This window comes from Nocardioides sp. zg-1228 (genome assembly GCF_017086465.1).
In the GTDB taxonomy this organism is placed as follows: Bacteria; Actinomycetota; Actinomycetes; order Propionibacteriales; family Nocardioidaceae; genus Nocardioides.
The window spans coordinates 3,002,763-3,058,139 of sequence record NZ_CP070961.1 but is presented as its reverse complement, the minus strand read 5'-3'; the positions used below and the strand labels follow the sequence as shown (position 1 = coordinate 3,058,139).

General features: G+C 73.2%; 59 protein-coding genes and 1 pseudogene (2 of these 60 running past the window's edge). 35 read left to right on the top strand and 25 right to left on the bottom strand.

From position 1 onward, the window contains the following. The 3 genes from JX575_RS14745 to JX575_RS14735 form a co-directional block, all read left to right on the top strand. Nucleotides 1-1,443: the 3' portion of a sugar phosphorylase gene (locus JX575_RS14745; protein WP_186340567.1), read on the top strand. The gene continues 249 nt to the left of window position 1, outside the view; 1,443 of the gene's 1,692 nt are visible here — the last part of the coding sequence; its start codon lies beyond the left edge, outside the window; its stop codon occupies nt 1,441-1,443. A gap of 93 nt (nt 1,444-1,536) precedes the next feature. Then, the gene (locus tag JX575_RS14740) at nt 1,537-2,406 is read left to right on the top strand and encodes an alpha/beta fold hydrolase (protein WP_186340568.1); all 870 of its coding nucleotides are present in this window, start codon (nt 1,537-1,539) and stop codon (nt 2,404-2,406) included. A gap of 53 nt (nt 2,407-2,459) precedes the next feature. Then, nucleotides 2,460-2,906, top strand: a complete 447-nt coding sequence (locus tag JX575_RS14735) for an Rrf2 family transcriptional regulator (RefSeq protein ID WP_186340569.1) — start codon at nt 2,460-2,462, stop codon at nt 2,904-2,906. Nucleotides 2,907-2,967: 61 nt separating this feature from the next. Here JX575_RS14735 and JX575_RS14730 read toward each other — a convergent pair whose 3' ends face one another. From JX575_RS14730 to JX575_RS14720, 3 genes are all read right to left on the bottom strand, one after another. Next, entirely contained in the window at nt 2,968-3,735 is a 768-nt protein-coding gene (locus tag JX575_RS14730) for an NIPSNAP family protein (RefSeq protein WP_186340570.1), read from the bottom strand. Nucleotides 3,736-3,822: 87 nt separating this feature from the next. After that, nucleotides 3,823-4,401 carry a GNAT family protein gene (locus tag JX575_RS14725; protein ID WP_241005182.1) on the bottom strand — a complete coding sequence of 193 codons (579 nt, stop codon included), beginning with the start codon at nt 4,399-4,401 and terminating at the stop codon, nt 3,823-3,825. Beyond that, nucleotides 4,398-4,814, bottom strand: coding sequence for a VOC family protein (locus tag JX575_RS14720; RefSeq protein ID WP_186340571.1), 417 nt, complete (start codon nt 4,812-4,814; stop codon nt 4,398-4,400). Before JX575_RS14720 ends, JX575_RS14725 begins: the two co-directional genes overlap by 4 nt. Nucleotides 4,815-4,859: 45 nt before the next feature. Between JX575_RS14720 and JX575_RS14715 the strand changes: the two genes are divergently transcribed. Beyond that, on the top strand, nt 4,860-5,258 hold the full coding sequence (locus tag JX575_RS14715; RefSeq protein ID WP_186340572.1) for a YccF domain-containing protein: 399 nt from the start codon (nt 4,860-4,862) through the stop codon (nt 5,256-5,258). Here the strand turns inward: JX575_RS14715 and JX575_RS14710 are convergent. The 4 genes from JX575_RS14710 to JX575_RS14695 are packed head-to-tail and all read right to left on the bottom strand — an operon-like array spanning nt 5,249 to nt 8,626. Further along, nucleotides 5,249-6,157, bottom strand: a complete 909-nt coding sequence (locus JX575_RS14710) for a pseudouridine-5'-phosphate glycosidase (protein ID WP_186340573.1) — start codon at nt 6,155-6,157, stop codon at nt 5,249-5,251. The genes JX575_RS14715 and JX575_RS14710 overlap by 10 nt on opposite strands. Next, nucleotides 6,151-7,047, bottom strand: coding sequence for a carbohydrate kinase family protein (locus JX575_RS14705; protein ID WP_241005181.1), 897 nt, complete (start codon nt 7,045-7,047; stop codon nt 6,151-6,153). The genes JX575_RS14710 and JX575_RS14705 overlap by 7 nt, the downstream gene beginning before the upstream one ends. A gap of 30 nt (nt 7,048-7,077) precedes the next feature. Next, the gene (locus JX575_RS14700; RefSeq protein WP_186340574.1) at nt 7,078-8,307 is read right to left on the bottom strand and encodes an MFS transporter; all 1,230 of its coding nucleotides are present in this window, start codon (nt 8,305-8,307) and stop codon (nt 7,078-7,080) included. Beyond that, nucleotides 8,294-8,626 (bottom strand): DUF3054 domain-containing protein, encoded by a 333-nt coding sequence (locus tag JX575_RS14695; protein ID WP_186340575.1) that lies wholly within the window; start codon nt 8,624-8,626, stop codon nt 8,294-8,296. Before JX575_RS14695 ends, JX575_RS14700 begins: the two co-directional genes overlap by 14 nt. A gap of 32 nt (nt 8,627-8,658) precedes the next feature. Between JX575_RS14695 and JX575_RS14690 the strand changes: the two genes are divergently transcribed. Genes JX575_RS14690 through JX575_RS14680 form a run of 3 tightly spaced genes read left to right on the top strand, consistent with a single transcriptional unit; the run spans nt 8,659 to nt 11,942 of the window. Next, the gene (locus JX575_RS14690; protein ID WP_186340576.1) at nt 8,659-10,008 is read left to right on the top strand and encodes a cytochrome P450; all 1,350 of its coding nucleotides are present in this window, start codon (nt 8,659-8,661) and stop codon (nt 10,006-10,008) included. 28 nt (nt 10,009-10,036) lie between these two features. Then, nucleotides 10,037-11,110, top strand: a complete 1,074-nt coding sequence (locus JX575_RS14685; RefSeq protein ID WP_186340577.1) for a family 43 glycosylhydrolase — start codon at nt 10,037-10,039, stop codon at nt 11,108-11,110. 25 nt (nt 11,111-11,135) lie between these two features. After that, entirely contained in the window at nt 11,136-11,942 is an 807-nt protein-coding gene (locus JX575_RS14680) for a thioesterase family protein (RefSeq protein WP_186340578.1), read from the top strand. A gap of 193 nt (nt 11,943-12,135) precedes the next feature. Here JX575_RS14680 and JX575_RS14675 read toward each other — a convergent pair whose 3' ends face one another. Beyond that, the gene (locus JX575_RS14675; protein ID WP_186340579.1) at nt 12,136-13,242 is read right to left on the bottom strand and encodes a hypothetical protein; all 1,107 of its coding nucleotides are present in this window, start codon (nt 13,240-13,242) and stop codon (nt 12,136-12,138) included. 41 nt (nt 13,243-13,283) lie between these two features. Between JX575_RS14675 and JX575_RS14670 the strand changes: the two genes are divergently transcribed. From JX575_RS14670 to JX575_RS14655, 4 genes are read left to right on the top strand one after another with little or no spacing between them, the layout of a single operon-like run. Further along, a complete protein-coding gene (locus tag JX575_RS14670; protein WP_241005180.1) occupies nt 13,284-13,583 on the top strand; it encodes a hypothetical protein in 300 nt (99 codons plus the stop codon). After that, the gene (gene mshB / locus JX575_RS14665; protein WP_186340581.1) at nt 13,580-14,482 is read left to right on the top strand and encodes an N-acetyl-1-D-myo-inositol-2-amino-2-deoxy-alpha-D-glucopyranoside deacetylase; all 903 of its coding nucleotides are present in this window, start codon (nt 13,580-13,582) and stop codon (nt 14,480-14,482) included. The genes JX575_RS14670 and mshB overlap by 4 nt, the downstream gene beginning before the upstream one ends. Beyond that, nucleotides 14,479-14,841, top strand: coding sequence for a hypothetical protein (locus tag JX575_RS14660; protein WP_186340582.1), 363 nt, complete (start codon nt 14,479-14,481; stop codon nt 14,839-14,841). Before mshB ends, JX575_RS14660 begins: the two co-directional genes overlap by 4 nt. Nucleotides 14,842-14,850: 9 nt before the next feature. Beyond that, on the top strand, nt 14,851-16,602 hold the full coding sequence (locus JX575_RS14655) for a VanW family protein (protein WP_186340583.1): 1,752 nt from the start codon (nt 14,851-14,853) through the stop codon (nt 16,600-16,602). A gap of 11 nt (nt 16,603-16,613) precedes the next feature. On the opposite strand, the pseudogene aspS reads toward JX575_RS14655, so the two are convergent. The 3 genes and pseudogenes from aspS to JX575_RS14640 all read right to left on the bottom strand — a co-directional run bounded on the left by aspS (nt 16,614) and on the right by JX575_RS14640 (nt 19,903). After that, nucleotides 16,614-17,883: pseudogene (aspS, locus tag JX575_RS19900) on the bottom strand (aspartate--tRNA(Asn) ligase). A gap of 267 nt (nt 17,884-18,150) precedes the next feature. Next, nucleotides 18,151-18,954 (bottom strand): TspO/MBR family protein, encoded by an 804-nt coding sequence (locus tag JX575_RS14645; RefSeq protein WP_186340584.1) that lies wholly within the window; start codon nt 18,952-18,954, stop codon nt 18,151-18,153. 34 nt (nt 18,955-18,988) lie between these two features. Beyond that, nucleotides 18,989-19,903 carry a GNAT family N-acetyltransferase gene (locus JX575_RS14640; RefSeq protein ID WP_186340585.1) on the bottom strand — a complete coding sequence of 305 codons (915 nt, stop codon included), beginning with the start codon at nt 19,901-19,903 and terminating at the stop codon, nt 18,989-18,991. 67 nt (nt 19,904-19,970) lie between these two features. Here JX575_RS14640 and fdxA point away from each other — a divergent pair, with 67 nt between their 5' ends. After that, complete coding sequence (fdxA, locus tag JX575_RS14635; protein WP_056604759.1) at nt 19,971-20,297, top strand: ferredoxin; 327 nt, start codon at nt 19,971-19,973, stop codon at nt 20,295-20,297. Nucleotides 20,298-20,339: 42 nt separating this feature from the next. Then, nucleotides 20,340-21,431, top strand: a complete 1,092-nt coding sequence (dapC, locus tag JX575_RS14630; protein ID WP_241005179.1) for a succinyldiaminopimelate transaminase — start codon at nt 20,340-20,342, stop codon at nt 21,429-21,431. Nucleotides 21,432-21,557: 126 nt separating this feature from the next. Here dapC and JX575_RS19895 read toward each other — a convergent pair whose 3' ends face one another. Then, nucleotides 21,558-22,454, bottom strand: a complete 897-nt coding sequence (locus tag JX575_RS19895) for a hypothetical protein (protein ID WP_313960519.1) — start codon at nt 22,452-22,454, stop codon at nt 21,558-21,560. A 79-nt stretch (nt 22,455-22,533) separates the two neighbouring features. Continuing rightward, on the bottom strand, nt 22,534-23,463 hold the full coding sequence (gene dapD / locus JX575_RS14620) for a 2,3,4,5-tetrahydropyridine-2,6-dicarboxylate N-succinyltransferase (protein ID WP_186340588.1): 930 nt from the start codon (nt 23,461-23,463) through the stop codon (nt 22,534-22,536). 135 nt (nt 23,464-23,598) lie between these two features. Here dapD and JX575_RS14615 point away from each other — a divergent pair, with 135 nt between their 5' ends. Next, nucleotides 23,599-24,852: a hypothetical protein gene (locus JX575_RS14615; protein WP_186340589.1), complete on the top strand. Its 1,254-nt coding sequence runs from the start codon at nt 23,599-23,601 to the stop codon at nt 24,850-24,852. Between the two features lie 18 nt (nt 24,853-24,870). Here JX575_RS14615 and JX575_RS14610 read toward each other — a convergent pair whose 3' ends face one another. From JX575_RS14610 to JX575_RS14595, 4 genes are all read right to left on the bottom strand, one after another. Beyond that, on the bottom strand, nt 24,871-25,416 hold the full coding sequence (locus JX575_RS14610; protein ID WP_186340590.1) for a DinB family protein: 546 nt from the start codon (nt 25,414-25,416) through the stop codon (nt 24,871-24,873). A 54-nt stretch (nt 25,417-25,470) separates the two neighbouring features. Next, nucleotides 25,471-26,073, bottom strand: coding sequence for a PepSY domain-containing protein (locus tag JX575_RS14605; RefSeq protein WP_186340591.1), 603 nt, complete (start codon nt 26,071-26,073; stop codon nt 25,471-25,473). A gap of 106 nt (nt 26,074-26,179) precedes the next feature. Next, a complete protein-coding gene (locus JX575_RS14600; RefSeq protein ID WP_186340592.1) occupies nt 26,180-26,377 on the bottom strand; it encodes a helix-turn-helix transcriptional regulator in 198 nt (65 codons plus the stop codon). After that, entirely contained in the window at nt 26,377-26,784 is a 408-nt protein-coding gene (locus JX575_RS14595; RefSeq protein WP_186340593.1) for a hypothetical protein, read from the bottom strand. Before JX575_RS14595 ends, JX575_RS14600 begins: the two co-directional genes overlap by 1 nt. 351 nt (nt 26,785-27,135) lie before the next feature. On the opposite strand from JX575_RS14595, the gene ileS reads away from it, so the two are divergent. The 4 genes from ileS to JX575_RS14575 all read left to right on the top strand — a co-directional run bounded on the left by ileS (nt 27,136) and on the right by JX575_RS14575 (nt 33,551). After that, complete coding sequence (gene ileS, locus JX575_RS14590; RefSeq protein ID WP_186340594.1) at nt 27,136-30,351, top strand: isoleucine--tRNA ligase; 3,216 nt, start codon at nt 27,136-27,138, stop codon at nt 30,349-30,351. A gap of 68 nt (nt 30,352-30,419) precedes the next feature. Next, nucleotides 30,420-31,706, top strand: a complete 1,287-nt coding sequence (locus tag JX575_RS14585; RefSeq protein ID WP_186340595.1) for a hypothetical protein — start codon at nt 30,420-30,422, stop codon at nt 31,704-31,706. Next, a complete protein-coding gene (locus tag JX575_RS14580; protein ID WP_186340596.1) occupies nt 31,703-32,389 on the top strand; it encodes a hypothetical protein in 687 nt (228 codons plus the stop codon). The genes JX575_RS14585 and JX575_RS14580 overlap by 4 nt, the downstream gene beginning before the upstream one ends. A 4-nt stretch (nt 32,390-32,393) precedes the next feature. Next, nucleotides 32,394-33,551 carry a hypothetical protein gene (locus JX575_RS14575; protein WP_186340597.1) on the top strand — a complete coding sequence of 386 codons (1,158 nt, stop codon included), beginning with the start codon at nt 32,394-32,396 and terminating at the stop codon, nt 33,549-33,551. A gap of 6 nt (nt 33,552-33,557) precedes the next feature. Here the strand turns inward: JX575_RS14575 and JX575_RS14570 are convergent, their stop codons facing one another. Together JX575_RS14570 and JX575_RS14565 are read right to left on the bottom strand one after the other, a co-directional pair. Continuing rightward, nucleotides 33,558-34,346: an ABC transporter permease gene (locus tag JX575_RS14570; RefSeq protein ID WP_186340598.1), complete on the bottom strand. Its 789-nt coding sequence runs from the start codon at nt 34,344-34,346 to the stop codon at nt 33,558-33,560. Further along, a complete protein-coding gene (locus JX575_RS14565) occupies nt 34,343-35,374 on the bottom strand; it encodes an ATP-binding cassette domain-containing protein (protein WP_186340599.1) in 1,032 nt (343 codons plus the stop codon). Before JX575_RS14565 ends, JX575_RS14570 begins: the two co-directional genes overlap by 4 nt. A 90-nt stretch (nt 35,375-35,464) precedes the next feature. Here JX575_RS14565 and JX575_RS14560 point away from each other — a divergent pair, with 90 nt between their 5' ends. From JX575_RS14560 to JX575_RS14540, 5 genes are read left to right on the top strand one after another with little or no spacing between them, the layout of a single operon-like run. Then, nucleotides 35,465-36,217, top strand: a complete 753-nt coding sequence (locus tag JX575_RS14560) for a TetR/AcrR family transcriptional regulator C-terminal domain-containing protein (RefSeq protein WP_186340600.1) — start codon at nt 35,465-35,467, stop codon at nt 36,215-36,217. A gap of 37 nt (nt 36,218-36,254) precedes the next feature. Further along, nucleotides 36,255-37,313 (top strand): succinyl-diaminopimelate desuccinylase, encoded by a 1,059-nt coding sequence (dapE, locus tag JX575_RS14555; RefSeq protein WP_186340601.1) that lies wholly within the window; start codon nt 36,255-36,257, stop codon nt 37,311-37,313. After that, the gene (locus JX575_RS14550; protein ID WP_186340602.1) at nt 37,310-38,101 is read left to right on the top strand and encodes a TIGR00730 family Rossman fold protein; all 792 of its coding nucleotides are present in this window, start codon (nt 37,310-37,312) and stop codon (nt 38,099-38,101) included. Before dapE ends, JX575_RS14550 begins: the two co-directional genes overlap by 4 nt. After that, entirely contained in the window at nt 38,098-38,397 is a 300-nt protein-coding gene (locus tag JX575_RS14545; protein WP_241005178.1) for a DivIVA domain-containing protein, read from the top strand. The genes JX575_RS14550 and JX575_RS14545 overlap by 4 nt, the downstream gene beginning before the upstream one ends. Before the next feature lie 16 nt (nt 38,398-38,413). Then, nucleotides 38,414-38,836, top strand: coding sequence for a hypothetical protein (locus JX575_RS14540; protein WP_186340603.1), 423 nt, complete (start codon nt 38,414-38,416; stop codon nt 38,834-38,836). 3 nt (nt 38,837-38,839) lie between these two features. Here the strand turns inward: JX575_RS14540 and JX575_RS14535 are convergent, their stop codons facing one another. Further along, on the bottom strand, nt 38,840-39,673 hold the full coding sequence (locus JX575_RS14535; RefSeq protein ID WP_186340604.1) for an enoyl-CoA hydratase-related protein: 834 nt from the start codon (nt 39,671-39,673) through the stop codon (nt 38,840-38,842). A gap of 177 nt (nt 39,674-39,850) precedes the next feature. Here JX575_RS14535 and JX575_RS14530 point away from each other — a divergent pair, with 177 nt between their 5' ends. Genes JX575_RS14530 through JX575_RS14520 form a run of 3 tightly spaced genes read left to right on the top strand, consistent with a single transcriptional unit; the run spans nt 39,851 to nt 41,906 of the window. Next, nucleotides 39,851-40,018 (top strand): DUF3117 domain-containing protein, encoded by a 168-nt coding sequence (locus JX575_RS14530; RefSeq protein WP_121138412.1) that lies wholly within the window; start codon nt 39,851-39,853, stop codon nt 40,016-40,018. Nucleotides 40,019-40,020: 2 nt separating this feature from the next. Further along, on the top strand, nt 40,021-41,568 hold the full coding sequence (locus tag JX575_RS14525; protein WP_186340605.1) for a leucyl aminopeptidase family protein: 1,548 nt from the start codon (nt 40,021-40,023) through the stop codon (nt 41,566-41,568). After that, nucleotides 41,568-41,906: a hypothetical protein gene (locus JX575_RS14520; RefSeq protein WP_186340606.1), complete on the top strand. Its 339-nt coding sequence runs from the start codon at nt 41,568-41,570 to the stop codon at nt 41,904-41,906. Before JX575_RS14525 ends, JX575_RS14520 begins: the two co-directional genes overlap by 1 nt. Nucleotides 41,907-42,018: 112 nt before the next feature. Here JX575_RS14520 and JX575_RS14515 read toward each other — a convergent pair whose 3' ends face one another. After that, nucleotides 42,019-42,678: an O-methyltransferase gene (locus tag JX575_RS14515; RefSeq protein ID WP_241005177.1), complete on the bottom strand. Its 660-nt coding sequence runs from the start codon at nt 42,676-42,678 to the stop codon at nt 42,019-42,021. A gap of 210 nt (nt 42,679-42,888) precedes the next feature. On the opposite strand from JX575_RS14515, the gene sigE reads away from it, so the two are divergent. The 3 genes from sigE to JX575_RS14500 are packed head-to-tail and all read left to right on the top strand — an operon-like array spanning nt 42,889 to nt 45,649. After that, complete coding sequence (gene sigE / locus JX575_RS14510) at nt 42,889-43,488, top strand: RNA polymerase sigma factor SigE (protein ID WP_241005176.1); 600 nt, start codon at nt 42,889-42,891, stop codon at nt 43,486-43,488. Then, a complete protein-coding gene (locus tag JX575_RS14505; protein WP_186340608.1) occupies nt 43,488-44,012 on the top strand; it encodes a hypothetical protein in 525 nt (174 codons plus the stop codon). Before sigE ends, JX575_RS14505 begins: the two co-directional genes overlap by 1 nt. After that, nucleotides 44,009-45,649: a trypsin-like peptidase domain-containing protein gene (locus tag JX575_RS14500; protein ID WP_186340609.1), complete on the top strand. Its 1,641-nt coding sequence runs from the start codon at nt 44,009-44,011 to the stop codon at nt 45,647-45,649. Before JX575_RS14505 ends, JX575_RS14500 begins: the two co-directional genes overlap by 4 nt. Nucleotides 45,650-45,975: 326 nt before the next feature. On the opposite strand, the gene JX575_RS14495 is transcribed toward JX575_RS14500, so the two are convergent. Next, the gene (locus JX575_RS14495) at nt 45,976-46,641 is read right to left on the bottom strand and encodes a hypothetical protein (protein ID WP_186340610.1); all 666 of its coding nucleotides are present in this window, start codon (nt 46,639-46,641) and stop codon (nt 45,976-45,978) included. 136 nt (nt 46,642-46,777) lie between these two features. Further along, on the bottom strand, nt 46,778-47,017 hold the full coding sequence (locus tag JX575_RS14490) for a helix-turn-helix domain-containing protein (protein WP_186340611.1): 240 nt from the start codon (nt 47,015-47,017) through the stop codon (nt 46,778-46,780). A gap of 100 nt (nt 47,018-47,117) precedes the next feature. Here JX575_RS14490 and JX575_RS14485 point away from each other — a divergent pair, with 100 nt between their 5' ends. Genes JX575_RS14485 through JX575_RS14475 form a run of 3 tightly spaced genes read left to right on the top strand, consistent with a single transcriptional unit; the run spans nt 47,118 to nt 50,123 of the window. Further along, entirely contained in the window at nt 47,118-47,846 is a 729-nt protein-coding gene (locus tag JX575_RS14485) for a hypothetical protein (protein WP_186340612.1), read from the top strand. 5 nt (nt 47,847-47,851) lie between these two features. Next, nucleotides 47,852-49,165 (top strand): hypothetical protein, encoded by a 1,314-nt coding sequence (locus tag JX575_RS14480; RefSeq protein WP_186340613.1) that lies wholly within the window; start codon nt 47,852-47,854, stop codon nt 49,163-49,165. A 58-nt stretch (nt 49,166-49,223) separates the two neighbouring features. Further along, nucleotides 49,224-50,123 (top strand): calcium-binding protein, encoded by a 900-nt coding sequence (locus JX575_RS14475; protein WP_186340614.1) that lies wholly within the window; start codon nt 49,224-49,226, stop codon nt 50,121-50,123. Here JX575_RS14475 and JX575_RS14470 read toward each other — a convergent pair. Together JX575_RS14470 and JX575_RS14465 are read right to left on the bottom strand one after the other, a co-directional pair. Next, the gene (locus JX575_RS14470) at nt 50,086-51,429 is read right to left on the bottom strand and encodes a hypothetical protein (RefSeq protein ID WP_241005175.1); all 1,344 of its coding nucleotides are present in this window, start codon (nt 51,427-51,429) and stop codon (nt 50,086-50,088) included. The two genes, JX575_RS14475 and JX575_RS14470, sit on opposite strands and share 38 nt — an antisense overlap. Continuing rightward, nucleotides 51,426-51,848, bottom strand: coding sequence for a hypothetical protein (locus JX575_RS14465; protein WP_241005174.1), 423 nt, complete (start codon nt 51,846-51,848; stop codon nt 51,426-51,428). The genes JX575_RS14470 and JX575_RS14465 overlap by 4 nt, the downstream gene beginning before the upstream one ends. A 110-nt stretch (nt 51,849-51,958) precedes the next feature. Here JX575_RS14465 and JX575_RS14460 point away from each other — a divergent pair, with 110 nt between their 5' ends. The 3 genes in view from JX575_RS14460 to pruA are tightly spaced (at most 42 nt apart) and all read left to right on the top strand, a layout consistent with a single transcriptional unit that may run on beyond the window. Then, nucleotides 51,959-53,419 carry a wax ester/triacylglycerol synthase family O-acyltransferase gene (locus JX575_RS14460; RefSeq protein ID WP_186340616.1) on the top strand — a complete coding sequence of 487 codons (1,461 nt, stop codon included), beginning with the start codon at nt 51,959-51,961 and terminating at the stop codon, nt 53,417-53,419. Next, complete coding sequence (locus JX575_RS14455; protein ID WP_186340617.1) at nt 53,416-53,760, top strand: hypothetical protein; 345 nt, start codon at nt 53,416-53,418, stop codon at nt 53,758-53,760. The genes JX575_RS14460 and JX575_RS14455 overlap by 4 nt, the downstream gene beginning before the upstream one ends. 42 nt (nt 53,761-53,802) lie before the next feature. Then, on the top strand, nt 53,803-55,377 hold the 5' portion of the coding sequence (pruA, locus tag JX575_RS14450) for an L-glutamate gamma-semialdehyde dehydrogenase (protein ID WP_186340618.1). The gene runs 54 nt beyond the window's last position; only the first 1,575 of its 1,629 coding nucleotides appear in the window; its start codon is at nt 53,803-53,805; the stop codon falls past the right edge of the window.

Below are 55,377 nucleotides of genomic sequence, written 5' to 3'. Positions count from 1 at the left end.
GTGGTCAGCGACGTCCACCTGCTGCCGATCTTCCCGTGGACGTCCGACGACGGCTTCGCGGTCGTCGACCACCGAGCGGTCAACCCGGCGCTGGGCGACTGGCAGGACGTCACCGACCTGTCCGCCGAGCACGGGCTGATGCTCGACTTCGTCGCCAACCACACCTCCAGCCGCAGTCCGTGGTTCCTCGGCTGGCTGGCGGGCGACCCGGCCCGCCGCGGGTTCTACCTCGAGGAGGATCCCGACTTCGACACCTCCCGCGTGACGCGACCGCGGACGACGCCCCTGTTCCACGCCTTCGCGCGGCCCGACGGCACCGAGGCGCGGGCCTGGACCACGTTCGGTGAGGACCAGGTCGACGTGGACGTCCGGGAGCCGCGAGCCCTGGAGGAGCTGGCCGACGTGCTGCTCGGCTACCTCGCGCGCGGCGCGTGCGCCATCCGGCTCGACGCGATCGGCTTCCTCTGGAAGGAGTCCGGCACCAGCTGCCTCCACCTCCCGCAGACACACGCGGTGATCAAGCTGTGGCGGGCGCTGGTCGACCACGTCGCGCCCGGCGCGCGGCTGCTGACCGAGACCAACGTGCCGCACGCCGAGAACGTCTCCTACTTCGGCGACGGTCACGACGAGGCCCACCTCGTCTACCAGTTCGCCCTCCCGCCGCTGGTGCTGCACTCCTTCGTGGCCGGGTCGACGTCGCGGCTCAGCGACTGGGCCGCCGGGATCGGACCGGTCAGCGACACGGCCACCTGGTTCAACTTCCTGGCCAGCCACGACGGGATCGGGATGCGTGCCACGGAGGGGATCCTCGACCAGGCCGAGCGCAGGGCGCTGGTCGACCGGACCCACGCCCACGGCGGCCGGGTCTCGTGGGTGGAGCGGCCCGACGGCTCACGGAGCGTCTACGAGCTCAACCTCAGCTATCTCGACGCGCTCTGCACCGTCGAGGAGGCGCGCGACCCGTCCGTGCTCGCCGGGAAGTCGCTGGCCGCGCACAGCATCCTGCTCGCGTTCCTCGGTGTCCCGGCGATCTACCTCCACTCGCTCGTCGGCTCCCCGCCCGACCTCGAGGGGATGGTCACCAGCCGGATCAACCGGCGGATCAACCGGGCGGTGCTCGACGCGGACCGGCTGCTGGCGGAGCTCGCCGACGACCCCCGGCGGCGCGCGGTGTTCACCGGCCTCCGCCGGCTGCTCGACGTACGCCGCAGCGAGCCCGCCTTCTCGCCGTTCGGCACCCAGCACGTCGAACGGCCCGACGACCGCGTCTTCGCGGTCCGTCGTGGCCGGGGCACCCCCGACGAGCTCCTCTGCGTCACCAACGTCAGCGCCGACGTCGTCCGCCTCACCGACGTCGTCGGCACCGACGTGCTCACCGGCCGTCGCCTCGAGCCGCTGGAGCTGGGCCCGTGGGGCCACGCGTGGGTGCGGCCGGACCGCTGACCCCGACGGACGATCTTCGCCCGATCCCGCCGCTGCCCGCGCGCGAGGGGTTACCGTGGGGTAACCCACCCCCTCTCGACCCCGGGAGCGACGATGACCCCCCTGGCTCCGCGGACGGTCGTGCTCCACGGACACGAGCTGTCGTACGTCGACAGTGGCTCGGGGCCCGCGGTCCTCTTCATCCACGGCATCCTGGGCTCGCAGCGCCAGTGGTCCCACCTCGTCGACGCGGTCGACGAGGATCACCGTGTGGTGGTGCCCGACCTCTTCGGGCACGGCGACTCCGCCAAGCCGACGGGCGACTACTCGCTCAGCTCGCACGCCGCGACGCTGCGCGACCTGCTCGACCATCTCGGCATCGAACGGGTCACGCTCGTGGGCCACTCGCTCGGCGGCGGGATCGCGATGCAGTTCTACTACCTGTTCCCCGAGCGCGTGGACAGGCTCGTGCTCGTGGCGAGCGGCGGCCTCGGTCGCGAGGTCCACCTCGTGCTGCGCTCGGCCACGCTCCCCGGCGCCGCGCAGGTGCTCGGGGTGATCGCCTCCGCACCCGTCCTGGAGCGGGTCGAGGCGCTGGGCCGCGGAGCTCGGAAGGTCGGCTGGAGGCCCGGGGCCGACATCGGTGCGATCTGGCGCGGCTTCACCTCGCTCGGCGACCGCGAGAGCCGCCGGTCCTTCCTCGCGACCACCCGGGCCGTCATCGACATCGGCGGCCAGAGCATCAGTGCCCACGACCACCTGGGTGCCGTGACACCGCCGCCCACCCTGATCGTGTGGGGCTCGCGCGACCGGATGATCCCCGCCTGGCACGCGCTGAGCGCCCAGCGCGCACTGCCGGGCTGCCGGGTGGAGCTCTTCGAGGGCGCCGGCCACTTCCCGCACCTCGACGACCCCGACCGCTTCGCACGGGCGCTCCGCGAGTTCATGGCAGACGGCGACGCCGACACCAGCCCTGGTCCGTAACCGACGTTGTTACATAACGTGGTGCCAGCGAGGACGCGATCCCGGGAGGGCACGTGAGCAGCAACAGCCGACTCACCACGGCGATCCATGCGCTGTGCTGGCTCGAGCTGTCGGCGCGACGCGGCACCGCGACGCTGACGTCCGCGCAGGTGGCCGACAGCCTGCAGTCGCACCCGGTCCTCATCAGGCGCACGCTCGCGCCGTTGCGGGACGCGGGCCTCCTGAGGGTGGTGGGGCGCGGACCCGGGGCCGGCTGGCAGCTGGCCCGACCGGCCGGCGAGATCACGCTGCGCGAGGTGCACCGGGTGCTGGGCGAGGACCCGGTCTTCGCCCTGCACCCCCACCCGCCCAAGCCGGACTGCCCCGTCGGGCACGGCATCCCTGACGTGCTCGACCGCGTCTACCGAGACGCCGAGGAGGCGGTCGCGCAGGTGCTGCAGGGGCACACGGTCGCCGAGGTGCTCGACCGGATCCTGCGGGAGCGGCCGCTCCCGGCGTGATCCTCCTCCGGACGGGCGAGCCGACGCTCGGGCCTCGGTGTGCGCTCCGCCGCAGGCACGGTCAGGACGGCCTCGCCTCGTGGGGCGACGCGGCCGGGTGCTGCGAGCGTGCCGTCGGCTGCAGCCGGAGGTGCTGCCTCGTCGAGAGTCGGCGCTCGAGCGCCGGGGAGATGTCGTTGCGCCAGGTGGCGCTCCGTTCGAGCCGCTGCCTCGCGTAGCGACAGGCCGCCTCGTCGGCGAAGACCGCGCTCCACACGAACACGTTGTCGGCGCGCACCGGCAGCGCCGGGTAGTCGTTCTCCGCGGGCTCGGACCGGTACGTGGCAACCGGGACCTGCAAGCGTTCCTCCAGCTCGGCGTGGACGTCCGTGGCCAGCCATCGTGCGAGCTCGGGGTCCGGGTCGTGCCCGTAGACCGACACGGTCACCCACTCGTCGGACGGCGGCGAGCCCGGGTGCGCCGAGCGCGGCGCAGCCGGGCCACGCAACGGGTGCGCCGGTGACGTCGGGCGGAGGAGCAGGACGTCGTCGCTGTCGAGCATGGTGTCGTTCGCCGCGGAGCGGAAGCGTGCCCAGGTCGGCCCGTGGTAGAAGCCCTGCAACGCCTGGCGCCGCGCCGCCATGTCGGTGAAGCCGCGGAACCACACGAAGCGCTCGGCGTCGTCGCGGTCGAGGAAGACCCCGCCCACGCGCATGCCGGCGGCCTCCTGGGGCTCGATGAGCTCCCGCTCGAAGAGCTCGACCAGGTCGCCACGAGCTCCCGGCTTGAGCGTGTACTGGCGGAGCTCGACGAGGGCGGCGGCCGACATGCTGGACGGTGGCTTGGTCATGTGTCCTCGCTAGATCGTAACCAAAGTGATTACACACTGATGTGGCCATCGGCGCAAGGCCCGCCAGGGGTAGGTCCAGGCGCGACCTCAGGCGAGCGGGCGCGGGGCGGCGCCGCGCCGCCACTCGTCCGCGAGCAGCGCGAACACCAGCTGGGTCGCCCACTCGCCCTTGAAGTGCACACCGTCGACGAATCGGGCCTCCTGTCGGAAGCCGAGGCGCCCGAGCAGGCGGGCGGAGGCGTCGTTGCCGTCGATCACCACCGCGGTGATCCGGTGGAAGCCGAGGTCGTCGAAGCCCAGGCGCAGCATCGCGGTCGCGGCCTCGGCGGCGTAGCCGCGACCCTGGTGGTCGCCGTGGAGCGCGAAGCCGACCTCTCCCTGGCGGTCCGAGGCCCACTTGAGCAGCACCTCGCCGATCACGGTCCCCGTCTCGCGGAGCTCGACGGCGAGGACGAGCCACTGGCCGTGGGCGAGGAGCTCGGTCTGGGTGAGCTTGACGCGCAGGGTCTCCTCGGTGGCGGCCCGGTCGCGCACCGGCCACGGCACGTGGCGCACGACGTCGGGGTCGGAGTGGAACGCGGCAAGGTCGTCGAGGTCCTCCATCCGGTGGGGGCGCAGCAGCAGCCGCTCGGTCTCGACCGGGAGGTCGAGGGCCAGAGGCGTCACAGCGTGAAGTGGTCCGGCGCGAGGCTGCGCAGCACGCAGAACTCGTTGCCCTCGGGGTCGGCGAGCACCGTCCACGACTCCTCGCCCGTCTGCCCGATGTCGGCGTGGGTGGCGCCGAGGGCGAGGATGCGCTCGACCTCCTCCTCCTGCGAGACGTCCACCGGCGAGACGTCGAAGTGCGAGCGGTTCTTGACCACCTTGTCCTCCTCCACCTGCGCCAGGAAGATCGTCGGGCAGACCGGTCCGGAGCGCACGGCGTCGAGCAGCGCCTGGTCCTCGACCCGCGCGGGGCCGATCTCCACGAGGCCGGGCTCGCGGTGGAGGACGTCCCAGCCGAGCACGCCGCACCAGAAGTCGGCGAGCCGGTCGGGGTCGTGGCAGTCGAGGGAGATCTCGGTCAGTCGGGAGGCCATCTGGCGATTGAAGCACCTCAGAGGCGGCCGTGCTTTGATGACGAGGTGCGCCTCATCCTCAACGTGGTCTGGCTGGTCTTCGGCGGCTTCTGGCTGTTCGTCGGCTACCTGGTCGCCGGCGTGCTGCTCTGCATCCCGATCATCACGATCCCGTGGGCGATCGCGTCGTTCCGCATCGCCGTCTACGCGCTGTGGCCGTTCGGCCGCACCGTCGTCACGAAGCCCTCGGCGGGCGTCGGGTCGTTCCTGGGCAACGTGATCTGGTTCGTGCTGGCCGGTTGGTGGCTCGCCATCGCCCACATCGTGTCGGCGGTCGCGCTCGCGGTGACGATCGTCGGCATCCCGCTCGCTCTCGCCGACCTCAAGATGGTCCCGATCTCGCTGGCACCGCTCGGCAAGGACATCGTGCCCACGCAGCGCGGCGAGTTCGACGCCTACGCCTGACGGGCGGCGTACGCCGTCGCGATCTCCGCGCCCAGGCGCGCGTTGTGCTCGACGAGGGCGATGTTGGCCGTCAGCGAGGCTCCGTCGCTGATCTCGACGATGCGTCCCAGCAGGTAGGGGGTGGCGTCCTTGCCGGTGATGCCGAGCGAGTCCATGTCGGCCAGGGCGCGGTCGATGATCGCGCCGATCTCGTCGGAGGGGATCTCGGACCCGGCCGGGATCGGGTTGGCGACGACGACACCGCCGGCCAGGCCGAGGTCCCACTTGGCCCGCACCAGGTCCGCGACCTCGGCGGGCGAGTCGACCCGCATCGGAGCGGCGAAGCCCGACGAGCGCGAGTAGAACGACGGGAACTCGTCCGTGCCGTAGCCCAGCACCGGCACGCCGAGGGTCTCCAGCTTCTCCAGGGTGAGCCCGATGTCGAGGATGCTCTTCACCCCGGCGCAGACGACGGCGACCGAGGTGGTCGACAGCTCGGTCAGGTCGGCCGACACGTCGTACGACGTCTCGGCGCCGCGGTGCACGCCGCCGAGCCCGCCGGTCACGAACACGCTGATGCCGGCCAGGGCCGCGAGCCGCATCGTGGAGGCGACGGTCGTGGCGCCGTGGAGGCCGCGCGACACGACGTAGGGCAGGTCGCGCAGCGAGACCTTGACGACCGAGTCGTCGGAGGCGAGCAGCTCGAGGTCGTCGGGGGACAGGCCGATCCTCGGCCGGCCGTGCAGCACCGCGATCGTCGCCGGCACGGCCCCGCCCTCGCGGACGATGCCCTCGACGGTCCGCGCCATCTCGACGTTCTGCGGGTAGGGCATGCCGTGGCTGATGATCGTGCTCTCCAGCGCGACGACGGGCTGCCCGGACGCGAGCGCGTCGCGGACCTCGTCGGTGACGGTCAGCATCGGGGTTCCTCCCTCAGGGCGTCGGCCAGGTCCGGCCGGACGGTGGACGGGCTCTCGACGGTGGCGGCGGCGGCACGGTGGCCGAGCCGGGCGGCGGTGACGGGATCGGCGCCGCGCAGCCACGCCGCCACCCACGCGGCGAGCATCGCGTCGCCCGCGCCGGTCACGTCGACCACGGTCGCCGGCGTGGCCGCGAGGTGGACCGGCTCGGCGCCGCGACTGCACATCCACGAGCCCGCCGAGCCCTGCCGCAGCCACACGTGCTCGACACCGCGGTCGTGCAGCTCGGCGACGGACCCACGCCAGTCGGCGGCCGGGCGACCGGTCAGCGCGGCGACCTCGTCGGCGTTGGGGGTCACGAGGAACAGGTCGTGCACCAGGTCGGCCAGCCGCGCGGCCTTGGCCACGGAGACGGGCTCGAACGCGAGGGGCACGCCGGCCGCGGCCGCCGCGGCCACGACCCGGGCCGCCTGGGCGTGGGCGAGGTTGCCGTCGAGCACGACGAGCGCGGCGTCGGTGAGGTGGACCGTGTCGAGCACCAGCTCGTCGACGATCGCCATGTCCGAGACCGCGGCCACGAGCTCGCCGCGGTCGTCGAGGACGGCCGTGTAGGTGCCGGTCGCGCCCGGCACCCGGCGTACGGCACCCACGTCGGCGCCACAGGCGGCGGTCACCCGCAGCGCCTCGTCGCCGAACGCGTCGTCGCCGACCGCCGACACCAGCCGCACCGGAGCGCCGAGCAGGCCCAGGCAGGCGGCGATGTTGCGGCCGACGCCGCCGGGGGAGATCCGGGTCCGGCCGGGGTTGCTGGTCGCGGCGACGAGCGGCGCGGACGTGCGCGCGACGACGTCCATGTTGGTCCCGCCGACGACCACCACCCACTGGCTCACGGGGCAGATCCTGACATGCCCGGGGCCGACTCAGAGCTCGTCGTCGACGTACGTCGCCCGCGCCACGCGTACGCCGGCCAGCGTCAGGGGCACGGCGGTGAGCGCCAGCAGCACCAGCACGAGCGTCCAGTCGCCCGTCGCGTCGTGGACCAGACCCACCAGGAACGGGCCGATCGCGGCGAGCGCGTAGCCCACCGGCTGGACGAACCCGGAGAGCTGCGCCGTCACCGACGGGTGGCGGGTGCGCGCGGTGATGAGCGCGATGGAGGTGGGGAAGGCCAGCCCGGCGTAGCCGAGCATCAGGGCCCACAGCCAGGGGGTCGTGGCCGGGGCGAGGAGGAGTCCGGTGTAGCCGCCGGCGAGGAGCACGCCGAAGGACACGGCGAGCGCCCGGAGCCCCCGCCCGCGGTCGATCACGGTGGGGAGCACCAGCGCGCCGGCGATGCCGACGCTCGACAGCAGGGCCTGCAGCGCCCCGGCGTGCGAGGCGGAGATGCCCGCGTCGCGGTAGATCTGCGGCACCCAGCCGAACTGCACGTAGGCGTGCATCGACTGCACGCCGAACAGGACGGTGAGGGCGACCGCGGTCGGGGAGTGGATCATCCGGCCGTCGGGCGGCGCGTCGCCGCTCACCCGGTGCTCGGCGGGGGAGCGCCGCTCGCGCAGGGCCAGCCAGCCCCACAGCGGAAGGGCGACCGCGGCCAGGATGCCCCACGTGCCGAGACCGGCGCGCCACGAGCCGGCGGCCTCGGTGACGGGGGCCGTCACCAGCGTGGCGAACGTGGCGCCCACGACGAGCCCGGTGCCGTAGACGGTCATCAGCGCGACGGTGTGCCCGCGGGCCTTGATCCAGGCCGGCACGAGGACGTTGCCGACGGCCAGCCCGGCCAGGCCGACGACGGTGAGCAGCAGGAAGAGCGGGGCGTCGTCCACGGTCACCCGCAGGAGCAGGCCGGCGGCCGCCACGGCGAGGCCGAACGCGATGCCCGCGCTGATACCGACCTTGCGGGCGAGGCCGACCGCGAGGGCGCCGGCGAGGCCGAAGACCAGTCCGGGCACCCCGGTCAGCGCCCCCGCCACCTCGGCACCCATGCCGAGCCCGACGCGTACCTCCTCCAGGACCGGGCCGATCGAGGACGCTCCCGGCCTCAGGTTGACCGAGACGAGGACGACGGCGGCGACGAGCACGCCGAGCCCGAGCCCCGAGGCGCGCGGGGCAGCGCGGGCGCGGTCGTCAGCGCGGTCGTCAGCGCGCGGCACGGGCAGCGATCCTGGGCAGCACCAGGAGGGCGCCGAGGACGAGGGTCGCCACCACGACGAAGGGCAGGGCGGTGCCCTGGCCGCCGGCCTGACGGAGCACCATCCCCCCGGCCAGCGCGCCCAGCCACACGAGCACGCCGGACGAGATCGCGGAGGGCGGTCGCCGGGTGGCGGCCAGCGCGGCCCAGGCGAGGAGGGTGCCGACGAGGAACGGCCAGGCCGTGGTCCACCAGCCGGCGACGCTGAGCGTGTCGTAGTGGCTGAGCCGCCCGACGACCGCGAAGACGCCGACGAGGACGAGGTCGATCACGAGCCACATGCCGTCAGCCTAGGCAGCACTAGTCTCGGAGCATGTCCTCGCCCGCGTCCCGCCCAGTCCGTGGGACGCCGGTGGGACCGGGGGTCGGGCGCGAGCTGAGGTCGGGCGTCCACTGGGGCGTGGCCCACGGGCTGCCCATCCTCGTGCTGCGCCGTGCGGCCGGTCGCGGCGACCTGCAGGCCCGGCTGGTCAGGGTCGGCGCGACGGGCACCGACGAGGTCTTCGACCTCATCGAGGAGATCCGGTCGCACGGACCGCTCTACCGCTCCCGGCTCGGCCACGTCACCACCGACCACGCGGCCGTGCGCCACGTGCTGACCAGCGACGACTTCCGTACGGGCCTGCCGACCGCGCAGGGTGCGCTCGGCCGGGTCACCCGCTGGGCCGCCCCCGACTCGCTCCACCCGGTCGAGCCGCCGTCGCTGCTGGTGACCGAGCCGCCCGACCACACCCGCTACCGCCGGCTCGTCACCCGCGTCTTCACCATGCGCGCCGTCGAGCGGCTGCGGGCGCGCACCGAGGAGATCGCCGCCGACCTGCTCGACTCCCTGGCGCCCCGCGCGACCGGCCCGATCGACCTCGTCGAGACCTACTGCGCGGTCCTGCCGGTCACCGTCATCGCCGAGATCCTCGGGGTGCCCGAGCGCGACCGGGGCCAGGTGCTCGCCTTCGGCTCGGCCGCTGCCCCGAGCCTCGACCTCGGGCTGGGCTTCTGGCGCTACCGCTCGGTCAGCCGGGCGCTGGCCCGGTTCGACGACTGGCTCGGCGAGCACCTGGAGTCGCTGCGCCGAGACCCGGGCGACGACCTGCTCAGCCAGCTCGTCGCCGCGCGCGAGGAGGGCCGCGGCCTCGACGAGACCGAGCTCAAGGCCACGGCGGGGCTGGTCCTGGCGGCCGGCTTCGAGACGACGGTCAACCTGCTGGGCAACGGCATCTCGCTGCTGCACGACCACCCCGACCAGCGGGCCGCGCTCGCCGCCGACCCGTCCCTGTGGCCCAACGCGGTCGAGGAGGCGCTGCGCCTCGACCCGCCCGTGCTGCTGACCGGCCGGATGGCGGTGCGCGACACCGAGGTCGGCGGCGCTCCGGTGCGCCGTGGCGCGATGGTCACCGCGATCCTGGGCGGCGCCAACCGCGACCCTGCCGTCTTCACCGACCCCCTGCGCTTCGACGTCGCACGCCCCAACGCGCGCGAGCACATCTCCTTCTCCGCCGGCCGGCACCACTGCCTCGGCGCGCAGCTCGCCCGGATGGAGGGCGAGGTCGGCCTGCGGGCGATCTGGGAGCGGTTCCCCGACCTGCGGCTCGAGCCCGGCGCCGGTCGCCGCGAGACCCGCATCCTGCGCGGGTTCGAGCGGCTCCCGGCCACGTTGCGTCCCTGACCCGGCCGTCGGCGGGTACGTTCCCCCGGTGCCGAAACGAGGAGCAGCCCGCCTGCTCGTGCTGCTGCTCGCCGCGACCTTGCTGTCCGTCGTCGGCCCGGCCGCCTCCGGTCCGGCCTCCGCCGCCCCCGCGGAGGAGTGGGTGCCGCGGCCGGTGCTCAACCTCGACTTCCCCGACCCCGCGGTGGTCACCACCCCCGGCGGCCTGGTCGCGTACGCCACCGGAGACCTCGTGCCGCACGCCTGGTCGCGGCAGCCCGACGGCCCGTGGCGGCGCGGTCCGAGCCTGCTGACGCACAAGCCGTCGTGGTCGCGCGCCGGCGGCGTGTGGGCGGTCGACGTGGCGCGGGTGCGCGGACGGTGGCTGCTCTACTACGCGACGCCGGTGAAGGGGATGGGCGAGCACGGCCGCTGCATCGGCGTGGCCCGGTCACGCTCGGCCCGCGGGCCGTTCCGCCCCGTCGGCAGCGCGCCGCTCGTGTGTCCGTCGTACGCCGGGACGCCGCTGGCGCAGGATCCGCTCCTGCCGCGCGACCCGACCCTGCCACGGGCCGGGGTGATCGACCCGTCCTGGTTCCGCGACGTCGACGGCACGTCCTACCTGCTCTACAAGACCGACCGGATCCCCTCCACCATCCGAATCGTCGCGCTCACCCGTGACGGGCAGTCGGTCAGGAGCGGCGCGACGAGCCAGGAGCTGCTGCGCTCCGAGGGGGTCCTGGAGAACCCCGTCCTCACGCTGCGGCCCGAGGGCTACGTGCTGTTCGCATCCGAGGGCGACTGGACGCGCTGCGGCTACCGCACCACCTGGCGACGCTCGCCCGCCCTGCTCGACTGGTCGACCGCCACGGGCGGGGTGTTCCTGGACACCACGACCACCGGACTCTGCGGTTCAGGTGGCGCCGACCTGGTCGAGGGCCGGCGCGGCGGCCTCATCGCGTTCCTGCACGGCTGGACGTGCCGCGGCACCGCGCTCCCGTGCGCCGGCAGGGGCAAGTGGGACCACAAGCCGCGCCAGCGGGGCCGGCGGGCGCTGTACGCCGCCCGGCTGGGCTGGGCCGACGGTGTGCCGCAGGTCACCTCCTGGCTCCGCGCCCGCTGACCCGGGCCCGCCCTAGGCTCTTCGGATGGTCTCCGAGTGGGACGCGCACACCTCCCTGACCGCCGCCGGCGACGGCCTGTTCGGCGCCGAGCTCGACCCCGGCTGGATCGTCGGGGGCGGGGTCAACGGCGGCTACCTCCTCGGCGTCGTGGGCCGCGCCATCGCCGAGACGGTGCCCACCAAGCCCCACCCGCTCGCCGTGAGCGCCCACTACGTGTCCGCCTCGCGGCCCGGGCCCGCCCAGGTGTCCACCCGCGTGCTCCGCGAGGGCGGCTCGGTCGCGACGGTGGCCGCCGAGCTCGGCCAGGAGGGCACCACCCGCATCTCGGTGCTGGCGACCTACGGCGACCTCCGGGCGATGCCCGACGACGTGGACACCACGGCGGAGGAGCCGGTGCTCCCGCCGCTCGAGGAGTGCGTGCCCGCCTCCACCGCCCCGGAGGACGTACGACGCCTGGCGCCGATGATGGAGCGCTTCGACATGCGCTTCGACCCGGCCTGCGTCGGCTGGGCGATGGGCGAGCCCAGCGGCAAGGGGCACATCCAGGCGTGGTTCCGGATGGCCGACGGCCACGACGTCGACCCGGTGGGTCTGCTGATGGTGTGCGACGCCCTCCCGCCGGTCACCTTCGACCTCGGCCGGCCCGGCTGGGCCCCGACGCTCGAGCTCACCGTGCACGTCCGGGGCGTCCCTGCGCCCGGCTGGCTCACCGTCTCCCACCGCACCCGCAACGTGGCGGGCGGGATGTTCGAGGAGGACTGCGAGGTCTGGGACTCCGCCGGCCGGCTCGTCGCCCAGAGCCGCCAGCTGGCGATGCAGCCGCGCCGCTGACCTGCGCACTGTCCGTTGAGTCTCCTAGCGACTCAGGTGCTCCCGGCGACCGACGGTTCATCAAGGTATGTCGCTGGACCCGCACTTCCCTCGATCAGCTCACCGTGGGAAGTGCGGGTTTCCCTGCATACCTTGATGAACCATCAGCACCCCGGGAACGCGACCCCGGCGACCCCGAGCACCGGCGGCCGGCTCAGCGGTCGAGCCACCGCCGGTCCATGGCCACGATCCAGCGGCGGCGGGGATGCTCGGTGACCGACCAGATCCGGTCGGTCGAGGGCCAGTAGGACAGGTCCTCGGGCCCCATCGGGAGCGCCCAGCGCCGCTCGCGCATCGAGCCGGGGCGCCCGGACCACACGCTGCCGGGCGTCAGCCGACCGCGCGAGACCGAGACGTGGTAGCGCCCACCGGCCATCACCGCCCCCTGCATCTGCCGCACCCCGCCGTCGTCGACCGCGAGCGGCCGCGAGGAGCCGTCCTCGCCGGTCGCGAGCTGCCACGTCTCCGGGTCGAGCTCGTAGCGGGCCAGCCTCCGCGTCGCGTCCCGGTGCAGCGCGTACTCGCCGGCCACCAGCGCCGGCGGGTCGGAGTGGCGGTCGAGCGACATGAACGAGTAGCGCAGCTTCTCGTGCCCCTCGTCGGCGGAGGCCCGGTAGGTGAAGCGCACCGGCAGCACGTAGCGGTGGCCGTAGGAGTGGAGGGTGGCGCCCTCGATGCCGAACCGGTCCTGGTGGTCCTCGTCGCCGGGCACCCGCATGATGTCGTCGACGCGGGCGGTCACGAACCCCCGGGCCGTCGCGGCGACATGGAGGTAGGGCCCGGCCCACACGATGCCGCCGGCGTGGATGCTCATCGGGCGCAGCGTGAGCGCACCGGACTCGTCGAGGACCGGCACCACGAGCAGCACGTGGCGGTAGCGACGGGAGTCGAGGTCGACGACGCTGACCCGCGAGCCGCGCTTCACGCCGTCGCGGCCGGTGGAGTACCAGGTCGTCACCAGGACCCGGCGCCCGGCGATGTCCTCGGTGTCGGAGGCGTCGGCGCTGGTCGAGATGCCCTGGGGGTACCACTGCACGTCGCGCTCGTCGTAGGAGTCCCAGCGGTACGCCTCGCGCACCGCCCGGCCGAGCAGGCGCGGCGCCCGGGATCGGCGCAGGTCCCACTTCAGGTCGTCGAGCAGCCCGTCGAGCCCGGCCGGCTCGCCCAGCACCTCGGCGAGGGCCGCGATCTCGCGGACGTTCTCGTCGGTGCGCCTCAGGTGCACCCCCACGACGTCGGGCGGCTCGGAGGCGGTGGTCATCCTCCGACCCTAGCCAGCCGCGGGCGGTGGACAATGCTCGCGTGAGGGCGATCTTCTTCGACGAGGACGACGCGCAGGCGGTCGTCGCCCGGCTGCGCGCCGACGGCTTCGAGGCGCACGTGGAGCGCGAGCGGCTCGCGGGCGAGGACGACGACGAGGACCATCCCTGGGCGGTGCTCAGCGATGCCCCGGCGTTCATGCTGGAGGTCCTGGTCGACGTCCATGACGGCTGGCTCGACGAGGACGGCCACGACGCCCCGTCGTCCGCACCGCCGCCCGCGCTCGACCTGCCCACTGCTCCCCGCCGGATCAAGCGTCCCGACCTAGGCTCTGAGTCATGACCGACCGACGCATGCTGCTCGTCCACGCCCACCCCGACGACGAGTGCATCAACAACGGCGCCACCATGGCGCGCTACGTCGACGAGGGCGTCGGCGTCACCCTCGTCACCTGCACCGCCGGCGAGATGGGGGAGGTGCTCGTGCCCGAGCTCTCCCACCTCGCCTACGAGGAGCAGGGCGGGCTCGGCGAGCACCGCCGCGGTGAGCTCGACGAGGCGATGAAGGTGCTCGGCGTCACCGACCACCGCTTCCTCGGCGGGTTCGGCCGCTTCCACGACTCGGGCATGGCCTGGCACGAGGAGGGTCACGCGGTCGCCGCGGACACGCTGCCCGACAACGCCTTCTGGAACGCCGACCTCACCGAGGCCGCCGACGAGCTGGTCAAGGTGATCCGCGAGGTCCGCCCGCAGGTGCTCGTCACCTACGACCAGTTCGGCGGCTACGGCCACCCCGACCACATCCAGGCCCACCGCGTCGCGATGTACGGCGCGCAGCTGGCGGCCGTGCCGTCCTACAAGCTCGACCTCGGCGAGCCCCACGACATCGCCAAGGTCTACTGGACCGCGATGAGCGAGTCGCGGATGCGCGAGAGCCTGCGCCAGCTGCGCGAGTCCGGCGACACCGAGACCTTCGCCGGGATGGACCCCGACGGCAAGCTGCCGCCCTTCGTGACCCCGGACGAGCTGATCAGCGCGCGCGTGGACGGCGCGGCCACGGTGCAGCGCAAGATGGACGCGCTGGCCCAGCACCGCACCCAGGTGCAGCAGGACGGCGGGTTCTTCGCCGGCGCGGAGAGCGGGCACTCGTGGTGGTCCGACGAGTACTACCGCATCGCCAAGGGCACGCCGGGCGCCCCGGGCCCGGACGGCTTCGAGGAGGACCTGTTCGCGGGTCTGTGAGGGCGCTCCTCGTCCCGGTCGCCCTCCTGGTCGGTCTGGTCTCGGGCGCAGCCGGGACGCTCGTGCACCAGCGCTGGTGGGGACTGCTGCTCGCGTTGGGGGCCGCCGTGGCCGTCCTCGGCTGGCTGCCGGCGGGCGCCCCGCGACTGGCCTTCGCGCTGGGCTGGTGCGCACCGGTCGCGCGAGGCGCCCTCGAGGGGCCCGGCGGCGGCCACCTGATCTCCGCGGACGCGGCGGGGTGGTCGTTCCTGGCCGGATCGGCGGTGCTCCTCGGGGTCGCGCTGGCCACGGTCGGGGCGAGTCGTCGTACGCCCGCGGCTCGCGCCGACGATCCCGGGGTTCGCGGCCTGCCCTCCTAGACTCGCCGCGTGCCGAAGAACCAGACCAGTGCCGCGCAGCCCCGGGAGAAGGCCGGCGCGTCCGTCGTGCTGTGGCTCCTCGTCGGGATCGTGGTGCTGTTCGGCGGTCTCTACGCCGCCGCGCACTACGTCGCCGGCGACAAGGTGCCGCGCAACACGACCGTCGCCGGCGTGCGCATCGGCGGGCACCCGCAGGAGGAGGCCGCGGAGCGGCTCCGCGCCGGACTCGCCGACCGGGTCGCCCGCGACATCGCCACGACCGTCGACGGCGAGCAGGTGGCGGTCGACCCGGCCACGGCCGGGCTGTCGGTCGACTACGAGGCCTCCGTCGCCGAGTCCGGCGGCGAGCGCAGCTGGGACCCGGTCCGGCTCTGGGACTACTTCACCGGCGGTGACGCCTCCGAGGCGGTGGTCGAGGTCGACGAGGCCGCGTACAACGCCTTCCTCGCCGAGCTCGACGAGCAGCACGGTGAGGCCCCGCGCGACGGCGCGATCGCCTTCGCCGGCAACCGGCTCGAGACCACCGACGCCCGCGCCGGTCGCGCGCTCGACCCCAGCGACACGCTGGCGGCGCTCGAGTCCGCCTTCCTCGAGGAGGAGCCCGACGTGGTCGCCCTCGAGATGGTCGAGGTGCAGCCCGACATCGACGCCTCCGACGTGCAGGAGGCACTCGACGGGTTCGCCTCGCCGGCCGTCGCCGCGCCCGTCGTCCTGCGCTTCGAGGGCTCCGACGTGAAGGTGTTCCCGGCCGACTACACCGGCGCCCTCTCGCTCGTGCCGACCGACGGCGAGCTGGTGCCCACGCTCGACGCCGCGGTGCTGTCGGAGGTGGTCGCGGGCACGGTCACCCAGGGCGCGCCCGTCGACGCCTCCGTCGCGCTGGTCGGCGGCAAGCCGCGGGTCGTCCCGGCCAAGCCGGGCGTCACGTTCGACCCCGCCGAGCTCGAGGCGGGGTTCCTCGACGTCGTCGCCAAGCCGCAGGGCGAGCGCACCCTGGCCCTCACTGCCAAGGTCGCCAAGCCCGACTTCACGACCAAGGACGCCCGCGCGCTCCGCGTCCGCGAGCGGGTCTCGACCTTCACGACCTACTTCCCCTACGCGGAGTACCGCAACGTCAACATCGGCCGCGCCGCCGAGCTCATCGACGGCACCCTGCTCAAGCCGGGGGAGACCTTCTCGCTCAACGACACGGTCGGCGAGCGCACCGAGGCCAACGGCTTCACCAAGGGCTACGTGATCAACGACGGCATCCTCGTGCAGGACCTCGGCGGCGGGGTGTCGCAGATGGCCACCACCCTCTTCAACGCGATGTTCTTCGCCGGCCTCGAGGACGTCGAGCACAAGCCCCACTCGTTCTACATCGACCGCTACCCGGTGGGCCGCGAGGCGACCGTGGCCTGGGGTGCGGTCGACCTGCGCTTCCGCAACGACACCCCCTACGGCGTGCTGATCGACACCTCCTTCACCAACTCCACGCCGTCCTCCTCGGGCGCGGTGACCGTGACGATGTACTCCACCAAGCACTGGAAGATCACGTCCACCACGGGCGAGCGCCACAACCTCACCAAGCCCGAGACCCGTCGCATCGACTCCCTGACGTGTCACGCCAACCAGGGCTTCGGCGGCTTCGACATCGACGTCGTACGCCGCTTCGAGCCGGTCGGCGACAACACAGAGACGCGCGAGGACGAGGTCTTCAGCACCACCTACATCCCGAGCGACACGGTGATCTGCACCAACCCCGACGCCGTCGACGAGTAGCCGGACCGCGCCTAGGGCGCCAGCCGGTGCAGGTCCCTCGGGAAGAGGGTGACCTCGCGGACGTTGGCCGCCTCCACCAGGCGCGCCACCCACCGCTCGAGCCCGATCGCGAACCCGCCGTGCGGCGGCATCCCGTGCCGGAACGCCTGGAGGTAGGCGTCGTACGCCGCGGGCTCCTCGCCGCGCGCCCGGATGGCCCGCTCGTAGTCCGCCGGCCGGTGCAGCCGCTGGCCGCCCGTGACCAGCTCGAGGCCGCGGAACAGCAGGTCGAAGCTGTTGGACCAGCGCTCGTCCCCGGGCTGGGGGTGGGTGTAGAAGGGTCGCTTCGTCATGGGGTAGCCCTCCACCGCGAGCAGCTCGGAGCCGTGCTCGGCCAGCGCCCACGCACCCAGCGCCCGTTCGTGCTCGGGTGACAGGTCGGGCTCGTCGGCCGGCGCGCCGACGATCGTGAGCGCGTCCGCGAAGTGCACGACCGGGATCTGCGCCGGCACGACGGGCAGGCGAGCGCCGGTGAGGTGGAGCGCTTCGTCCTCGTGGCCCAGCGCCTCGACCATCCCGGAGAGCACGTCGCGCAGCACGGCCAGCACGTCACGGTGGTCGCGCACGAAGCCGAGCTCGACGTCGAGGGAGCGGTACTCCGCGAGGTGGCGCACCGTGTCGTGCGGCTCGGCACGGAACACCGGGCCCACCTCGTAGACCCGCTCGAAGACGCCCGACGAGCTGCTGCTTGTGGAACTGCGGGCTCTGGGCGAGGTAGGCCGGGCGCCCGAAGTAGTCCACCTCGAAGACGGACGCGCCGGACTCGGTCGCCGACGCCACCAGCTTGGGGGTGGCGACCTCCGTGAAGCCCTTCGCGTCCAGGGTCGAGCGGAAGCCCCGCAGCGAGGCGGCGGCGAGCTGCCAGCGCGCCCGCTGGCCAGGGTGGCGCCAGAGGACGGGCGCGTGGTCGAGCAGCGTCGGCAGCGACACGTCGAGCGCGGGGCGCCACAGCTCCGCCGGCGGGGTGGCCGCGTCCGAGGTGAGCGCCTCGACCCGGGCGTCGGTGACCTCGACCCCGCCCGGCGCCTGGGGCGTGCGGGTGGCGGTGCCGGTGACCCGGACGGTCGTCTCCTCAGGAGGCACGCTCGCCCCCGGTGGCAGCACCACCTGGGCAAGACCGCTGCGGTCGCGCAGCACGAGGAAGGTCACGCGCGACAGCTCGCGGCGACGGTGCACCCACCCCTCGAGGGTCACGGTCGAGCCGGGCTCGGCGGCCGGGAGCGATGAACAGAGCGATCTCATGATGTCCTCCAGTCGGTGTCGGCCCTGGAGGTGTGGGCGGGGGCAAGGTCGCGGTGCCACCACACCTTCGCCGGCGGCCCCGTGGGGTGCCGGCCTCTCGTCGGGTACGCCGGACGCGCGGACGACCGCGTCGCTGCCCGCAGGCAGGGGGTTCGTCAGGCCCCACGCTCGTCGCGGCGAGCCTAGGGCGCGGGCTGCCGCCACTGCGACCGATTTTCGCGGCGCCTGCGGCCGCCAGGTCGACCCGGTGGGGTCGGCCGCAGTCGGTCAGTCGCGGACGGCGGCGCGGGCGGTCAGCGCGAGCACGGCCGCGGCGGCGACCGCGGCGACGATGCCGACCAGCGTCGAGGCGGGCTCGTCGGTCAGCCGGCCGACGGCGATCCAGGCCAGGCCCCAGGCCGCCGCGAGGGCGAAGGCCCAGCGCGGCCCGGTGCGGGCGACGACCACGGCGGCGACGCCGACCACCACGGCGATGACCAGCGCGGCCACCAGCTCGCCCACCAGGGTCGAGGAGTCCACGCCCTCCGCCACCAGGGTCGCCGTGATGTTGGCGCAGGTGGCCACCGAGACCCAGCCCAGGTAGAGCCCGAAGGTGCCGTCGACCACCACCCGCTGCAGCAGCGACGGCGCGGGGTCGAGGTCGGCGAGGCGCTGCACCAGCAGCCCGAGCACGACCACCAGCGCGAGGATCACGACGACGCTCGCCCACAGCCAGCCCTGCTGCGTGACGAGCAGCCAGCCGGCGTTCAGCAGCATCGACGCCGCGGCCAGCCAGCCGGTGCTGCGGGCACGGGCGTCGGTGGCGGAGGACGGCAGCCACTGCCAGATCGTGTAGGCGGCCAGGCCGGCGTAGATCACCGACCAGATCGAGAAGGCCGGGCCGAGCGGGGCCAGCAGAGTGGCGTCTGCGGAGAGCGCGCCGCCCGAGGAGCTCTCGACGCTGGTGCCGACGACGCCGACCCCGACGAGCGTGCCGTACAGGCACAGGACCTCGGCGACCGTGACGCCGACCTGGCGTCCGCGGTCTGCTCCGGTCGGGGCGGGGGCGGTGGTGCGCTCGGTGACGGTCATCCCTCCATCCAACAGGGCGGCAGGTGAGACCCGGCTACGCGACGAGGTAGCGGTTGGTGTGGTGGGTGACGAAGCCGTGCCGCTCGTAGAGCGCGATCGCGGCCTCGTTGTCGGTCTCGACGTGCAGCAGGGCGGTGGTCGCGCCGGACGACGCGCCCCAGTCGAGGACCTCCGCGAGGACCGCCGTGGCGAGGCCGCGGCGGCGGTGGGCCGGGTCGACGGCGAGCGACTCGACCAGCAGCCAGTCGCCCGACAGGACGCCCCGTCCGGTCGCGGCGCCGCCCTCGAGCGACACCACCACGGAGCCCGGCCGTTCGTCGTACGTCGCGGCGACGTCCGGGGCCGCCGCCCGGGCCGAGCGCAGCGCCCGGGCCACGGACGCGAGCTGGGCGTGCGCGTCGCCGTCTCCCATCGGCCGGAAGCCCAGCGGGGCGAGGGTCCGCTCGACGTCCGACCCGCGCTGCACCTGCACGATCGGCGTCTGGTCGAGCGCCTCGTAGAACCGGCGTACGCCGAACGCCGCGTCGGCCCAGCCGATGCCCGGCTCAGCCATCGCCAGCGCGGAGTTGCCGCGGCGGCGCAGCCGACCGCCGTGCGGCGGCGAGGCCCGCAGGAGCCACCGACCGAGCGGCTCGGTGGTGATCGAGTCCCAGAGCGCCGAGACGTGCTCCTCGACCTCCTGTGCGGACACCCGGGCGCGCACCGACGCGCGTGGTGGCACCGGCTTGCCCGTGACGACGTCGGCGAGGGCGATCACCACCGGGCCGTGCCCCTCCCGATCGACGGTCATCGAGCCGGCGTCCCACGACGTGCAGGTGCCGAGCACGTCGGTGGCCCGGCCGTCCGGCAGGAGATGGCGTACGACGACGCGCTGGCCCACGACGTGCGGGCCGAGGGCGTGCCGGCCGGTGGTCGTCTCGTCGGCACGGGGTTCTGACGTGTCGGACACCCGCCGGATACTAGAGTGAACCGACACGTTCCCCCACCCCGAGCACCCCCGCCTCCAGGAGGACCAGGTGACCTACGTCATCGCCCAGCCGTGCGTCGACCTCAAGGACCGCGCGTGCGTCGACGAGTGCCCCGTCGACTGCATCTACGAGGGCAAGCGGATGCTCTACATCCACCCCGACGAGTGCGTCGACTGCGGCGCCTGCGAGCCGGTCTGCCCGGTCGAGGCGATCTTCTACGAGGACGACACCCCGGAGGAGTGGAAGGGCTACTACGACGCCAACGTCCACTTCTTCGACGACCTCGGCTCGCCCGGTGGCGCGGCCAAGATGGGCGTCATCGACAAGGACCACGAGCTCGTCGCCGCGCTGCCCCCGCAGGAGCACGACGAGTGACCTGCCCCCTCGGCGGCTGAGGTGCACGCGCACCGACCGCGCGTGTCCGCGCGCCTCCCGGACTTCCCCTGGGACCGGCTGACGGCGTACGCCGCGACGGCCCACGCCCACCCCGACGGGATCTGCGACCTCTCGGTCGGCACGCCCGTCGACCCGACGCCTGCCGTCGTGCAGGACGCGCTGCGTTCTGCAGCCGACTCCCCGGGCTACCCGACGACGATCGGCCTCGAGGACACCCGCCGGGCCGCGATCGACTGGCTCGCCCGACGTCACGGGGTGAGCGGCCTCGGGCTCGACGGCGTGCTGCCGGTGACCGGATCCAAGGAGCTGATCGCCGACCTCGCGCTGCACCTGGGCATCGGGCCCGGCGACCTCGTCGGCTACCCGGCGCTCGCCTACCCGACCTACGAGGTCGGCGCGGCGCTGGCCGGCGCGGAGAGCCTGGCGACCGACTCGCTGACCGCGTTCGGACCGCGGGTCCCGAGCCTGCTGTGGCTCAACAGCCCGGCCAACCCCAGCGGGCGCGTGCTGCCCCTCGACCACCTGCGCAAGGTCGTCGACTGGTGCCGCGAGCGCGGCACCGTGCTCGTCTCCGACGAGTGCTACATCGAGTGCGCGTGGGAGGGCGACAAGCCTCTCTCGATCCTCGACCCGCAGGTCAACGGCGGCTCGCTCGACGATGTCCTCGCGGTCCACTCGCTGTCCAAGCGCTCCAACCTCGCCGGCTACCGGTGCGCCTTCGTCGCCGGCGACCCCGCCCTCGTCGGCGAGCTGCTGGCGGTCCGCAAGAACCTCGGCCTCCAGATGCCCGGCCCTCAGCAGCACGCGATGATCGCGGCCCTCGACGACGATGCGCACGTCGCCGAGCAGCACGCGACCTACGCCCCCCGCCGGGCGCTGCTCAAGGAGGCCCTGCAGGTCGCCGGCTTCCGCATCGACCACTCCGAGGCCTCGCTCTACCTCTGGGCGACCCGGGGCGAGGACTGCTGGCGTACGGTCGCCGACCTCGCCGAGCAGGGCATCCTGGTGGCGCCGGGCGAGTTCTACGGCCCGTCGGGGCGCGAGCACGTACGCGTCGCGTTCACCGCCACCGACGAGCGGGTCGCCGCCGCTGTGGCTCGCCTCGCCGGCTGAGCCCCGACTTGTCGGCGTAGTCCGACACTCGGAGGGGGTTGCAACAGCCTCCAGGTGTCGGAGTCCCCGCTCGAGCGGGGACTCCGACAGCCGGCAGTCGCCCGGCCGTCGCCGCCGCCGAGGACGTCAGTCGAAGACGTCGACGTGCACGTGGTCGCGGTGCTCGAGGATCGCGCGGTCGCCGCGGGAGGAGGACGGCACGCGGTAGTCGCGCCACCCGTCGTCCGTCCCGGCGCGCCAGATGCGGCCGTCGAAGATGACGGTCTTGATGTCGAGCCGGTCGGCGTTGGCGACGAGGTAGGACGCCACCGCCCAGCCGCGCTTGGTGTTGTCGGCGTTGATGGGGCGGAAGAAGACGTCGATCGCGCGGCCCTCGTAGTGGGCCGAGTCCTCCATGTGGCCGCTGGAGACCCCGCCGGGCTCGAACCCGCCCAGCGACAGCGTCCCGAAGCGCGCCTCCAGCGCACGGCGCACGGACGTCGCGCGCGAGACCAGCCCCGACTCGTCGAGCGCGTCGTCGACCTCCTCGGCGTCGCCCGGGACGTCGCACCACAGGGCGCCGGGCGAGTTGCCGGTGAGGGCCGAGGCGAGCGCGCGGCCGTCCTTCTCGTGGTCGGCGTAGGCGTCGGGGAAGCCCGAGCGCTGCACCTCCTGCGCCGCGACGGTGATCTCCATCGTGTCGTAGCCCTCGACCTTCTGCAGGGCGTCGTAGAACGCGTTGGTCGCGTAGACCGGGTCGGTGAGCTGCGCCACGCTGCCCCAGCCCTGCGACGGGCGCTGCTGGAACAGCCCGACCGAGTCGCGGTCGCCGTAGTCGATGTTGTAGAGCTTGGACTCCTGGTAGGCCGTCGCCAGCGCGATGCTCGCCGCCCGCGCGGGCATGCCACGCTCGATGGAGACGGCCGTGATGAGGGCGGCGTTCTCGGCCTGCTCGAGGTCGACCTCGACGGTGTGGCCGTCGACCTCGGCGGTGCACCCGCTGGAGTCGAGGAGCGGGGGCACCGCGCCGCGGTCCACGAGCACCACGGCGGTCGCGACGGCGCCCACGGCCACCACCACGCCGATGGCGGCCGTACGGAGGGAGGCGGGCACGGGCGGAGGGCTAGTTGGCGTGCAGCGCCGCGTTGAGGGCGACGCCGTCGCCCTTCCACGGCACGGCCTCGACGGCGCCGCTGACCGAGTTGCGGCGGAACAGGATGTTGTCGACGCCCGAGAGGCTCCCGGCCTTGACGACCTGCGGCTTGCCGTCCATGTCGGTGACGGTGACCTTGGTGCCGGCGGTGACGTAGCAGCCGGCCTCCACGACGCAGTCGTCGCCGAGGGAGATGCCGATGCCGGCGTTGGCGCCGATCAGGCAGCGCTCGCCCACCGAGATGACCTCCTTGCCGCCACCCGACAGCGTGCCCATGATCGAGGCGCCGCCGCCCACGTCGGAGCCGTCGCCGACGACGACGCCCGCGGAGATGCGGCCCTCGACCATCGACGCCCCGAGCGTGCCGGCGTTGAAGTTGACGAAGCCCTCGTGCATGACGGTCGTGCCCTCGGCGAGGTGCGCGCCCAGGCGTACGCGGTCGGCGTCGGCGATGCGTACGCCGCTGGGCATCACGTAGTCGACGAGGCGGGGGAACTTGTCGACCCCGAGGACGGTGACGTGCCGGCCGCCGGCGCGCAGCCGGGCGCGGGTGGCCTCGAAGCCCTCGACGGCGCAGGGGCCGGCCGAGGTCCACACGACGTTGGTGAGCAGGCCGAACACGCCTTCCAGCGACGTGCCGTGGGGACGGACCAGCCGGGTGGAGAGCAGGTGCAGCCGCAGCCAGACGTCCTCGGTCGACGACGGCGCCTCGTCGAGGTCGGCGATCTCCACCAGCCGCACCTCGCGCCGTACGCCCCGGACCTCGTCGTCGCCCTCGAGCGCGGCCAGCTCCGGCGGCGCGTCGCCCTCGGTCGCACCGAGCGCGGGGGAGGGGAACCAGGCGTCGAGCACGGTCTCGCCGTGCAGGGTCAGCAGGCCGTAGCCGGAGGCAGCAGTCACGCGGCTCAGCCTACGGAAGGCGCCCCACGGCGAGTCGGACGGCCTGATCGGATGCCGAAGGATCTTCCCAGACCCCCATGGCCCGGGCAGACTGACCGCAGCCGACGGGGTCGGTGCCACGGGGGAGGAAGACGCATGCGCAGGACGATCGCGATCGCGACCGCCATCGGACTGGGCGGAGGGCTGCTGGTCGGCGTGACAGCGCCGGCCGGCGGGACCGAGCCGAGCGCCCCCGGCGGCGCGCTCGTCGGCCAGTCGTTCGAGATCGGGGAGAAGGGCCCTCGGCAGCGCCGAGCCGGCGCCGAGCAGCTGATCAGCGCGACGGCGACCTTCACCGCCGCCAACCGGGTGGCCGGCATGCCCACCAGCACCGCTCCGCACCACCAGTTCGTGATGCCCGGCGGAAGCCTCTCCGTGACGGTGGACTACGGCTACCACTGGCAAGACGACTCCCTGATCTACGACTACAGCCTCGACACCGCGATGGGGGCCGGAGATCCCGACGCCAGCACCCGGACGGTGCTCGGCTTCGGCAGCCGCCAGGGCACCAGCTGCACCGTCGAGGAGGTGAGCGTCGCCTGGCTCTACCGCTACATCCCCGACGTCCTGCTCTACGACGACAAGGAGACTCCCGACCTCGCGAGCGCTGCCGGGTGGGACTGCGCGGTGCTGCTCGTGGACTCCGGGTCCGGCACGCCGCCCTACGACGCCTTCGTCAGCGTCCTCGACGTCGTCGCGGCCACGCCCGAGCTCGCGGTGCGGGCGCCGAGGAAGGACCGGCTCGTGAAGGGCGTGTGGACCCGGATCCCGGTCACGGTGTCCAACGCCTCGCCGGAGGGGATCGGCGCCCGCGACGTCGCGGTCACCGGCGCGGGCAAGGGCGTCAAGGTGCGACCTCTCGCGCTGGGTTCGCTGCAGGGGCAGGACGACATCGACGGCCATGTCTGGGCCCGGCTGACGCGGCCGAAGGGCACGTTGCGGCTCACCGTCAGCGAGAAGGGCCAGGCGCTCGGTCGGGCGACGGTGAAGCTCCGGCGACGCCCGGCTCCTGCGCCTCCCAAGGCGGGCAGCTGGTCGGCCGGCGGAGTGAGCTTCACGGTCCGCGGCAGCAAGGTGCGCGGCTTCCGGATCAACGCCCGGACGACCTGCGGCGGCTACCCCGACATGCCCACGACGACCAACAACACCTACAGCTTCGTCACCACCACGATCCCGCGCAACAACGAGGTGGTCGGCACGGAGCGCAACGACCAGGAGAGCAGCGCCGCCTACGCGGCCTACCTCGATCTGGAGTTCGTCAGCCGCACCAAGGCGGTCGGGAGGTTCTCCTACTACGGCCCGGCGCGGTGCACCGCCATCGAGAGGTTCACCGCCAGGCTCAGGCGCTGACCCGGTCGCGGGTGCCCGTCACTGACCCGCGCGGCCGTCGATGCACTCGCGCACCAGGTCGGCGTGCCCGCAGTGGCGGGCGTACTCCTCGATCATGTGGACCACGATGTCGCGCACCTCGACCGGGTCGCCGTGGACGTCCACGACGGTGTCGAGGTCGGTGCGGTCGAGCACCTCGCGGGCGTAGGAGACCTCCGACTGCCACAGCTCGTGGCTGGCGCGCACCAGCTCGTCGTCGGCGTCGGGGAAGTCGAAGCCGGCGTCCTCGTCGTCACCGGAGAACAGCCGCGGGATGTCCATCCGGGCCTCGAGCACCCGGCGGAACCAGCTCTGCTCGACGCGCGCCATGTGGCGCACGAGACCCAGCAGCGAGATGTTGGACGGCGGCACCGCCTTGCTGGCGAGCTGCTCGGCGGTGAGGCCGTCGCACTTCAGCGCCAGCGTCTGGCGGTAGTGCTCGAGATAGCCGACGAGGCACTCGCGCTCGCCCCTCGTCGGCCCCGCCTGCATCCGGGGATCCTGGTCGGTCGGGAGCCACATGCCGTCGTATCCGGGGTGAGCCATCCGCCCAGCGAACCGCAGCCCGCTCCCGGGCGTCCAGTCGATAGGCGTGCGGCCTCAGTCGCCCTTGATGGTCCGAAGCACGTCGCCGGTGGCGGCGTCGACGACGACGGTCTGCTCGACGGCCGAGTCCTCGTCGAACTTGACGTCCCACACCGGCGTGCCCTTGTCGACGTCGAGGTCGAGCCCGGTGATCGTCCCGGTCGTCACGGCGCCCCGTGCGGCGGCGAGCGCCTCCTCGGGGTCGAGGTCGACGTCGGCGAGCAGCCGCTCGCGCTCGGCACGGTCCTCAGCGTCGGTGTCCTCGACCGGGTCGCGGGTCACGGTGGCGCCGTCGGCGGAGACCGTGAGGTCGAACGCCTTCGCGTCGGCGTCGACGACCTCGGCCTCCCAGCCGTCGACCTCCTGGTCGAGGCTGAAGAGCGTGCCGCCCGGCACCGCCTCGACGGCCGTCAGCACGGCCGCGAGCACGGGGGCGTCGGCATCGGACGGGGCGTCGGTCTCGGTGTCGGCGGAGCTGGACGAGTCCGACGGGCTGGCGGGGCTCGACGAGGCCGACTGGTCGTCCGACGCGTCGTCGGCGCTGTCGTCGCCGCACGCGACGAGCGCGATCGACAGAGGGAGGGCGAGGGCGGCGAGCGCGGTGCGACGAACGTTCATGGGAAGCGTCTCCTCGAGTCGGTGAGCGGTACGTCTCCACGGTGCGCCGCTGGGTGCTAAGGCCGGGCCAACCGTTCCTCAACGGCAGGCAAAGCCGGTGGTCACCTCACTCGGGGTCGGGGACGAAGACCTCGTCGACCCGGACCTCGAAGAGCCGGCTGATCCGGAAGGCGAGCGAGAGGCGTGGATCGAAGTGGCCCTTCTCGATGGAGATCACCGTCTGGCGTGAGACGCCGAGGGCGGTGGCGCACTCGCCCTGCGACATGCCTGCCGCCTCGCGCAGGGACCGGAGCGTGTTGTGCATCAGGACTCCCGGCGACGGAGGACGGCGAGCCGGGCGGTGAAGTCGGCCAGCGCGAGAATCACGAAGATCCACAGCGGCGCGCTGCGGGTGTCGAGCACCGCGGTGGCGAAGACCGTCAGTCCCATGGCGGTCACGGTGTCGAAGAAGGCGCCGCTGCTGGCGCGGGTCGTCCACTGCCTCTCGACGGAGTCCTCGTGCTGCTCGGGATGCTCGCTCCGGTCGAGCAGGAGGGCGCCGAGCGCGAGGACGAACGGGAACGTCATCGCGGCGAACACGGCGAAGGTGAGGCCGTCGGGTGCGTCGGTGCGCACTGCTGCGGCGCCGGCGCCGACGGCCAGAGCCACGACGACCGCGGGGACGGCGGCCTTCAGCCAGGGGGACAGCGGGGTGCGTGCGGTCGTGGTCATCGGGGTCGCTCCTCGGTGGGTGTTAGAGTTCTTTGACACCAGTGACGATGCCGCACCCTCGTCCGCATGTCAAGTTTCTTTGACACCTTTCGTGGAACCGATTGGCGCGGCCGGCCGGGCCGGTCGTACGATCGCCGCAGGCGTCTGAGCCGTCATCAGCGGCGAGCCTCGGGAAGAACGGGTGCGGCGAGCCGGCCGCCACCTCACTAGAACCCGGCGGGTGCGGCCCGACACAGCCGACGAACGAGCGGTTCCCCGACGGTGGGGAGCAAGCGAGGTGGTACCGCGGCAGCCCTGTCGTCCTCGTGTCATCAGACCGAGACGTACGACGCCACCGCAGGAGTGCCGCCCATGACCTACCCGAAGGTGTCGCACACCGATGCGACCACGGTCCCCAGCAGCCCGCGCTTCCCGGACATCGAGGAGGCGGTGCTCGCCTACTGGGAGTCCGACGACACCTTCCGGGCGAGCGTCGAGCAGCGCGAGGCCGGCGAGGACGGCGCCAACGAGTTCGTCTTCTACGACGGACCGCCCTTCGCCAACGGCCTGCCCCACTACGGCCACCTGCTGACGGGCTACGTCAAGGACCTGATCCCGCGCTACCAGACGATGCGCGGGCGCAAGGTGGAGCGCCGCTTCGGCTGGGACACCCACGGCCTTCCCGCCGAGCTCGAGGCGATGCGCCTCAACGGCATCAAGACCACCGACGAGATCGCCGAGCTGGGCATCGAGAAGTTCAACGAGGCCTGCCGCGCGTCGGTGATGAAGTACACCGGCGAGTGGCGCGACTACGTCACCCGCCAGGCGCGCTGGGTCGACTTCGACCACGACTACCGCACGATGAACCCCGACTACATGGAGTCGGTGATCTGGGCCTTCAAGCAGCTCCACGACAAGGGCCTGGTCTACGAGGGGTTCCGCGTCCTGCCCTACTGCTGGCAGGACGAGACGCCGCTGTCCAACCACGAGCTGCGCATGGACGACGACGTCTACCAGATGCGCCAGGACCCGGCCGTCACCGTCGGCTACGACGTCACCACCGACGGGCCGTTCAAGGGCGTCAAGGTCCTCGTCTGGACGACGACCCCGTGGACCCTGCCGGCCAACCTCGCCGTCATGGTCGGCGAGGACATCGACTACGTCGTGGTCTCCTCCGACGGCCCCACCGGCAGCCCCGAGCGCTACCTGCTCGCCGAGGCCCGCCTCGCGTCGTACGCCCGCGAGCTGGCCCCTCGTGATGGGCAGAGCGACCCGGAGGTCACCTGGCGCGGCACGGGCGCCGACCTCGTCGGCCTCGAGTACGCCCCGCCGTTCAGCTACTACGCCGGCCACGAGCGGGCGTTCCGCCTCGTGCCCGCCGAGTTCGTCACCACCACCGACGGCACCGGGCTGGTGCACACCGCCGGCGCCTTCGGTGAGGACGACAAGGTCGTCACCGACCGCGAGGGCATCGAGGCGGTCATGCCGGTCGGCAAGGACGGCCGCTTCACCTTCCCCGTCACCGACTACGAGGGCATGCAGGTCTTCGACGCCAACCTGCAGATCATCGACCACCTCAAGGCGGCGACACGGGGCGAGGCCGCGGGCTCGGTCACGCCCGGCACCGTCCTGGTGCGCCGCGAGACCTACGACCACTCCTACCCGCACTGCTGGCGCTGCCGGCAGCCGCTGATCTACAAGGGCGTCTCGTCGTGGTTCGTCGAGGTGACCAAGGTCAAGGAGCGCCTGATGGCGCTCAACCAGGACATCCGCTGGGTGCCCGAGCACATCAAGGACGGCCAGTTCGGCAAGTGGCTGGAGAACGCCCGCGACTGGTCGATCACCCGCAACCGCTTCTGGGGCAGCCCGGTGCCGGTGTGGAAGTCCGACGACGAGCACTACCCCCGCATCGACGTCTACGGGTCCTTCGAGGAGATCGAGCGCGACTTCGGCACGCTGCCGCGCGACAAGGACGGCAACCCCGACCTGCACCGGCCCTACGTCGACGAGCTGACGCGGCCCAACCCCGACGACCCGACCGGCCGGTCGACGATGCGGCGCGTCACCGACGTGCTCGACGTGTGGTTCGACTCCGGCTCGATGTCGTTCGCGCAGGTGCACTACCCGTTCGAGAACAAGGACTGGTTCGAGCACCACTTCCCGGGCGACTTCATCGTCGAGTACATCGGGCAGACGCGCGGCTGGTTCTACACGATGCACGTCCTCGCCGGCGCGATCTTCGACCGGCCGGCGTTCTCGACGTGCCTGAGCCACGGCATCGTGCTGGGCAACGACGGCCAGAAGATGTCGAAGTCCCTGCGCAACTACCCCGACGTGCGCGAGGTCTTCGACCGCGACGGCGCCGACGCGATGCGCTGGTTCCTCATGTCGAGCCCGATCCTGCGCGGCGGCAACCTGATCGTCACCGAGCAGGGCATCCGCGACTCGGTGCGGCAGGTGCTGATCCCGCTGTGGAACAGCTGGTCGTTCTTCAGCCTCTACGCCAACGCCGCCGGCGGCGGCGAGGGGCACGACGCGACCTGGCGCACCGACAGCGCGCACCCGATGGACCGCTACATCCTGGCCAAGCTGCGCGACTACGTGTCCGCGATGACCGACCAGCTCGACGACTACGAGGTGGCGGCGGCGTGCGACTCCACGCGCGGCTTCCTCGACGTGCTGACCAACTGGTACATCCGCCGTTCGCGCGAGCGCTTCTGGGACGAGGACGCCGACGCCTTCGACACCCTCTACACCGTGCTCGAGGTCGTCTGCCGGGTCACGGCGCCGCTCATGCCGCTGACGACCGAGGAGGTCTGGCGCGGCCTGACCGGCGAGCGGTCGGTGCACCTCACCGACTGGCCGGCCGCCGAGAGCCTGCCCGCCGACGACGCGCTCGTGGCCTCGATGGACACCGTCCGCGACGTCTGCTCGGCCGGCTCGGCGCTGCGCAAGGCCGCCAACCTGCGCAACCGGCTCCCGCTCGCCCGGCTGACCGTGGTCACCGAGACCGACCTGGCCGGCTTCGAGCAGCTGGTCGCCGACGAGCTCAACCTCAAGGCGGTCGACGTGCTGGCGGCTGACGCGCCCGAGGCGGCGTCGTACGGCGTCTCGCAGCGGCTCACGGTCAACGCCCGCGCGGCCGGCCCGCGCCTGGGCAAGGACGTCCAGCTCGCGATCAAGGGCTCCAAGTCCGGTGACTGGTCGGTCGCCGACGACGGCACCGTCACGTCCGGTGGCCTGGCGCTGGTGGAGGGGGAGTACGCCCTCGAGACGGTGGCCGGCACGTCGGACGACGACCGCGCGATCGGCATGCTGCCGCGCGGCGGCTTCGTCGTCCTCGACACCGCGGTGACGCCCGAGCTCGAGGCCGAGGGCACCGCCCGCGACCTGGTGCGCGCCGTCCAGCAGGCCCGCAAGGACGCCGGCCTGCAGGTGAGCGACCGGATCGGCGTGACGATCAGCGGCCCCGAGGCCACCCTTGCCGCGGCCCGGACCCACGAGGGACTCATCGCCGAGGAGACCCTGGCCACGTCGGTGTCCTACGCGGGCGCAGCGGAGGTGGGCGTACAGGTCGCTCGGGTGTGAACCACCGGTTGCGGGGAAAGAGGGGAGCCGGCGCGCACACGCGCCTGCACTGACGGGGGAGAAGCTGCATGGATGGACCGACCGATGTCGACTCGCTTGCCGAGGCGCTGCGCCAGGACGGCGTGGTCGTCGACCGGGTGATGGGATCGGGGGCGGCGCAGGAGTCGCACGACCGCATCGCGGCACTGGTGCGGGAGACGCCGTTCCCGGTCTACGTCGCGCTCGTGGAGCAGCCGAAGGGTCTGCCGGACGACGCCATCGATGCGACCGAGGCGCTCGCCGGCCTGCTCAACCGCCGCCTCGGCGACGGCCTCTACGTCCTCGACACCACGGAGGGCATCCAGCAGGTCTTCGCCTACGGCCTGGACACCAATCCCTCCCGCCTGAGCCTCGGTGCCGGGCGCAACGACGACGCGCTCGACGAGGCGATGCAGGAGGTGGGCGGCTACCGGATCGGCACCCAGGACTACCTCTACCCGCCGGCGGTCGCCGAGGCGGAGGCGCAGGTGCTGGCCGCCGAGGACCTGGTGGAGATGGCCCGCGAGCCGTCCGGTGACGACTACCCGGTGACCCTGGAAGAGACCGAGGTCGAGGACCTGGCGCGCTACGCGGTGCGGGTCGCGGCCACCGCGGACTGGCGCCCCACGTCCGAGGAGTACGTCTCGGTCCGCACGGCGGCGTCGGGCCTCTCCGCGCTCGTCGGAGGTCTCGGGGGACTGGTCGTGGCGCTGCTCGTGGGCCAGTCACTGCGGGGGTGGCCGCGTCGGGGCGCCCCGCGTCGCGCCGTCGCGCCGACGGCGGAGAAGGCGGCGACGTACGCCGTGGCGCCCCCGGACCTCGAGGACGAGCGCAAGCGCGCCGTGCGCCTCGCCGACGCGCTGACGCGGTCGCTGGAGAAGACCGACTGGGAGACCCTGCGCGACCGCGACGTGGCGGCCCGCGCCCTCACGGCGCGCGACGCCGTCGAGCCGCTGCTGGCCTCCGGAGACATCGGCGACGTGATCGGCGCCCGCACGATCGCCCAGATGGGCGCGCACGACCTCGGACGGGGCCGCCGCGGGAGCGGCGCGGCGCTGGTGCCGTGCTTCTTCGACCCGCGCCACCCCGACGGCACCGCCACCGCCTCGTGGCGCCTGGGCGACGGCACGGTCGAGGTGCCGTGCTGTCCCGCGTGCGCCACCGCGGTGGGCCAGGGCGCGACGCCCCGTCACCTCCGCCTGCCCCACCGGCTGCCGCACCGTCGCGGCACCGTGCCCTACTGGGAGCGCGACGACGTGTGGGCGCGCACCGGCTTCGGCGCCATCACCGACGACCTGGCCGGCGACGTGCTCGCCGAGCGAGTGGGTGAGCCGTGATCCGGCGCTTCGGTTGGGCGATCGGCGCGCTCGTGGGCGTCGTCGCAGGCACCGCCCTGGGGCTCTGGACGCAGTCGTGGCAGGAGTCCCGGGAGGAGGACGACATCGCGCTGCGCGCAGAGGTCTTCGGCCGCCAGGACGTCGTGCCCGGACCGGTGGACACCGTCCAGGAGCTGCTGCGCCAGGAGAGCCGGGTGGCCGTCGACCCGATGCTCAGCGGCCGCATCCCGCCGGACGACCTGGCCGAGGCCGAGGCGGTGCTGGCCGGCTCGCGGGTGCCGGCCAGGATCGCCTACCTGCCCTATCCCGACACCAACGACGTCGGCTACACCGCGTCGGGCGTGGGGCCGCAGTGGTGGACGGCCGTCGGTGAGGAGGGCCACTACGTCGTGCTGTGGGACACCGGCAGCACCGACCCCGGCGCCGTCGGGCTCGAGGAGCACTACGTCGAGTCCCGCACCAAGGGCCAGCCCGGCCCGGCCCTCGTGCGGCTCGCCGAGGAGATGGCCACCTGGGAGGCCCAGCCCCTCCCGACCGAGCCCGCCCCGCCGAGCGACTTCGACTACTGGGGGGGCCTGTGGGGCGGCCTCGGCGCGGCCGTCCTGTTCGGTGCGTTCGGCGTGCTGCCCGCGTTCGGCGTGCTGCGCTGGTGGGTCGGGACCCGACGACGGAAGGTTGGGTGAGGACATGAGCAGCGAGCAGATCAGTGACGCCACGATCGCCGAGATCGAGCAGGAGCTCGCCGGTGACGGGGTCTGGATCGACCCCGCGTTCGCCCGCAGCCACGACATCTCCGCCGCCGACGAGGCACGCATCGAGGATGCCGTCGCCACGGCGCAGGACAGCAACCTCAAGGTCGTCCTCATCGAGGTCGACATCGACGACGAGCGCTTCCAGGGCAGCTTCACCAGCCTGAGCGCCTGGCTGCAGGACAGCGCCGCCGAGCCCGACGCGACCTACGTCGGGTGGGAGGAGTGGAGCGAGCCCAGCCTCAGCCTGCAGGAGTTCGGCGACCAGCCCGAGGCGATCTACGTCGCCAACGTGGCCAACCACGAGCACCCCGACGCGGTGGTCGACCAGGTCGTGCGCGTCGCCGAGCTCCTCGACGACGGCAACGCCGAGGACCTCTGGCACGAGGTCCCCTCCGACGAGAGGTACTCCTGGACCGCCGACGAGGGCCTGCAGACCTCGGAGGTCGTCGTCGGCATCGGCGTGCTCGCCGCGCTGGTCGCCGTCGTGCGCGCGCTGGTGGTCTGGCGCAGGCGTCGCCGCCTCCGCCCGTCGGGGTTCACCCTCCCCGCCACCGTCCTGCACACGGTCCGCTCCGCGGAGGACCGGCGCCTGCGCCAGCAGGCCGAGGCGGAGGTGCTGGCGCTGGGCGAGGCCATCGGGCGCGGCGACTCCGGCGGCACCGCCGCCGCGCTCGAGGCCTGGCAGCAGGCGCTCGACCACTACGCCGCCGCCCGCTCGATCCTGGCGCAGGACGCCGCGCCCGCCGACGTCGTGGGCGCCCTCGTGCTCGCGCGCCGCGGCGAGGACGCCCGGGCGAGCGCGGAGGAGCGCGGATCCACCGCGTGGGAGCCGCCGGTGCACTGCTGGTTCAACCCGCTGCACACCGGGCCCACGGCGGAGGTCGTGTGGCGCGACGACGACCGCGCGGTCGACGTGCCCGCCTGCGCGGCCTGCGCCGGCGACGTCCGGGCCGGCCGCGAGCCCGACGACGTCCTCGACTTCATCCAGGGCGACCGCACCGTGCACTACTTCCGGCTCGACCTCGGCCCCTGGAGCCGCACGGGCTACGGCGCCCTCGAGCGAGACCTGCTCGGAGCACTGCGCCGCCGCTGAGGTCCCTCACAGCGAGAGTCGCCGGTAGGCGCGGGCCGACAGCGGCACGAACACCGCCGCCAGGACCAGCGGCCAGACGAGCGCGACGGCTACGGCGTTGTCGGCCAGCATGCCCTCGGTGATGCCCGACGGGTTGCCGAACAGCTCCCGGCACGCGGCGGCGGTGGCGGAGACCGGGTTCCACTGGGCGAGGACGCCCAGCCACGCCGGCATGTCCTGGGGCGAGACGAAGACGTTCGAGAGGAACCCGATCGGCCACACCAGGATCTGCACGGCCATCACCCCACCCTCGGCGCGGAGGGTGAGGCCGAGGAAGATGCCCAGCCAGAGCAGCGCGAACCGCAGCCACAGCAGCAGGCCGACGGCCAGCAGGGTCTCGGGCCAGGTCCCGCCCGCACGCCACCCGATGAGCAGGCCGCCTGCCATGAGCACGGCGAGCTCGACCGACGAGTTGACCAGGTCCGCCCCGGCGCGCCCGAGCGGGACCGCGACGCTGCTGATCGGCAGGGAGCGGAAGCGGTGGGTGACGCCCTTCTTGGAGTCGTTGGTGATCGCGCTCATCGTCCCCTCGAGCCCGAACATCATGGCGAGCGCGAACATCCCGGGCATGAGGTACGCCAGGTAGTCGCCGCCACCCGGCAGCTCGATCGAGCCACCGAAGAGGTAGCCGAAGACGAGCACCAGCATGATCGTGAAGGCGATCCCGAACAGCGGCGCCCAGGGCTCGCGCTGCCAGTGCTTGAGGTCTCGCTGGACGATGATCCAGCTCTGGCGCAGGGTGGTGGTCGTGCTCATCGGGGGCCTCCGTCGAGGTGGGCAGGAGCGGGCGTGGCCGGTCGGGGGGCGGGGTGGTCGGTGAGGTGGAGGAACACCTCGTCGAGCGTCGGCTCCCGCAGCTGGACGTGGGTGGGGCTCACCGAGGCGGCGTCGAGGGCCCGGACCACGGCGAGGAGGGCGGCGGTGCCTCCTGCGGGACCCGCCTCGATCACGAGCTCGCCCGACGGGTCTGTCCCGTCGATGAGCCGTACGTCGAGCGCGGTGGCGCCGGCGACGATCCGGCGGACCGACTCACCCTCCGCGTCGGGCGCCAGGCCGACGAGCACGCGGTCGCCCCCGAGCCGGGACTTCAGCCCCGCGGGCGTGCCCTCGGCGACCACGCGCCCGGCGTCCATGACGGTGATCCGGTCGGCGAGCTGGTCGGCCTCGTCGAGGTACTGCGTCGTGAGCAGCACGGTCGTGCCCAGGGCCACCACGCGTCGTACGGCCCGCCAGACGTCGGCGCGCCCACGCGGGTCGAGGCCGGTCGTCGGCTCGTCGAGGAACAGCACGGCCGGGCGGGTCACGAGGCCGGCGGCGATGTCGAGGCGGCGCCGCATGCCGCCGGAGTAGGTCGAGACCTTGCGGTCCGCGGCGTCGTCGAGGTCGAACGTCGTCAGCAGCTCGGCCGCCCGCGCTCGCGCCTGCGCGGTCGACATCCCGTGCAGCCGGGCGAACATGACGAGGTTCTCGCGCCCGTGCAGGACCTCGTCGAGTGCGGCCGACTGGCCCACGAGCCCGATCGCCGAGCGCACCTGCGCGTGCTGGGTGCGTACGTCGAAGCCGGCGACGCTGGCCTCGCCCTCATCGATCCTGGTCAGCGTCGCCAGGGTGTGGACCGCCGTGCTCTTGCCGGCCCCGTTGGGTCCGAGCAGGGCGTGCACCGACCCGGCGTCGACCGTCAGGTCGAAGCCGTCGAGCGCGTGGGTGTCGCCGTAGCGCTTGCGCAGCCCGCGCGCCCGGAGGGGCGCGTCGAGGGAGGGCTGGAGGGGTGGGGCGAGGGCCATGGGTGCTCCTTTGATCGTACGGTGTACGGAGTTCGACGGACGAACGCTAGCATTTATTCGTACGCCGTACGAAGAAGTTAGGGTGGGTAGGTGCCCGACTCCGATCCCGTGCTTGCGCTCCTGTGGCGGCACCGTGCACCGACGCCCGAGGAGACGGGCCCGCGTCGCGGCCCGAAGCAGCGCGTCAGTGTCGACGACGTGGTGGACGCGGCGATCGACCTCGCCGACCGCGACGGGCTGGCGGCGCTGTCCATGCGCGGACTGGCCCAGCACCTGCGCCTCGGCGCGATGACGCTCTACACGTACGTGCCCAACCGTGCCGACCTGGTGGTGCTCATGGTCGACCAGGTGCTGGGCCGCACCACCTTGCCGGAGCACCCCGAGGACCTGCGTGCCCGGCTCGAGCTCGTGGCCCGTGTCCAGTACGAGGACCACCGCGCACACCCGTGGCTGCTGGAGGTCACGGGCGTGCGGGCCTGGCTCGGCCCCCACATGGCGGACCGCTACGAGTGGCAGCTCGCAGCCGTGGAGGGCATCGGGCTCGACGACATCGAGATGGACCAGACCGTCACCCTGCTCGCCTCCTTCGGCACCAGCATCGCCCGCGCCGAGCAGGTCGTACGACAGGCCGAGCGGGAGACCGGCATGACCGACGCCGTGTGGTGGGCGGCCAACCACGAGGCGCTGGGACAGGTGATGGCAGGTGCCGACTATCCCCTTGCCGGCCGTGTCGGCACGGCCGCCGGCGAGACCTACCAGGCGGCCAGCGACCCGGGGCGCGAGCTGGAGTTCGGCTTGGCCCGCATCGTCGACGGGCTGCTCGCACACCTCGCCGACCGCTAGCCCGGCGGCGCCTCGCATCGATGGTTGAATCGTCGCCATGCCCCACCTCGATCTCTCCGCCGACGTCGTCACCCTGACCCGGCAGCTCGTCGACATCCCCTCCGTCAGCCACGAGGAGCAGGAGATCGCCGACGCCGTCGAGGCGGCGCTGACCGCGCTGCCGCACCTCACGGTGACCCGCCGCGGCCACACGGTCGTGGCCCGCACCGACCTCGGCCGCGACGAGCGCGTCGTCATCGCCGGGCACCTCGACACCGTGCCGCGCAACGACAACCTGCCCGGTCGCCTCGAGGACGGGGTCCTCCACGGCCTCGGCAGCTGCGACATGAAGGGGGGCGACGCGGTGATGCTCAAGCTCGCCGCCGACCTCACCGAGCCCAACCGCGACCTGACGTTCATCTTCTACGAGGCCGAGGAGGTCGACTCGGTGCACAACGGGCTGCGCAAGCTCACCGAGAGCGACCCCGACCTCGTGCAGGGTGACTTCGCGATCCTCATGGAGCCCAGCAACGCCGCGGTCGAGGCCGGCTGCCAGGGCACCATGCGCGTCGACCTGCGCACCACCGGCGAGCGGGCGCACAGCGCGCGCAGCTGGAAGGGCGTCAACGCGATCCACCTCGTCGCCCCGGTGCTCGCCCGGCTCGACGCCTACGTCGCGCGCCAGCCCGTGATCGACGGCCTGACCTACCACGAGGGCCTCAACGCCACCGGCATCCGCGGTGGCGTGGCCGGCAACGTGGTCCCGGACGAGTGCGTCGTCGAGATCAACTTCCGCTTCGCCCCCGACCGCAGCGAGGCCGACGCCGAGGCGTTCGTCCGCGACTACTTCGAGGGCTACGACCTCACCGTCACCGACATGGCCGCGGGCGCGATGCCCGGCCTCGACCGTCCCGCGGCGCGGGCCTTCGTCGACGCGGTGGGAGGCGACGTCGCCCCCAAGTTCGGCTGGACCGACGTCGCGCAGTTCACCAGGCTCGGTGTCCCGGCCGTCAACTTCGGCCCCGGCGACCCGATGTTCGCCCACAAGCAGGACGAGCACGTCCCCGCCGAGCACGTCGAGCGGTGCGAGCGCATCCTCAAGGAGTGGCTGGCATGAGCGAGCGCACCGACCTGCCCGGCGATCGCCAGGGGGGCCGCATGGCGGGCCCGGTGATCGAGCGGCGCGGCCAGGTCCACGAGGGCAGCACCACCGACCAGCGCCTCCTCGACTCCCGTGGCCCGACCGACTGGGTGCACACCGACCCGTGGCGGGTGCTGCGGATCCAGGCGGAGTTCGTCGAGGGCTTCGGCGCGCTCGCCGAGCTCGGCCCGGCCATCGCGGTGTTCGGCTCCGCCCGGACCGCGGTCGACGCCCCGGCGTACGCCGTCGGCGAGGAGGTCGGCCGGCGGCTCGTCGAGGCCGGCTTCGCCGTCGTCACCGGCGGCGGTCCCGGCGCGATGGAGGCGGCCAACAAGGGTGCGTGCGAGGCCGGCGGGGTCAGCGTCGGGCTGGGCATCGAGCTGCCCTTCGAGTCCGGGCTCAACCAATGGGTCGACAAGGGCATCAACTTCCGCTACTTCTTCGCCCGCAAGACCATGTTCGTCAAGTACTCCCAGGGCTTCGTCGTGCTGCCCGGCGGCGTGGGCACCCTCGACGAGCTCTTCGAGGCGCTGACCCTGGTCCAGACCCGCAAGGTCACCTCGTTCCCCATCGTGCTCATCGGCACGTCCTACTGGTCCGGCCTGGTCGACTGGCTGCGCGAGACGGTGCTCGCCGAGGGCAAGATCAACGCCGCCGACCTCGACATGATGGTGGTCACCGACGACGTCGACGAGGCGGTCGAGCTGATGGTCGCCGCGCGGGCGGATCGCTGGCCCACCCCGGCTCCGGAGCGGCCCGAATGATGATGTGGTTCTTCGCCGTCCTCATCGTCCTCGCCATGGGCGGGGTCGCGGTGATCGCCTCGGGCCGCGGCGGCTCGATGCCCCCGGCCTACGACGACCGTCCCGACCTCGACCTGCCCGAGGGGCGCCCCATCGGGGCCGACGACCTGCGCAGGGTGCGGTTCCCGCTCGCGCTGCGCGGCTACCGGATGTCCGAGGTCGACGCCCTGCTGGCCCGCCTGGCCACCGAGATGGAGGAGCGGCGGCGCCGCGAGCCGGGCCCGGGACCCTCGTCTGGCGAGCCGCTGAGCGACTAGGGCAGACTCCCGCGTCATGTCGTTCCCGATCGTCGTCTGGATCCTCACGGCCCTGGCGGCCGTGGCGATCGTGCTGACCCGGCTCCGCCTCCGCGGCGAGAGCGCGGCGGGCCGGCTGTCCATCAGCAGGCGGGTCCCCTGGGTGCACTTCGGGTCGGGCGTCGTGGCACTCGTCCTCTGGCTGGGCGTGCTCGTCGCGCCGGAGGACTCGCCCGTCGGCGGACCACTGGTCGGGATCCTCGCGATCGCCTGCTGGTGGGTGACCGCCATCTGCGGTCTCCTCATCCTCGCTCGCTGGCTGCCTGCCAGGGGACGTCATGCCCCGGCGGCGGCCGGCGACTCGTGGAGCGACGGGCCGGGACTCTCGCTGCTTGCCCACCTCGGCATGGTGGTCGGCGTGCTGGTCTTCACCTACGCCTATCTCACCGCGGCGGTCTGAGGCTCACCGTCCCCGGAAGACCGGCTTCTGCTTGGACATGAAGGCGTCGACGGCGGCGAGGTGGTCGTCGGTGCCCCCGGTGAGCGCCATCTTCTCGGCCTCGAAGGCCAGCGACTCCTCCAGCGGGTGGGCGGCGGCGTGGGCGACCGCCTGGCGGATCGACCCGAGGGCGACGGTCGGGCCCGCGGCGAGCCGGGCGGCCAGCTCGCCCACGGCCTGCGGAAGCTCCTCCGCGCTGACGACCTGGGTGGCCAGCCCGAGCTCGAGCGCCTCCTGCGCCGTCACGGTGCGCGGGAAGTAGAGCAGCTCCATCGCCTTGGCCCGCCCGACGAGGCGGGGCAGCGTCCAGCTCGCCCCGGTGTCGCAGGAGAGCGCGACGCCCGCGAAGGAGGTGTTGAACCCGGCCGTGTCGACGACGATCCGGAAGTCGGCGGCGAAGGCCAGGCTGGCGCCGGCGCCCGCCGCGACGCCGTTGACCGCGGCGATCACCGGCTTCGGCATCGTCGCCAGGGCGAGCACGATCGGGTTGTAGTGCATCGTCACGGTCTCCGACAGGGGCACGTCCGCCTCGCCCTTGAGGCCGGCGAGGTGCTCCTTGAGGTCCTGTCCCACGCAGAAGGCCCGGCCGCTGCCGGTCAGCACCACGCACCGCACCTCCGGGTCCGTGGCGACGCGGTGGACGGTGTCGCGCAGCAGCTCCTTGGTCGCGACGTCGAGCCCGTTCATCGCCTCGGGCCGGTTGAGCGTGATCGTCGCGACGGCGTCCTCGACGTGGAGCAGCACGGGGTCGGGATCGGCGGCGGGGTCGGCGGCGGGGTCGGGTCGGGAGGTCGTCATGGGCGAAGTCTGCCCGACGTGGAGGAGGTGTTGCGGCCCTGTGGTGCCGATCACGCGCGTCATGAGGGATAATGGGCGCCGTACGACGCCGATCGGGGCGGCCAGCACGCTCAGCCGCCTCGATTCGCATGTGAAGAGCCGCATCCAGTGATGGCTGAACAAGGAAGAGGTGCGCCGATGGCCGCCATGAAGCCCCGCACGGGCGACGGACCGCTCGAGGTCACCAAGGAGGGACGCGGCATCGTGATGCGCGTCCCGCTCGAGGGCGGTGGCCGGCTGGTGGTCGAGCTCAACGCCGAGGAGGCCGCGGCTCTCGGAGACGCCCTCAAGGACGTCGTCGGCTGATCGTGCCCATCACCGCACTGCCGACCCAGGTCTCGCCCCCCGAGTTCGCCCTCAGCCCCGCGCTGCCGCACCAGATCGGCGGCGCGGAGGTGTGGGCGTTCCCGGTGCTCCCCGGCGACGACGACGCCCCGCTGCTGGGCCCCGGCGCCGACGAGGCCGCGCAGGTCCTCGGCGTCGACCTCCTCGCCGCGCTCGAGTCCTCGCGGGCCACGGGTCGCACGGGCGAGGTGACGACGATCCCCGTCGCCGCTCCGCCCGACCTCGAGGGGGCGACCGACAGCCTCGGCACGGTGCTGCTCGTGGGTGTCGGCGAGGCCACGGCGACCGACCTCCGCCGCGCCGGCGCCGCGCTGGCCCGCGCGACCAAGGACCGCTCCAGCGTGATCACCTCGCTGCCGGCGATCGCACCTGCCGACGGCCTCGGCGACCTCGTCGTCGGCGCCATGCTGGCCTCGTTCGCCTTCCACTGGCGCTCGACCGGGCCCAAGGAGCGGCCGGTCGCCCGGATCGTGCTGGCCGGCGTGAGCGACGACGGCGCCGACGAGGCGCTCGCCCGGGCGCTCGCCCTCGGTGGCGCCGGCTGGCGCTCGCGCGTGCTGGCGACCGTCCCGTCCAACCTCAAGACACCCGCCTGGCTGGCCGACCAGGCCGTCGCGGTGGGTGCGGCCGCGGGCCTCGACGTGGAGGTCTGGGACGACGCCCGTCTGGAGGCGGAGGGCTTCGGCGGCATCCGTGCCGTCGGCGGCGGGTCGGTCAACGAGCCGCGGCTCATCCGGATGGACTACACCCCGCGCGGTGCCACCAAGCGGGTGCCCACCGTCGTGCTGGTCGGCAAGGGCATCACCTTCGACTCCGGCGGCCTCGACATCAAGCCCAGCGAGGGCATGCTGACCATGAAGCGCGACATGAGCGGCGGCGGAGCGGTGATCGCGACGATGGCCGCCCTCGCCGACGTCGACTGCCCGGTCCGCGTCGTCGGCCTGGTGCCGGCGGCCGAGAACTCCGTCAGCGGCTCCGCGATGCGCCCCGGCGACGTCATCACCCACTACGGCGGGCGCACCTCGGAGGTCAACAACACCGACGCCGAGGGCCGCCTCGTGCTGGCCGACGCGATGGCCTACGCCGTCAGCGAGCTCGACCCGGCGGTGCTGGTCGACATCGCCACGCTGACCGGCGCGATGAAGGTCTCGCTGGGCCAGTGGACCGGCGGCTACTTCGCCAACCACGAGGGACTCGCCAAGCACGTCGCGGCCGCCGCGGCCGCCTCCGGTGAGAACGCCTGGCGGATGCCCCTGGTCGCCGACTACGAGGACAAGGTCAACTCCGACATCGCCGACGGCGACAACGCCGCGGGTGGCGCCGGTGCGATCACGGCCGCGCTCTTCCTGCAGCACTTCGCCGGCGACGTGCCCTGGGCCCACATCGACTTCGCCTCGGCCGCCGAGTCGCCGGTCGACCGCCACGAGTGGACCGCCGGCCCCAGCGGCTGGGGGCCGCGGCTGCTGCTGTCCTGGCTGGGCTCCGACGACCCCCTCGCCGGCATCGCCTGATGCTCGGACTCACCGTGCGGTGGTCGCTGGCCGGCGCGCCGGAGGGCGTCGAGGACCGGCTGGCGGCCTATGTCGCCGAGACCTCCCACGCGCGGTTCACCGGCATGGACGGCCTGCGCTTCAAGACCTGGCGCCAGGTGCCGGGGGAGTGGTTCGAGGGCTGCTACGTCTTCGCCAGCACCCAGGCGCGCGAGGACTTCCAGCGCGCCTTCGTGGCCGGCGCCGCCGAGGCGCCGGGCTCGCAGATCGTCGGCAGCCCGCCGGTGCTGGTCGAGGCGTGCGACGTCGTCGCCGTCGCCGAGGGCTGGGACGGCTTCACCGCCGCCGCGCGCCTCTGACATCTCGTCGAGTGGGCGCGTCCTGACCGCCAGATCCCGTCGAGTCGGCGCGTCCTGACCGCCAGATCCCGTCGAGTCGGCGCGTCCTGACCACGCTCGCCCCCGGCAGCGCTCAGGTCTCGGGGGCCCACTCCTTCTTGGCGGCCAGCAGGCCGTCACCGACGGGCAGCAGCACCGGCACCAGGGCCTCGTGCTCGAGGACCGCCCGGCCGAGGTCGCGGATCGTCACCGTCTCCTCGTCGCGCTGGGCGGGGTCGGCGACCCGGTCGTGCCACAGGGCGTTGTCGAACGCCACGATCCCCCCGGGGCGGAGCAGGCGCAGCGCCTCCTTGAGGTAGGCGGCGTACTCGCGCTTGTCGCCGTCGCAGAACACCAGGTCGTAGTGGCCGTCGGTGAGGCGGGGCAGCACGTCGAGACCCGCGCCGGCGATGGTGCGGGCCCGGTTGCCCGGGATCCCGGCCTCGGTGAAGGTCTCCTTGGCCAGGCGTTGGTGCTCGGCCTCGATGTCGACCGTGGTGAGCACGCCGTCGGCGCGCATGCCGCGCAGCAGCCACAGCCCCGAGACGCCGGTGCCGGTGCCGATCTCGACCACGGCCCGCGCGTCGAGCACGGAGGCGAGGAAGCGCAGCGCGGCCCCGACGCCGGAGCCGACGGGGGCCACGCCCACCTCCTCCGCGCGGCTGCGAGCGGCGGCGAGGACCTCGTCCTCGGCCACGAACGACTCGGCGTAGGACCAGCTCGCGGACTTGATCGGCGGGGTGTGGGTCGGCACCCGCCGACCCTATCGCGCGGTCGGCGCCGGGCGTGGCCGGGAACACATGCGGCCCTCCGGTCGTTGGACGCTGTGATCCGACGGGCCGCTCAGGTTTCTTGGCCGGAGCGCATGTGGCTCACAGGGAACTCTCAGTCGGCATGCCTAGCGTCAGGGAAGGACAGCGAACCGGTGCAGCTGCGGTCGAGAAGGACGAACAAGGGAGCCCTCGTGGGTGATCACGTCGACGCCACACCCGACGTCGACGCGGTCGACGTACCCACCTGGGACGAGGTCGTGGAGCAGCACTCCGACCGCGTCTTCCGCCTCGCCTACCGCCTCACCGGCAACCGGCCCGACGCCGAGGACCTCACCCAGGAGGTCTTCGTCCGGGTCTTCCGGTCGCTCGACGGCTACACCCCCGGCACGTTCGAGGGGTGGCTCCACCGCATCACCACCAACCTGTTCCTCGACGGGGCGCGCCGCAAGCAGCGCATCCGCTTCGACGCGCTCTCCGACGAGCGCGCCGCGCGCCTGACCAGCACCGCGCCCGCGCCGGAGCTGGCGGTGGCCGACCGGACGTTCGACGACGACATCGAGACCGCGCTCGCCACGCTGCCCCCCGACTTCCGCGCCGCCGTGGTGCTCTGCGACGTCGAGGGCCTCAGCTATGAGGAGATCGCGGAGATCATGGACGCCAAGCTCGGCACCGTACGCTCGCGCATCCACCGCGGTCGCACCATGCTCCGCAAGGCCCTGGCGCACCGCGAGCCGGCCGCGGGCCGCTCGCGCTACTCGGGACCGCTCGGCGCCCAGCCGCGGGTGTCGTGATGAGCCACCTCGGATCGCGGGTCAGCGCCCTCCTCGACGGCCGACTCACGGCAGAGGAGGAGGAGCGGTGCTGGGACCACGTCCACGTCTGCCATGCCTGCCGTGACCTCGTCGAGCAGGAGGGGTGGGTCAAGACCCAGCTCGCCCAGCTGTCGTTCGGGCCCGGGCAGACCTCGCACGACTTCAAGTCCGCCCTGGTGGGCCGCTGCTCCGCGCTCGAGCCGGGCCCGGGCCTCGGCCTGGGCGCCGCGCCGTTCCCCACCTCCCGGCCGCGCCCGCGGCGCGCCCTCGTCGCGATCGGCGGTGGTGCGGCGGGCGCCTGCGTCGTGGGCGTGCTCGCCCTCGGCGTCGCCGGCGGTCCCCGCGTCGAGCCGCGTCCGCCGGTCACCGACCTGAGCCGCCCCGCCGGCCCGGTGAGCCCGGCCGCCATGGTCGACGACCGCGCCACCCGCGGTCCGGCCACGCCCTCCCGGACGCCCCTGGCCGAGCGCCTCGTGGCGATCCGGGAGAAGATCGTCCCGTGAACGACGAGCACAGGCCCGACGAGCGGGACCACGACGAGCAGGTACCGGCCGAGCAGGCGCCCGCCCAGCACCCCGAGCCCGCGGCTCCCGACACCGACGAGCCGGCTGCGACCGACGAGGAGCCGACCCAGCCGCTGGCCGGCTGGCGGTCGCGGGAGCCCGAGACCGAGCCCGCACGCGGAGGCGACCAGCTCGCGCCGAGCGCGCCGGCCACCCAGGCCGCCCACCCGGAGGGACGGCCCTACGGCGCCGACCCGACCCCCGAGCCGACCGGCGAGCCGACCGGCGAGCCGACCGGCGAGCCGGTGTCCGAGCGGGCATCGGGCGAGTCCTCCGGCGACGCGATGCTCGGCGGCCCGCCGCCGCACCGCTCGCCCTTCGGCGAGCCCTCGACGCCCCGGGAGGCCACGGGCCACGACCCGGCGGCCCCCACCGTCCCCCTCCCGAGCGGCGGGCCCCAGCACCCCGGCCAGCCTGGCCAGCCCTACTTCGGTCCCGGACCGCAGCCCCGTCCGTACGCCGGCCCCTCGGCCGTCGCCCGCAGGATCCCGCTGTGGGTGTGGCCTGCGGTCGCCTCGCTGGCGCTGGTGGTCGGGATCCTCGGCGGCCTCGCCGGTGCCGCGATCCAGGACGAGCTGTCGTCCCGGCCCGGCACCAACGACGACGGGCTGAGCGGGGTCCGCACCCAGACCGCCGCGCCGCTGGAGGCCGAGAACGGCTCGGTCGCCGCCGTGGCCCAGGCGCTGCTTCCCAGCACCGTGCAGATCGTCGCGGAGCTCGACGGGGAGGCCGGCGGCGCCACCGGCTCCGGCTTCGTCCTCGACCGCGAGGGCCACGTCGTGACCAACAACCACGTCGTCGCCTCAGCCGCCGAGGACGACGGCACCATCGTCGTCATCGACACCAACGGCGAACGCCTCGACGCGACCGTCGTCGGCCGCAGCTCGGTCTACGACCTCGCGGTGCTGCTCGTCGAGGCCGCCGACACCCTCGAGCCGGCGGCGCTGGGCGCCTCGCAGGTGCTGCGCGTCGGCGACCCCGTGGTCGCCTTCGGCGCGCCCCTGGGCCTGAGCCAGACGGTGACGTCGGGCATCGTCAGCGCCCTCAACCGACCGGTGACGACGGGACAGTCGGAGGACGACTCGTCCTACATCAACGCCGTGCAGACCGACGCCGCGATCAACCCGGGCAACTCCGGCGGCCCGCTCGTCAACCTGACCGGCGAGGTGGTCGGCGTCAACTCCGCCATCGCCACGACCGGCGGCCTGTCGCGCGAGTCGGGCAACATCGGCGTGGGCTTCGCGATCCCGATCGAGCAGGTCCGCACGACCGTCGACCAGATCCTGCGCACCGGCCGCGCGGAGTACCCCGTCATCGGCGCCCAGGTGCGCACCGGCGGCGAGTCGCAGTCGAACGGCGCCACCATCACCGAGGTCATGCCTGACACGCCCGCCGCGCGCGCGGGTCTGGAGAAGGACGACGTGATCGTCGCGGTCGACGACCAGCCCGTGAGCGACGGCATCGCGCTGATCGTGGCGATCCGCACCCACCGGCCCGGCGAGACGGTCGAGATGTCGGTGGTCCGCGGCGACGAGGAGCGGGTCGTCGAGGTCGAGCTCGACGGGAAGGTCGGCTGACGCAGCCCGGGCCCGGCCCCGTCAGCGCCCCAGCCCAGCACCTAGCGCCCCAGCCCAGCACCTGGGGATGTGCTCGAAGCGCACCGGCCGATGAGCCGAGCTCGCGCAACCCCTGCGCGCGCCGACTCCCTCGAGGCCTTGGAGGTCCTGCGGTTCCCGCCGAGCCCCACATGAGCGCACAGGAGTACGCCACCTGGTCACAGGCCGCCGCCAACGGCGAGGACCCGGCGGTCGCCCATCCGCGAGACGGCCGGCGAAGACTCCCGGCAAACGCCCGGCGCGACTCATCATCACGATGCCCCCACAGGAGGGGAAGTCCACGAGAGTCACGACAGGACTTTGGGCTCTGGGTCCGGCCCCGCACCGAAGCCCAGCACCCGTGGGCTCCATCCGCGTCCGCTGGGCGCCGTGTCGCTTCGGCCGTCCTTGGCCACCCGTACCGCCGTGCGCCAGGCACCGCTGTCATCATCGCCGGACTCGAAGGGGTACGGGAGCTGGAGGCATTCCCACAGGGTGAGGCTGACCCAGACGAGGGGCTGACCGGGACGCACCTTGTAGACAGGCAGGAAGTCCTGATCCTCTCGGCAGTAGACCCGGGTCCCGGGGCCGTCCCAGCCGCCGCCGATCCGGAACTGCTGGTCGACGCGAAGGCGGCGGGGGTGCCTCGGTCCGGGCGTTCTCAAGCGCACGTCGAAGCGGCCCTCGGGCTCGGCGTCCCCGTCGACGTCGAACCAGATCGTGAGGTGGTGCCCGGGTCGGAACCCGCCGGGCACCGCGACGCGCACGGACTGAGTTTCCGACATCTTGGGGGCGCCTGCCACCACGACTCGCGAGATGTCCACGGACGGGCTCGAGGTCCGGCTGTCGTGGACGGTGACCTGCCCAGGCAGGGCGACCTCGGCCGCGGGCGCCGGCGGGAGCGCGACCACGGCGAGCAGCAGCGCCGTGACAGCGGTGAGAGGCAGACGCGAGGACACGCGGCGAGGCAGCATCGATCGACGCTAGCACCGCCCGAGGGGCTTGGCGAGGCCCTGTCGCTACCGCGCCCGGTCAGCCGGGCGGTGGTGTCGTCGGCCCACTCGCACCGCCGCGCAGCGGTCTGATCACGACACGCCGCGGCCACTTCACTCAGTCGGTGTCGGCCTCGACGTCGACGAAGGGGTGCTGGTCGACGAACGTGCGGGTCTCGTCGTACATGCGCTGGATGAACTCCTCGAGCTGCGCCCGCTCGACGCGCCACTGGCCGCGTCCGCCGATCTTGATCGCGGGGAGCTCGCCGCGGCGGACCAGCGCGTAGACCTGCGCTCCGGAGGTGTTGAGCACCTCGGCGACGTCGGCGAGCGTCAGGAAGCGGGGGTCGTCGGCCATGGGACCATCGTGCCACCGCACGTCCGACGCCCGGCGCCGCCCGGCCGTGGGCTGTGGAGAGCCAGGTGTGAAGTCCGGCCTCCGGGGCAATGATGGCGTCGTGCCTCGGACCACGTCTCGGACCACCTCCCGCAGCATCGGCCGCCACGGCCCACCCGCCACCACGCCGGCGGGTGACGGGGCGGGCGTGGTGCCGGCGGCCCTCCGCGCCACCACGCCGGGGTGGCGCGATCCCCGGCTCTGGATCGGGGTCGTGCTCGTGACGGGCTCGGTGGTGGCCGGCGCGCGGCTGCTCTCCGGGGCCGACGACATGACCCCGGTGTGGTCGGCCTCGGCCGACCTGGTGGCGGGGCAGACGCTGACCGCCGACGACCTCGAGGCGACGCTGGTGCGCTTCGACGACTCCGCCGACCACGCCCGCTACCTCGCCGTGGACGACGAGCTGCCCGCGGCGCTGACCCTGACCCGGGCGCTGACGGCCGGGGAGCTGGTGCCCGCCTCGGCGCTGGGGGAGGAGGCGGCGGGCGACACGGTGTCGCTCTCGATCGCGGTCGCGGCCGAGCACGTGCCCACCGGCCTGGTCCGGGGGTCGCGGGTCGACGTCTGGGTGGTGCCCGAGCCCGGCCTGGCGCAGCGGCGTTCCGGGCCGCCCGCGGAGCTGGTGCTGGCCGACGTGGTGGTCCTCGACGCGCCCGTGGTGTCCGACGCGTTCGCCTCCGCGACCGCCCGCCAGCTGGTGCTGGCGGTGCCCGAGGCCGACGACGAGGCCCTCGGCACGGTGCTGGCGGCCGTCGGCGACGACCGGCTCCGCGTGGTCGGCCGGGGCTGATCGCCGTGATCTGCGTGCTGCTGCTCGCAGCGGGCGAGCCGTGGGAGTCGCCGGCGCTGGCCGACCTCGAGGCCCATCCGGGGGTGGTCGTGCTGAAGCGATGCGTCGACGTCGACGACCTGCTCGCGGCCGTCGCCAGCGGGCAGGCCGACGTCGCCGTGGTCTCGCTCGACGCCCCGGGGCTCGACCCGGCGAGCGTCGCGCACCTGCACCGCCACGCGGTGCGCCCCGTCGCCGTCACCTCGGCCCTCCCCGAGGACCTCGACGCGCGTGAGCACGCCGGACGCCTGGGCATCGATGCGCTCGTCGGCCGTGGTGAGCTGGCGACCCTGCCGCGGGTCGTCACCACGCTCGACGACGTCGACACCCGGGCCGGGCACGAGGGCGCGCCCGTGCCCGACCCGCCCGACGCCGAGCCCGGTGCCGAGCCCGTCTGGGGCCGGGTCGTGGCGGTGTGGGGTCCGGCCGGCGCTCCGGGCCGAACGACGGTCGCGACCAGCCTGGCGTCCGAGGTGGCCCGTCGTGGCGTGCCCGTCGTGCTCGCCGACCTCGACCCCTACGGCGGCGCCGTGGCGCAGCAGCTGGGGATCCTCGACGAGGTCTCCGGGCTCCTCTCCGCCTCCCGGCTCGCGGCCGCCGGCCAGCTCGACGAGCGGTTCGCGTCGGTGTGCCGGGGCGTCGGCGAGCACCTCGCGGTGGTCACCGGGCTGCCACGCGCCGACCGGTGGCGCGAGGTCAGGGGGGCTCAGGTCGACCGGCTGCTCCAGCGTGCCCGCGCCCACGGGGACGTCGTGGTCGACACCGGGTTCAGCCTCGAGGACGAGGCCGGCTCCGACCTGAGCGGACGGCCGGGGCGCAACGCACTGACCCTGGCGGCGCTGGAGCAGGCCGACGAGGTCGTGGTCGTGGGATCGGCCGATCCGGTCGGCCTGACCCGGCTCGCTCGGGCGCTGGTCGACCTGCGCGAGCGTGGGGCGCCCACGCCGGTGCGCGTGGTCGTCAACCGCATGCGCTCCTCGATCGGGTGGTCGGAGAAGGAGATCGCCGGGATGGTCGAGGGCTTCAGCAGGGTCGCCGGCCTGCACTTCCTCCCCGACGACCGCGCCGGGCTCGACCGCGCGCTGGTCAGCGGCCGTGCGGTCGTCGACCTCGGCGACTCGGCGCTGACCCAGGGGGTCGGTGCGTTGGCCGACGCGGTGTTCCCCGAGCACGCGGTCCCCGGCGACCGGACCACCGGCGACCGCTCGGGCCTCCGTCGCTGGCCTTTCCGGCGAGCCCGCGGGCCGGGGCGCGGCAGACGGGCGGCGGCGGCCGGATGAGGCGTCCCAGGTGGGCCAAGACTCTGTAAAAGATCAAGATTTGACCTATTTTGTTCGTATGCCACCTCAACTGCGACTCACCATCCTCACGAGCCTGGTCGTCGTCCTGGCGGCCGGCCCGGCCTGGTCGGCCAAGCTCACCATGGGCACCACCAGCGACGACGTCATCCGCGGCAAGAACCGCGCCGATCGGATCATGTCGCTCGGTGGCGCGGACAAGGTGAAGGGCCGCGGCGGCCACGACACCATCTTCGCCGGCAAGGGCCACGACACCGTGACCGGTGACGACGGCAACGACTGGATCACCCTGCAGCCCGGCGACGACTGGGGTGCCGGCGGGCTCGGCGACGACTCGATCGACGGCGGGCAGGGCGACGACGAGATCTACGGCGGCGAGGGCAACGACAAGCTCACCGCCGGGCCCGGCAACGACGTGGTCCACGGCGAGGCGGGCAACGACCTCGTCGGCGGCGGCCCCGGCGACGACCGCCTCCACGGCGGCGACGGCATCGACAAGCACATCGGCAACGACGGTGACGACTGGATCGACGCCGGCCCCGGCGACGACGGCGCGATCCAGGGGGGCCCCGGCGACGACGTGCTGATCGACGGCGCGGGCGACGACGTCAAGATCAAGGGCGACGAGGGCGACGACGTCGTCTTCCTCGGCCCCGGCGCCGACAAGGTGTTCACCGAGCAGGGCAACGACACGATCTACGTCCTGCCCGACGGCCAGCGCGACAAGATCCACTGCGACGACCCGACGCAGGGCGACAACGGCGACGCCGACCGGGTGGTCTTCGTCGGCTGGCGCGACCCGGCCGACGTGATCGACTACCGCGGGTCGTGCGAGATCGTCACGGTCACCGACGTCCTGCCCGAGGGCTGGCCCTACGGGCCGGTGCCGCCGCAGCGGGCCGTCATGCCGCGAACAGCAGGTACAGACCTCCCACGGTGAAGCAGACCATCGCTGCCAGCAACGGCAGCTGACCGGTCAGCTGGTGCCGCGGCGGCAGCAGCTTGATCGCGCGATCGTGGGCCGCCACCACGCCGACGACGTGGCCGAGCGCGACCGCGAGCACCTTGGTGACTGCGAGGAACGTCGGGTGCGACGAGAGCCAGTAGTCGACCTGAAGGTCGGCCGTGCCGAGGTAGTTGTCGCCGCGGCTGAAGGGATCGCTCAGCTGGATCAGCGTCTGCTGGCCGTACTCGACGAAGTAGGTCAGGTAGTGGGCCACGATGTAGCCCACGATGATGGGCACCACGGAGTGCGCGAACAGGTCGGGCAGGGCCCGCCGGGGCGTGTCGCTGGTGACCCCCGTGGCCATCGTCGCGATCGTCAGGACGAGGGCGACCCCGGCGGAGAACGCGATGAGCGCCAGCGTGTCGGGCCACACCCGCGAGCCCGACAGCGACTGCACGAGCTGGAGCCAGGGCGTCGACTCGCGGAAGGAGTCGAAGGCGGTGCTGCCGAAGAGCACGCCGACCACGGCGACCAGGCCCGGCCGGGGCACCACAGTGTCGAGGTTGGCGAGCGGGCTGCGCAGCACCAGCACGCCGTCGCGGCGTCCCCAGATCGACAGCTTGGCGACCAGCGAGGAGTAGACCTCGAAGGGGTCGGCACGCTCGAGGAACGTGGTGCCCCACAGCGCCGAGCCGATGAACATGATGCCGAGGTAGGCCGCGCACCACAGCCGGACGGGGCCCACGTCGGTCGAGTAGGGGTAGACCAGCTCGAGCCAGACGAAGGCGAAGAGCCCGGCGGCCGCCGGCCAGTAGCCGAGCCGGGCGGGATAGGCGTAGAGCCCCTGACCCTCGGGCACGCCGGACACCTTCGCGAAGGCCATGCTGATGGTCCGCGCCGGGCTGACCGCCTTGAAGACCGGGCCGAGGAGCAGCGACGCCGGCACGATGCCCACCCACAGCAGCACGTAGAAGGTGCCCAGGAACGGGTTGATCAGGGAGTCCTGGCCGAACACCGCCGCGGCGGCGACGTAGAGGAAGAACGCCATGCCCAGCACGCGGGCGGTCACCGCCAGCGCACGCGAGGACACCAGTCGGTCGAGCCATGCCGGCGCCGGCCGGCCGCTGGTGGCGGCGTCGTAGCGCGGCTCGCGCCAGGCCACCGCGAGCACGGTGAAGGAGACGACGAGTGCGGCGACGGCGCCGGCGATCGCCAGCTCGGAGGGGATCGGCAGGTCCTTGGCGCCGCCCAGGCCGTGCGCCGAGATCGCTCCGCCCACGCCGGAGGCCCCCGCGCTCACCGGACTTCGAGCTGGAGCAGGACGATGTCCGGGTCGTGGCTCTCGACCTCGACCACGCCGGGCCGGTCGATGGTGATCTCGTGCTCCGAGGTGCCCTCGTCGTAGGAGATCTCCTGCTCGGGGGTGCTGTGGACGTGCAGCTCACCAGGCTCGTCGGAGTCGATCGTCAGGACCAGGGTCTGGCCCACCGCCAGCTCGACGCGCTCCCCGTTGGGGGTGAAGGTGTCGCCCTCTCGCGTCACCGACACGGTCGCGGAGCCCGACTCCGAGGACCCCGACGAGGAGGACGGGGAGGACGAGGAGGACGACGGGGACGAGGACCCGGACGGCGACGAGGTGTCGTCGTCGCCGCACGCGGTGAGCGAGACGGCCAGGACGAGCACGACAGGGGTGAGGCGCGCGAGCACGCGACCGGACACGGACATCTCCTTCGGCGGGGTGAGGGACGGGCAGCGGCCGGCGCGGACGCCGGCTCGCAGCCTCTGTCAGAATCCCATGCGGGACAAGATCATCGACGAGAGGGCAGCACATGAGTGAGCGGCTCCGGCCGCGGGACCTGGCCATCCTGGCCGCCGAGTCCCCCACGACGCCCATGCACAACGCCACGGTCGAGATCTTCGACCCGGGTGACTCCGGCTTCGACCACGACCGGCTGGTCCGGCTGATCGGCGACCGGATCGCGTTCGTCCCGCGCTACCGCCAGCGCCTCCAGATGGTGCCCGCACGTCTGGCCAATCCGGCCTGGGTCGACGACGAGGGCTTCGACCTCGGCTACCACGTGCGCCGCTCGGCGCTGCCGCGCCCGGGCTCGATGGATCAGCTCCGCGACCTCGTCGCGCGCATCGCCTCGCGTCCCCTCGACCGCAACCGGCCGCTCTGGGAGTGCTACGTCGTGGAGGGCCTCGAGCACGGCCGGGTCGCCCTGCTGACCAAGAGCCACCAGATCCTGGTCGACGGACGCGAGACCGTCGACATCGGCCAGGTGCTGCTCGACACCTCGCCCGACCGATCGCCGCTGGGCCACGACGACTGGCGCCCGCGCCGGCCCCCCGGCCCGGTGTCCGCGGCGTTCGACGCCGTCACCGACACCCTCGAGAGCCCGCGCACCCTCTGGCTGACGACCCGTGCCAACGCCGACTCGCTGGGTCGCGCGGCGTCCGCGTCGGGCGCCCGGATGGTGCAGGTGGCCAACGCGCTCGCCGGTCGCGGGCCGGTCCATGCCACCCCGGTGCACCGGCGGCTGTCCCAGCAGCGCCGCTTCGTGACGGTGCGCACCGAGCTCTCCGACTACCGGGCGGTCCGCGAGGTGCACGGCGGCACGGTCAACGACGTCATCCTCGCCACGCTGGCCGGCGGCCTCCGCAGCTGGCTGATGGCGCGCAACGAGTCGCTGGGCGGGCTGCGGACGATCAAGGCGATCGTGCCGATGTCGGTCATCGACGACGAGCTCGAGCCCACCTCGCTCGGCACCCAGATCACCGGTCACCTCGTGCACCTGCCGATCGGCGAGCCCAGCCCGGTGGTGCGGCTCCACCAGGTCAGCTACGACCTGCGCGCCCACCGCGACAACGGCCGCAACGTCTCGGCGCGGCGGCTCTCCGGGATCGCCGGGTTCGCGCCGACGACCTTCCATGCGCTCGGCTCGCGACTCGCCGCCGCCGAGATGCGGCGCGGCTTCCACATCTCGGTCACCAACGTCCCCGGACCGCAGTTCCCGCTCTACGCCGACGGCGCCCGGATGCTCGAGTCCTATCCCGTGCACCCGCTGCTGCCGGACCACCCGATCGCCATCGGGGTGACGTCCTACGACGGCGGGGTGTTCTACGGCATCACCACCGACCGCGACGCCGTGCCCGACGCCGACGTGCTCGCCCAGAGCGTCTGCGACGCCCTCGACGAGCTCAAGGACTCCGCCTCCGACACCCGACCCCGCGCCCCGCGGGGTCGCCGGAAGGCGACACCGAGGACGCCGCGGAAGGCGACGACGTGACCCGGCGCTACCTCCCGTCGACGCTCCCGCGGCTGGCCGAGGACTGGGAGGCGGACGGACCGCGCACGACCGGCGCGGTCGTGGCCGCCGACGACGGCGAGGAGAGCGAGTACGTCGCCCTGATGAGCGCAGCGGACGCCTCGGCCGAGCTGGTGGCCGGGCTGCCCGACGGCTGTCGCCGGCGGGTCGTGGTGGTCGTCGAGACTGCGGCGGACGACCGACCGGTCCGGTGGCGCGACGTGGTCGCCGCGCACGTCGACACCGACGACGACGCCGACGCCGACGACGACCTCGCCTGGTGGGCGACCCAGGAGATCGGCGACCTGCTCGCCTCGCGCTGACGGCCGCTTGGTGCCCGCTGGCCTCTCTGACACGATCACGGCATGGACGCGATCACCTTTCCGCCGGCTCCCACCAACGAGCCCAACCTGACCTACGCGCCCGGCACCGCGGAGCGAGAGACCCTCGTGACGGAGCTGGCGCGGCTGGAGACGCAGCAGCGTTCCCTCCCGGCCGTGATCGGCGGCGAGCGCCGTGACGGCGGCGGCGCCGAGATCGAGGTCGTGCAGCCGCACGACCACGCCCACGTGCTGGGCACGCTGCGCAACGCGACCACGAAGGACGCTGAGGACGCGATCGCGGCGGCCGCCAAGGCCGCGCCGGGCTGGCGGGGGATGCCGTTCGACGAGCGGTGCGCGATCATCCTCAAGGCCGCCGACCTGCTGGCCGGACCGTGGCGGCAGCGGCTCAACGCCGCGACGATGCTGGGGCAGTCGAAGACGGCGGTGCAGGCCGAGATCGACGCGGCGTGCGAGCTGATCGACTTCTGGCGCTTCAACGTCCACTACGCCAAGCAGATCCTCACCGACCAGCCGATCGCCAACAGCCCCGGCATCTGGAACCGCACCGACCACCGCCCCCTCGAGGGCTTCGTCTACGCGATCACGCCGTTCAACTTCACCGCGATCGCCGGCAACCTGCCGACCGCCCCGGCGCTGATGGGCAACACGGTGATCTGGAAGCCGTCGCCGACCCAGCAGCTGGCCGCGTCGCTGACGATGGAGCTGCTCGAGGAGGCCGGGATGCCGCCGGGCGTGATCAACATGCTCCCCGGCGACGGCCTCGACGTCTCCACGGTGACGCTGGCGCACCGCGACCTGGCCGGCATCCACTTCACCGGCTCCACCCCGACGTTCCAGCACCTGTGGCGCACAGTGGGGGAGAACATCGCCGGCTACCGCTCCTACCCGCGCATCGTGGGCGAGACCGGTGGCAAGGACTTCATCGTCGCCCACCCCAGCGCCGACCCCGACGTGCTGCGGGTCGCGATGATCCGGGGCGCGTTCGAGTACCAGGGCCAGAAGTGCTCGGCGGCCTCGCGCGCCTACGTCCCGCGCTCGGTGTGGGCGAAGATCAAGGACCAGCTCATCGCCGACACCGAGGCGCTCACCATGGGCGACGTGACCGACCTGTCCCACTTCATGGGCGCGGTCATCGACGACCGGGCGTTCGCCAAGCACCGCTTGGCCATCGCGCGGGTCGAGGCCACCGACCACCTCACCCTGCTCGCCGGCGGGCAGACCGACGACTCGGTGGGCTGGTTCGTGCGGCCCACGATCGTGGAGTCGAGCGACCCGACCGACCAGATGTTCTCCGAGGAGTACTTCGGGCCGATCCTGGCCGTGCACGTCTACGACGACGCCGACTTCGAGTCGGTGGTGGCACAGATGGAGTCGTTCGCCCCGTACGCGCTGACCGGCGCGATCATCGCCCAGGACCGCTCGGCGATCGCGTGGGCGCGCAAGACGCTGCGGTTCGCGGCCGGCAACTTCTACGTCAACGACAAGCCCACCGGTGCCGTGGTCGGCCAACAGCCGTTCGGCGGCGGTCGGGCGTCGGGCACCAACGACAAGGCCGGTGCCGCGGTCAACCTGCTGCGCTGGACCTCACCGCGCTCG

Bases quoted from the DNA above. Each gene is read 5' to 3' on its own strand.
- ileS (WP_186340594.1), top strand. From the start codon at position 27,136: ATGACCTACCCGAAGGTGTCGCACACCGATGCGACCACGGTCCCCAGC.
- JX575_RS14585 (WP_186340595.1), top strand. From the start codon at position 30,420: ATGGATGGACCGACCGATGTCGACTCGCTTGCCGAGGCGCTGCGCCAG.
- JX575_RS14520 (WP_186340606.1), top strand. From the start codon at position 41,568: ATGCTCGGACTCACCGTGCGGTGGTCGCTGGCCGGCGCGCCGGAGGGC.
- JX575_RS14615 (WP_186340589.1), top strand. From the start codon at position 23,599: ATGCGCAGGACGATCGCGATCGCGACCGCCATCGGACTGGGCGGAGGG.
- JX575_RS14680 (WP_186340578.1), top strand. From the start codon at position 11,136: ATGGTCTCCGAGTGGGACGCGCACACCTCCCTGACCGCCGCCGGCGAC.
- JX575_RS14460 (WP_186340616.1), top strand. From the start codon at position 51,959: ATGAGTGAGCGGCTCCGGCCGCGGGACCTGGCCATCCTGGCCGCCGAG.
- JX575_RS14575 (WP_186340597.1), top strand. From the start codon at position 32,394: ATGAGCAGCGAGCAGATCAGTGACGCCACGATCGCCGAGATCGAGCAG.
- JX575_RS14550 (WP_186340602.1), top strand. From the start codon at position 37,310: ATGAGCGAGCGCACCGACCTGCCCGGCGATCGCCAGGGGGGCCGCATG.
- dapE (WP_186340601.1), top strand. From the start codon at position 36,255: ATGCCCCACCTCGATCTCTCCGCCGACGTCGTCACCCTGACCCGGCAG.
- mshB (WP_186340581.1), top strand. From the start codon at position 13,580: ATGACCGACCGACGCATGCTGCTCGTCCACGCCCACCCCGACGACGAG.
- JX575_RS14610 (WP_186340590.1), bottom strand. From the start codon at position 25,416: ATGGCTCACCCCGGATACGACGGCATGTGGCTCCCGACCGACCAGGAT.
- JX575_RS14600 (WP_186340592.1), bottom strand. From the start codon at position 26,377: ATGCACAACACGCTCCGGTCCCTGCGCGAGGCGGCAGGCATGTCGCAG.
- JX575_RS14730 (WP_186340570.1), bottom strand. From the start codon at position 3,735: ATGACCAAGCCACCGTCCAGCATGTCGGCCGCCGCCCTCGTCGAGCTC.
- JX575_RS14740 (WP_186340568.1), top strand. From the start codon at position 1,537: ATGACCCCCCTGGCTCCGCGGACGGTCGTGCTCCACGGACACGAGCTG.
- JX575_RS14505 (WP_186340608.1), top strand. From the start codon at position 43,488: ATGAGCCACCTCGGATCGCGGGTCAGCGCCCTCCTCGACGGCCGACTC.
- JX575_RS14540 (WP_186340603.1), top strand. From the start codon at position 38,414: ATGTCGTTCCCGATCGTCGTCTGGATCCTCACGGCCCTGGCGGCCGTG.
- JX575_RS14710 (WP_186340573.1), bottom strand. From the start codon at position 6,157: ATGCTGACCGTCACCGACGAGGTCCGCGACGCGCTCGCGTCCGGGCAG.
- JX575_RS14675 (WP_186340579.1), bottom strand. From the start codon at position 13,242: ATGACCACCGCCTCCGAGCCGCCCGACGTCGTGGGGGTGCACCTGAGG.
- JX575_RS14695 (WP_186340575.1), bottom strand. From the start codon at position 8,626: ATGTGGCTCGTGATCGACCTCGTCCTCGTCGGCGTCTTCGCGGTCGTC.
- JX575_RS14495 (WP_186340610.1), bottom strand. From the start codon at position 46,641: ATGCTGCCTCGCCGCGTGTCCTCGCGTCTGCCTCTCACCGCTGTCACG.
- JX575_RS14565 (WP_186340599.1), bottom strand. From the start codon at position 35,374: ATGGCCCTCGCCCCACCCCTCCAGCCCTCCCTCGACGCGCCCCTCCGG.
- JX575_RS14720 (WP_186340571.1), bottom strand. From the start codon at position 4,814: ATGGCCTCCCGACTGACCGAGATCTCCCTCGACTGCCACGACCCCGAC.
- JX575_RS14545 (WP_241005178.1), top strand. From the start codon at position 38,098: ATGATGATGTGGTTCTTCGCCGTCCTCATCGTCCTCGCCATGGGCGGG.
- JX575_RS14535 (WP_186340604.1), bottom strand. From the start codon at position 39,673: ATGACGACCTCCCGACCCGACCCCGCCGCCGACCCCGCCGCCGATCCC.
- JX575_RS14690 (WP_186340576.1), top strand. From the start codon at position 8,659: ATGTCCTCGCCCGCGTCCCGCCCAGTCCGTGGGACGCCGGTGGGACCG.
- JX575_RS14530 (WP_121138412.1), top strand. From the start codon at position 39,851: ATGGCCGCCATGAAGCCCCGCACGGGCGACGGACCGCTCGAGGTCACC.
- JX575_RS14595 (WP_186340593.1), bottom strand. From the start codon at position 26,784: ATGACCACGACCGCACGCACCCCGCTGTCCCCCTGGCTGAAGGCCGCC.
- JX575_RS14490 (WP_186340611.1), bottom strand. From the start codon at position 47,017: ATGGCCGACGACCCCCGCTTCCTGACGCTCGCCGACGTCGCCGAGGTG.
- JX575_RS14605 (WP_186340591.1), bottom strand. From the start codon at position 26,073: ATGAACGTTCGTCGCACCGCGCTCGCCGCCCTCGCCCTCCCTCTGTCG.
- JX575_RS14475 (WP_186340614.1), top strand. From the start codon at position 49,224: ATGCCACCTCAACTGCGACTCACCATCCTCACGAGCCTGGTCGTCGTC.
- JX575_RS14645 (WP_186340584.1), bottom strand. From the start codon at position 18,954: ATGACCGTCACCGAGCGCACCACCGCCCCCGCCCCGACCGGAGCAGAC.
- JX575_RS14570 (WP_186340598.1), bottom strand. From the start codon at position 34,346: ATGAGCACGACCACCACCCTGCGCCAGAGCTGGATCATCGTCCAGCGA.